The following is a 45,951-nucleotide window of genomic DNA, read 5'->3' on the forward strand; positions in this document are numbered from 1 at the left end:
GGGGCCGCGGTGGGCCAGCCGCCGGGACGGCGGCCGCTGCCCGCCGCCGTGGCGGTGGGCCAGGCGCCGGGCGCGGCCCCCGCGGGGGCACCGGCCGGGGCCGAGGGCTGCTCGGGGGCCGCCTGGACGGGCGCGGGCGCGCTCGGAGCCGGGGCGGTGAAGGACGCGGCGGGGGCGACGGGAACGGCGGACGGGGGCGCCACCGGGGCCACGCCCGGCACGGCGCCGGCGCTCTCGCCGGAACCCACAGGCCCGCTCTGCCCAGGGCCCTGTCCGAGTCCCTGTCCGGGCCCTTGTCCGGCTCCCCGGGCCGCCGCCCTGGCCGCCGCGAGACCGCCGCCGGGGGCGACCGGGGGAGCCGGAGGGGCCGCGGGGGCCGCCTGCGGGACCGGTGCCGGGCCGTGCGCCTCGGGTCCGGGAACGTAGCCCATGGCGGGAGCCGTTCCGCCGCCGGAGAAGTTCACCCCGCGCTCGATGCGGTCGAGGCGGGCCATGAGGGACCGCTCGTCCCCGTAGGCGGCGGGCAGCAGGACGCGGGCGCAGATCAGTTCGAGCTGGAGGCGGGGCGAGGTGGCCCCGCGCATCTCCGTGAGGCCCTCGTTGACGAGGTCGGCGGCACGGCTGAGCTCGGCGGCGCCGAAGACCCCCGCCTGCGCCTGCATCCGCTCCACCACGTCGACCGGGGCGTCGATGAGCCCCTTCTCCGCCGCGTCCGGGACCGCAGCCAGGATCACCAGGTCCCGCAGCCGCTCCAGCAGGTCGGCGACGAACCGCCGCGGGTCGTTGCCGCCCTCGATGACGGTGTCCACCACCTCGAAGGCGGCGGCGCCGTCCCCGGCCGCGAACGCCTCGACGACGGCGTCCAGCAGGGAGCCGTCCGTGTACCCGAGCAGCGAGGTCGCCATGGCGTACGTCACACCGTCGTCGGCGGCGCCCGCCAGCAGCTGGTCCATCACGGACATGGAGTCACGCACGGACCCCGCCCCCGCCCGTACGACGAGGGGCAGCACGCCCTCGGCGACCGGGATCCCCTCCTGGCCGCAGACCTCGCCCAGGTACTCGCGCAGGGTGCCGGGCGGCACCAGCCGGAAGGGGTAGTGGTGGGTCCGCGACCGGATCGTCCCGATGACCTTCTCGGGCTCGGTCGTGGCGAAGATGAACTTCAGATGCTCCGGGGGCTCCTCGACGACCTTGAGCAGCGCGTTGAAGCCGGCCGACGTGACCATGTGGGCCTCGTCGATGATGTAGATCTTGTAGCGGCTGCTCGCGGGGCCGAAGAACGCCTTTTCCCGCAGGTCACGGGCGTCGTCCACACCACCGTGCGAAGCGGCGTCGATCTCGATGACGTCGATGGAGCCCCGGCCGCCGCGGGACAGGTCCTGACAGGACTGGCACTGGCCGCACGGGGTCGGCGTGGGGCCTTGCTCGCAGTTCAGACAGCGGGCCAGGATGCGCGCGCTCGTCGTCTTGCCGCACCCGCGCGGACCGCTGAACAGGTACGCGTGATTGACCCGGTTGTTCCGCAGCGCCTGCGACAACGGGTCGGTGACATGCTCCTGCCCGATGACCTCGGCGAACGACTCCGGGCGATAGCGGCGGTACAGCGCGAGAGACGACACGTCTACGAGGTTATAGGCGCCCACTGACATCAAGGACCGCTCCGAGGGCATCCCCCTCGCGCATCCCGTGCCCCGCCCCGGCGGCCGTCCGGGCAGCCGCCCCGGAAACGCAAGCGCCCCCCACGCACCCGCCAGAGCCGACCTACCCTTGCTGCCTTCCGGCCCTGGGGGAGTTCAGTCAGATAGCGCCACGTGAGGGGCTCCGCAAAGAGTACAGGATCCCCGGGGTGCGGAACGAGTTCGCGAGCACTCCTCAACGTCTTGTATTGTTTGCCGCGGAGGATTCGCCTAGAGGCCTAGGGCGCACGCTTGGAAAGCGTGTTGGGGGCAACCCCTCACGAGTTCGAATCTCGTATCCTCCGCCAGTGCCTCACCGGGCACGATGTCGAAGGGCCCCGCTGCTTGCAGCGGGGCCCTTCGACGTTTCCCGTCCCGGTTTCCGTCCCGGTTTCCGTCCCGGTTTCCGTCCCGGTTTCCGTCCCGGTTTCCGTCCCGGCCGGATTTTCTTGGGCCCTGGGCAGCCCCCCCCACCCCCAGAGCGCCTTCAAGTCCCCTTCGGCGGTTGCCGATTCGGTGTCGGCTGATGCTTGACACCCGTCAGTGGCGTGCCGCCTACTCTCCATCCATGGGGGACCACCAGCCGAAGCGCGTGGATGCTCCGGACGACTCCGTCGTCCCGAAGCCCGCGTCGCTCAGGCGTGTCCGCTCGGTCACCGCCTGCATCGTGACGGGGCTGGCGGTGATCATGGTGGTCCCGGCACTGCTCGCAGCGCCGATGGCGGACCCCGCCCCCGTCTTCATGACGGCGGGTGTCGTCGCCGGGGCCGGCTGCTACGCCCTGCCCCACCTCTGCGTGGCACGGAAGCCCTGGTACAGGCACGGCCCCGCCTCCCGCTTCCTGACCGCGCGAACCTGGACCGGCCATCGCACGATCGACCTGCACGACCTGCGCAGCGTGCGGACCTGGAAAGAGGTCTACCGAGGAGGCGCCACCACGTACCTGGTCGTCACCGACTCCTCCGGCACCCGTTTGGGGTTCACCGGCCCCGAGGCGGATCGCCTCATACGCCGGTACGCCGTCGAGCGGCGGCGGGAAACACCCAGGAGCCACGTGACGCGGGTGAGCAGACTGGCGCGGGCCGACCTGGGCATCAAGCCACTCTCCCCCGGCCTCTCCGCCCTCCGGTCCCTGCTCTCCGTGGAGCGATCCGCCCTGCTCGTCATCGGCCCGATGATGATCTCGGCAGCCATCGCATCCCATTGAGCCGACTCGTGCGCCAACCCGCGCATCCGCGTCCCGGGTGGTCCCGCGTCATGGCCCGGGCCGCGGCGGGATCACCGGATCAGTCGATCTTGATCTTCTTCGAGACCGTGACCTCGTCGATGTCGCTGGTGCGGACCGTGACCTTCATCGTCCAGGTGCCGGGGAGGGGGAGGGTCAGGCCGTCGGAGGTCCAGTAGCCGCCCTTGTCGGTGATCTCCGCGTCGATCGGGCCGACCTTCTGCGCCTCCTGCGTGAAGGTGAGGCGCACCTCGGGGACCGTCGTGAGGCCGCCGTCGGGGCCGAGGATCACGACCTGCACGGAGTTCTCGCCCACCTGGCCGGGCGTCAGCTCGACCGACGCCTTGCCGTGTCCGCCCGTGGTGCCGACGTCGAAGGGGACCACGGTCGTCCTCGACGTCACCCGGCGCACGGCCGCGACCGCGTCGGCGCTCTCCGCCGCCGCACGGCCCGGCTGGCTGCCGGTCAGCATCGTCGTGATCACCAGCACCACCACACCGACGGTGACCTCGGCCAGCACCGAGCGGCGCAGGCCCTGGTGGTGTGCGGTGGTCGCCGCCGCCCCATCCCCGGGTCCGGCCGGGTCCGGGGTCTCCGGGCCGTCGTCCGTCGCTCCGGTTCCCGTCGGTGCCTCCGCCGGCACCGTGGCCGGGACGCGTTCGGCCGGGACCGTGGCGGGGGTCGGGGCCGCCGACGCCAGCCGGGCCGTCCAGCGGCGCGAGAACGCCGCTCCCGCCAGGAGCAGCGCCACCAGGACGACCTTCACGGTCAGGAGCCTGCCGTACTCCGTCGAGGTCAGGGCGCCCCAGGAGCCGAGGCCGCGCCAGGACTGGTAGACGCCCGTGACCGCGAGGACGGCGACCGAGGCGAGGGCGAGCCGGGAGAAGCGGGTGACGACGGACGTCGGGACGGGCTCGGCGGGGCGGTACAGGGCGGTGAGCAGGGCGGCCAGACCGCCGAGCCACACCGCCATGGCGAGCAGGTGCAGTACGGAGGAGACCATCGCCACGGGGACCTGGATCCCGGCGGAGGCGTGTTCGGAGGCGGCCCAGGTGACCGCCAGGGCCAGTGAGAACAGCGTGCCGAGCACCAGGACGCCCCGGCCCGCCCCCGGCTCCCGTACGGGCACCCGCGGGGGCACGAAGGCCACCATGGCGAGCAGCGCCAGCCGTGCCACCAGCACGATGCCCGGCCGGCCGGCCAGGGTGTCGCTGAGGGTGGCCGGGTCGAAGACCCCGGACACGCCGGTGCCGCGCTCGTAGGGGCCGCGCAGCAGGAGCAGCGCGAACGTGGAGCCGAGCAGGATCCACCAGCCGGTGACCAGGAGGCGCCGTACGGATCCCGGGAAGCCGCAGCCGGCCACGAACGTGACCGCGCCGATGAACAGGGCGAGTCCGCAGTAGGCGGTGTAGCGGGCGATGTCGTAGAGGGTGGAGGAGACGGGGTCACCGGCGGTGGGCGGCGGTGGCGCGGTGGTCGTGGAGGCCTTGCCGACGGAGAACGTGAAGGCGCCGGAGACGGGGTGGCTGTCCGCGGAGACGACCCGCCAGGCCACGGTGTACGTGCCCTGGGCGAGGCCGCGCGGCAGGGTGACCCCGGCGGTGTCGGAACGGCCGTCCGCGTGTTCCGCCTCGCCGGTGCGCACGCGCCGGTTCTCCGGGTCGAGCACGCGGAAGGAGTCGTCGAACAGGCCGACGGACTCGCTGAACGTCAGGGTCACCCGGCGGGGCGCCGACTTCAGCACGCTGCCTTCCTGCGGATCGGTGCCGGTCAGCGCGGCGTGGGCGGACGCGCCGCTCACGCCGCCGAAGAGCACCAGGACCAGGACACCGCCCAGCAGGGCCAGCACCCGGGCGCCGAACCGCCGTTCTCGCCGCCAGCTTCCGTTCACACGCCGTCTCCGTATCCGCATGTCCAGAGTCTCGGTCATGTACGGAAACGGGCCGCCCCCGGCTCACCTCCCGGCCGCCCGGCTCGCCTCACCTCCCGGCCGCCCGGCCCTTCTCGAAGGCCTCGCGGGTCAGGAAGGCGAGCCGGGCCCGCTTCTCGGGCAGCCGCACCTCGGGCAGGTCGACCTCGGGCAGCACGATGTCCCCGGCGACGACGAAGCCCTGCCGCGTCAGCCGCTCGACGGCCCTGTCGTTGCGGGCGTCGGGCTCGGCCACGGCCCGCTCGCGGCCGAGGCCGGTCAGCGCGTACGCCAGGAACGCCCCCAGCAGCGCGGAGGACCAGCCGGGCCGCCGGCCGGCACCGGGGGCCGGGGGGCCGATGAGCAGATGGACGCCGATGTCGCCGGGCCGGACCTCGTAGCACTCGGAGACCCGGTCGGCCCCGGGCTCGTAGGTCTGGAAGAGCGCGGCGGGGACGCCGTCCTTGACGGTCAGGAAGGCGTGATGGGTGTCGAGCGCGTCGAGGTGCAGATAGGTCTCCAGCACCTCCTGCCTGGTGAACCCGGTCATCCCCCAGTACGCGGCGCGCTCCTCGGTGACCCAGCGGTGCAGGACGTCGAGATCGGCGTGCGGGTCCAGGGGCAGTACGCGGACGGTGCCGAAGCCGTCGATCCGCTCCTCGTGGACGGCCTCACGGGCGTCGGCGTACGTCTCAGTCGTCATCGCTCTCCTTGGTCAGGGCGTTCCAGTCGGTGGTCACCGGGGCGAGATCTCCCCTGAGCCACAAGGGGAGTTGGTCGCGGTGGTGGGCTTCGCCCGGCACGCCGTCGGCCCCGAAGGGGACCACCCAGCGACTGTCGTCCCGGTCGGCGAGGTCCCAGACGTAGCGGGCCGCGGGTCCGCGGGCGCTCAGATCGGTCAGTCCGGGGAGCGACGAGGTGGACAGGACGCAGTCGTTGTCGCCGGACAGGGCCGGTTCGTCGTACGGGGCTCCGTCGAGCGCCCGCCAGGGGGCGAGCCGGTGGGTGTCGCCCCAGGTGCCGGGCACGGGCCCCGCGGCCGCTTCCTCGACGGCCTCGCGCAGCACGGCGTCACGGTCGATGCCGTACCGCTCCCCCGCCGTCAGCAGGTTCTCCAGGGCGAAGGCGACGCGCGGGGTGAGCGCCAGCCAGGGCAGGAAGACGGCCGGGAGGGCGGGCGGTTCGGCCAGGGCGGCGAGCGCCGGGTGCGCCGCCAGCCGTCGTACGGCCGCGTCGCGGACCCTCGCGTAGACCGCGGCCGTGCCGCTGTCCGCGTCCATGTGCCGGTCCCAGCCCAGGAGTTGGTCACGGAGGCGGGCCGCGGGGCCGGAGAGCTCCAGGGCGGCCAGCGGGTCCAGCAGGGCCGCCGCGGAGCCGAGGTACGTGTCCATGTGGATGGCCGGCATGTCCGATGCCGACAACGTCCGTCCGGTGTCGAGGAGTCGGCGGATGCGTTCGGCGCGGTGGGGCGGCGCGAACTCCACTCCGAGCGGGGCGGCGGGGCCGCGCTGGTTCGCCATCACGGCGAGGCCGTCCTCGACCGGGCCGTACGGCGTCTCGTGGCGGCCGGTCCACTCGTGGCCGGGCTCCCAGGCGGGGACCACCCGGACGCGGTTGGCCTCGGCGCGCACCGGGACCCGGCCGGCGACCCGGTGCAGCAGCCCGCCCTCGGTGTCGGCGGCCTGCACGACGTTCACCGGCTCCGCCCAGGCGTCGAAGGCCCGGTCCACGTCGGCGACGCGGCGGGCCCGCAGCAGCGGCAGGAGCGCGCCGAAGCCGAGGTCCCCGGTCACGCGGGGCGGGTAGCGCAGGCTGACGGACTCCTCGGCGCCGGCGCCCCCGATCACCACGGGCCCGCGTGCCGTCTCGGTCACCTCGACCTCGACGGGTTCGGCGCCGGCCACCTCGACCCGCTCCGTGTGCCGTGCCGCCGCCCGCCAGACCCCGTCGGGATCGAGCGCCTCGACGGTCCCGTCGTCGCGGTGCCGCAGCCGCTCCCGGTAGAGGTCCTGGTAGTCGGCCATCGCGTTGGTGATCGCCCAGGCGACGGTTCCGGTGTGGGCGAAGTGCGCGATTCCGGGGACACCGGGGACGGCGAGGCCGACGACGTCGAACTCCGGGCAGGAGAGCCGGATCTGCTGGTAGACGCCGGGTTCCTCGATGAAGCGGTGCGGGTCCCCGGCGATCAACGCCTTCCCGGTGGCGGTGCGTTCGCCGCTCACCAGCCATCCGTTGCTGCCCGCCGTGCCCGGTCCGTCCATGGCGAACAGGCCGACGGCGTCCGCGCCGAGGTGCCGTACGACCTCCTCGCGCCACAGCTTGGCGGGGAACCCGGCGAACAGGATGTGCGCGCCGAGCCAGACCCCCATCGGGCTCCAGGGCTCCCAGCGTCCCGGAGCGAGCCCGGTGCGCGCGAACTCGGGTGCCCGCGCGGCCCCTTCGGCGAGACCGGCGTTGACCCCGTCGACGTACGCCAGGACCCATGCGGCGGTCTCGGGGTCGTCCTTCTCCAGGGACGCGAAGCAGCGCCGCGCGGTGTCGTCGAGCCGGGCCCGCCGCGCGAACCGGTCCCAGTCGACGGACCCGGCGCCGAGGAACGCGGCCGAGGTGCCCCGGGAGCGGTGGCGTTCGACCTCCAGCTGCCAGGCGCGGTCCCGGGCGGTGACCCGGCCCTGGGCGTGGGCGAGTTCGAGGGCGTCGCCCGCGCGCAGATGCGGGATGCCCCAGGAGTCACGGTAGATCTCGGCGGTCACGGTCCATCCCCAGTCATGTCAGGTTAGGCTAACCTAATTAATGCCCGGCGATCGTACGTCGGAGGTGAGGACCCGGTGAAGCCGGGCGGCCACGACGACCGCGGCCGAGCGGCCCGCCGCCGCACGCGGGATCATCGGTCCATGGACGTCACGCTTCACCTAGCCCAGCAGCCCGAGGCCGACGAACTGCTCGGCCGCAGCCCGCTCGCCGCCCTGGTCGGCATGCTGCTGGACCAGCAGGTGCCGATGGAGTGGGCCTTCGCGGGGCCGTACACGATCGCCACGCGGATGGGGGCGGACGATCTCGACGCGCACGAGATCGCCGCGTACGACCCGGAGAAGTTCGCCGAGCTGCTCTCGGCCAAGCCCGCCGTGCACCGCTACCCCGGCTCGATGGGCAAGCGGATCCACCAGCTGTGCCAGTACCTCGTCGAGCACTACGACGGGGACGCCTCCGCCGTGTGGAAGGACGCCGGTACGGGTGCGGAGCTGCTGCGCCGCCTCAAGGAACTCCCCGGATTCGGTCCGCAGAAGGCCCAGATCTTCCTGGCCCTGCTCGGCAAGCAGCTCGGTGTCGCCCCCGAGGGCTGGCGCGAGGCGGCGGGCCCGTACGGCGAGGCCGGCTCCTTCCGGTCGGTCGCCGACATCACCGGCCCGGAGTCGCTGGTCAAGGTCCGCGCCCACAAGCAGGAGATGAAGGCGGCGGCCAAGGCCGCCCGCGGCTGACCGGAGCGGCACCGGTCCCCGAGGCCCGGCGCAGTTCCGGAGCCTCCCGGAACCCGGCCCGCCGCTCCGGCACCTCTCCGGGGCTCGTCCCGCGCGGCTCGGGCACCCCAAGGCCGGTCCCCGCGCCGCTCCAGACCCTCGGCCGGGCCTTCCCGCGCCCCGCGTGTGCCCGCGCCCCGGGTGTGCCTCAGGCCGCCCGGGGCCGGAAGCGGTGTCAGCGTCGCCTGCGGGCCGTTCCGAAGACCGAACGGGTGATCTCCCGGCCGATCTGCGTCCCCACCGAGCGCGCCAGGGACTTGAACAGCCCGCTACCGACGACCTGTTCGACCAGGGAGGTGTCCTCCGCCTCCTTCGCCTCCTTCGGCCGGCTCCGGCCGGAGCGCCCGGCCTCGGGCTCGGGGCCGCCCCGGGGCGGGGAGGGCGCGGGCGGCGCCTCGGGGGCCTGCGCCGCCGTCAGCTTCTCGTACGCCGATTCCCGGTCCACCGCCTGCGCGTACCGCCCGTACAGCGGCGACTCCCGCACCGCACGGTCGAGCGCGTCCCCCTCCACCGGCCCCATCAGCGACCGCGGCGCGCGCAGCCGGGTCACCGCGACCGGCGTCGGGGCGCCCCTCTCGCTCAGCACGGTGACCACGGCCTCGCCGGTGCCCAGGCCCGTCAGCACCTCTTCGAGGTCGTACGGGGAATCGGGGAACGTCTTCACGGTGGCCTTCAGCGCCTTCTGGTCGTCCGGGGTGAAGGCCCGCAGCGCGTGCTGGACGCGGTTGCCGAGCTGGGCGAGGACCTCCCCGGGAACGTCCTTCGGCGTCTGTGTCACGAAGAAGACGCCGACTCCTTTCGAGCGAATGAGCCGGACGGTCTGCGTGATCGACTCCAGGAACGCCTTCGACGCGTCGCTGAAGAGCAGATGGGCCTCGTCGAAGAAGAAGACGAGCTTCGGCCGGTCGGCGTCGCCGACCTCCGGGAGGTCGTGGAAGAGGTCGGCGAGCAGCCACATCAGGAACGTGGAGAAGAGCTGCGGCCGGTCCTGCACCGCGGGCAGTTCGAGGACCGAGACCACGCCCCTGCCGTCCGGCACCGTCCGCGTCAGCTCGGCCGTGTCGAACTCCGGCTCGCCGAAGAACGGGCTCATGCCCTGCGCCTCGAAGGCCGTGAGCGAGCGCAGGATGACGCCCGCCGTCGCGGTGGACAGCCCGCCGATCCCCTTCAGTTCCTGCTTGCCCTCGTCCGAGGTCAGGAAGGCGACGACCGCGCGCAGGTCCTTGAGGTCGACCAGCTCCAGGCCCTTCTGGTCGGCGTAGTGGAAGATCAGGCCGAGCGACTGCTCCTGGGTCCGGTTGAGCTGGAGCACCTTGGACAGCAGCACCGGACCGAAGCTGGTGACCGTGGCCCGTACGGGGATGCCGTGGCCGAGACCGCCGAGCGCGTAGAACTCCGCCGGGCAGCCGGCCGGTGTCCACTCCTGGCCGACCTCCCGGGCCCGATCCTGGGCCCTCGCCCCGGGCTCACCCGGTGCCGAGATCCCGGAGACGTCCCCCTTGACGTCGGCGAGGAAGACCGGGACGCCCTGGGCCGACAGCTGTTCGGCGATCAGCTGGAGCGTCTTGGTCTTCCCGGTGCCGGTGGCGCCCGCCACCAGGCCGTGCCGGTTGAGCATCGGCAGCGGCACCCGGATCTGCGCGTCGGGCAGACAGGTCCCGTCCCAGACCAGGGCGCCGAGGTCGAGGGCGGGGCCCGCGAAGGCGTATCCGGCGGCGATCTCCAGCGCCTCCCCGGGGAGCGCGGGGGCGCCGGGAGCCCGCTCGGGAGCGGGCGCGGCGGCAGCCGACCGCACGGTCTCGCCGTCACTCATATCAGACCCCTGTTCCCGATTTGCAAGGATTTACGACATCTTTTCCAGCGTCGCACTCCGCCGCCATGGCTGCGCCCGGAAGGTCTTGACCGGTAGGCTTTCCGTGTGATCTTCAAGCGCATCGGAAACGGCCGGCCGTACCCCGACCACGGCCGGGAAAGCACCCGCCAGTGGGCGGACGTGGCTCCGCGCCCGGTCCGCCTCGATCAGCTCGTGACGACCAAGGGCCAGCTGGACCTGGAGACCCTCCTCGCCGAGGACTCCACCTTCTACGGCGACCTGTTCGCGCACGTGGTCAAGTGGCAGGGCGATCTGTACCTGGAGGACGGCCTCCACCGCGCCGTCCGCGCCGCGCTGCAGCAGCGTCAGGTGCTGCACGCGCGCGTTCTTGAACTGGACTAATGGCCACGGCTTGACCCCAATGGGTTGAACTGAACGCCGGGCAATGATCATCTAGTAGGCATTGGCGCCCCGGCGCACTACGCTGCGCCCATGAGCATGCTTACTCCCCCTGGCATGGGTGGCCAGTATCGGATCACGGGGGACAAGTACCCGCGGATGCGCCGACGAAGCGGGCGTCGCAGGTTCGCGTTCGTGAGCGTCGCCTCCGTGACCGTTCTCGGGCTGATCGGGTGGGGGTCCCTCCAGCTCATCGACATCTACACGGGCGGCAGCAAGGCCACCGCGGCGGACACCAAGGCGGACTGCGCCTCGAAGGTCACGCCCGCGGCGCAGGCCTCGGCCGCGGCCGCCCTCGCGGCCGCGCTGCCGAAGCCCGGTCAGATCACCGTGAACGTCTTCAACGCGACGCCCCGCAGCGGGCTCGCCAAGCAGACGGCCGACGAGCTGAAGAAGCGCGGCTTCAAGATCGGTGACGTGGGCAACGCGACGGCCGCGTACGACAAGAAGGTCGCGGGCGCCGGGATACTGCTCGGTGCCAAGGGTGCCGAACAGGCCGCGCTGCCCGTCCTCAACACCCAGCTCTCCGGCGCCCAGCTGAAGACCGACGGCCGCGCCAAGCCCGCCACGGTCGACCTGATCATCGGCACGGCCTTCAAGGCACTGACGGACAAGGCGGACGCCGACAAGGCGCTGACCGTCCTGAGCCACCCCGAGCCGGCGCCCGCCTCGGCCAAGAAGCACTGCTAGGGGCGCTGCCAGGAGCACTGCTGACGCGCGGACGGGTCCCGCAGCCGGTGACGCCGGCTGCGGGACCCGTTCCGTGGTCGCGGTCGCTCTCGCGCGGAGTTACTCGGCGGCGCCGTACATGCGGTCACCCGCGTCGCCGAGGCCCGGCACGATGTAGCCGTGCTCGTTCAGGCGCTCGTCGACCGAGGCCGTGACCACGGTGACCGGGGTGCCCGCCAGCTCGCGCTCCATGATCTCGACGCCCTCGGGGGCGGCCAGGAGGACCACGGCGGTGACGTCGTCGGCGCCGCGCTTGATCAGCTCCCGGATCGCGGCGACGAGCGTGCCGCCGGTCGCCAGCATCGGGTCCAGGACGTACACCTGACGGCCGGACAGGTCGTCGGGCATCCGGGTGGCGTACGTGGAGGCCTCCAGCGTCTCCTCGTCGCGCACCATGCCCAGGAAGCCCACCTCGGCGGTCGGCAGCAGCCGGACCATGCCGTCGAGCATGCCGAGACCCGCGCGCAGGATCGGCACGACGAGCGGGCGCGGGTAGGAGAGCTTGACGCCCGTGGTCGGGGAGACCGGCGTCACGATGTCGACCTGCTCCGTGCGCACGTCGCGGGTGGCCTCGTAGGCGAGCAGGGTGACCAGCTCGTCGGCCAGCCGCCGGAAGGTCGCGGAGTCGGTGCGCTGGTCGCGCAGGGTGGTGAGCTTATGGGCGACCAGGGGGTGGTCGACGACGTGAAGACGCATGTCCACAACATTAGCGGGGCTCACCGCACCCGCCACTGACCCGCCGGTGACCTGCCGCTGCCCCGCCCGGCAAGGACCTCCGCCCCGCGTCACCCGTCCGCTGGCATCAAACCCCCCGTCGGAGGGAAGGTGGGAGGGACGGACCTGGGGTGGTGTGCCAATGCGGAACCCGCAAGAGGAGTCGTCCGAGCGGCTGGAGACCGACGCCGAGCGCAGGAGGCGGCGGGCCCAGTTCCTGCGCGACCTGGCCGAGGCGCGCGAGCTGCGCGACCGGGTCCAGCCCCGTCGCGCCAAGACCGCCCGCCTGCGCCACGCGATGCGCATGCGCACGTTCCGCTGGTGAGGGGCCTTCGCGCGGCGGCGGACCCGGCGATGAGAGACCTCGCACGGTGACGGACCCCAGCGGTGATGCCCTCCGTGGTGACGGACCCCGGCGGTGATGCCCCTGGTGGCGGCGGGCTTCCGGCGGTGACAGCCCTCCCGGCGTGACGGACCCCGGTGGTGACCTCCCGCGGTGGCGGGCTTCCCGCGGTGACAGCCCTCCCGGCGTGACGGCCTGGCGGTGACGACCTCCCGTCGCGAGCGACGTCCGGTGGTGGCGACCTCGCGCGGTGGCGGACCCTGGTGGTGATGGCCTCCCATAGTGGCGGGCTTTCGGTGGTGACAGCCCTCCCGGCGTGACGGCCTGGCGGGGACGACCTCGCGTCGCGAGATGCCTCCGGCGGTGACGACCTCCCGTCGCGACGGACCTCTGATGGCGACACACCTCCCGTCGGCGGACCTCTGGTGGCGTGACGTGCCTTCCGTCGTGACGGACCTCCGGCGGTGGCGACGTCGCGTCGCGAGAGACGTCCGGTGGTGGCGACCCCGCGCGGTGGCGGACCTGGTGGTGATGGCCCCCCGTCGTGGCGGGCCTCCGGCGGCGGGTGGGCCTCTCGTCGTGGCGGACGCCCTCGGTGGGCCGCGGGGCGCTCGCCGGCCCCTGTGGACGGCCTGCGGCCCGTCACGCGGCCGTCGCGTCCTGGGGACGGGCTCGGACTCGCCGTCGGTCCGTCGCTCCTCCCGGGACGGCCGCTCACGGCCTCAGGGCGGCTTCCGACGACCGCGTGCCCGTGTCACGCCCTCCGGACTGCCTCGGTCCCTCCGTACGCCCGTCAGGACCCCGTAGGGAGCGGCCCCGGCCCCGTTCGCCTTCGTCGGGCCGACACGCCCGCGAGGGGATTTCAGGGCGTGCCCTCGCGCGCCCCGCGCCCCCGGGCCGGGGAAGGACCGTCCGTGACGCCCGCGCCTGACCTGGCGGCGGACCCGCGTTGACAGGGGAACGCGCCCGCGCGGCGGGCGGGGGAGACCGTCCGCCCGGGCGCCGTGGAACGGGGGGCGCACGCGCGACACGAGGGGCCGTGTGGCGGACGTGTCGGGCGGGGAGGTGTCCACGGGGCGCGGACAGCCGCGTACGATCCGCTGTTAGCGATCAGACCGGGCGGACACAGCAGGCCGAAGACGTCCCCTGAACGCTGTCTTTCTGCCACGATTCCGAGTGGGCGGGGCTCGGAGCAGCAGCACTCCTCGCCCACAGCCTCCGCCGGGGGGAACCCCAACCGGCACACCTATGACCAGTGGGAGAGTCACGGTGTACTTCGCCGCACTGCTCGCGCGCACCGAAGACGGGTGGGAAGCGAGCGATACAGAGCTCGACGATGTGGAAACCCTGTCGGATCTGACCGATCTGGCCCGTGAAGTCTCGGACGAGGACACGGTGCTCGTGCTCATCGAGCAGGAGGACGCGTGGTTCGGCGTCGTCCGCGTGGACGGCGAGGAGGATCCCCGTATCTACGTGTCGGACGCCGCCGCGGCCGCCCGTAGCTCGTACGGCGAGATCCTGCTCACGGACGAACTACTAGGACGGGATCCGGGCGACGACGACGCCGACCTGGACTCCCTCGATCTGGACGGTACCGAGGACGGTGAACCAGGGGACTCCGAGGACGACGAGGAGGACCAGGGGAGCGTCTCGGGCGACGCCGTCTCGCACAGCCCCGTCGGGGACCGCTACATCCTCGCGGACCTCGGAGTGAGCGAGAAGGAACTGCTGGCCCTGGACGAAGGCGACGCGCTGAGCACGATCGCCGAGGCCCTGGGGGCGGCAGAGGTCCTGGAGACCGTCCGCTAGGGCCCGTCCGCCGGGACGGACCCCGGGCCTCCGGAAACGGCGGCCCGGCCGGTCCCCTCGGCCGCGCGCCTTCCCCGTACCGGCGAACCGGCCCGTCCAGCGGGCCGGATCCTCGCCCGCCACCGGCCACCCGCCCGCTCCGGGCCGGGCCGGGCCGGGCCGGTGAAAGGGCAGGACGGCGCCGGACACTCACCGGCAGGGGCCTCACCAGGCCCCCCGCACGGATGCCGCACGAGTACCCCAGGGGGCCTCACGCGCCGGTTCGCCGGGCGGCCCTCCCGCCGGACGCCGTGGGATTCGGCTAGGTTCCCCGGGTGAGCACCCCGCGTCAGGCAACCCCGCCGCCCGATCCCGTACGCGACCGGTGGCGGGACCCGATGCGGCTCGCGCTGGACGAGGCGCGGCTGGCGGTCCGGGGCGGTGACGTTCCCGTGGGCGCCGTGGTGCTGTCCGCGGACGGCAGGACCGTGCTGGCGGCCGGACACAACGAGCGCGAGGCCACCGGCGACCCGACGGCGCACGCCGAGGTCCTCGCGCTGCGCCGGGCCGCCGCCCGGCTCGGCGAGTGGCGGCTGTCCGGGTGCACCCTCGTCGTCACCCTGGAGCCCTGCACGATGTGCGCGGGCGCGCTCGTCCAGTCCCGGGTCGAACGGGTCGTGTACGGCGCCCGCGACGAGAAGGCGGGCGCCACCGGCTCCGTCTGGGACGTGGTCCGCGACCGCCGGCTCAACCACCGCCCCGAGGTGATCGAGGGCGTGCTCGCCGCCGAATGCGCCGGCCTGCTCACCGACTTCTTCCGCGACCGCTGACAGACCCGGACGGGCCCGCCCGGCCGTCCGCCCCGTCGTGCGCCCGTCGTCCGCCGAGGGGCCGCCCAACCGGTCCCCCGAAACGGATTTCAGACCACGGCCCACCTTGGGGTAGGGTCTCCCTCGGTAGCGTGTCCGAGCGGCCGAAGGAGCTCGCCTCGAAAGCGAGTGTGGCGCAAGTCACCGAGGGTTCAAATCCCTCCGCTACCGCGGTAGACGAAGGGCCCGATCCTCTGGATCGGGCCCTTCGCGCGTTCCCGGACCGGAAATCGGAACGCGGGAGCGGCCGTCCGATTGCCATACTGCCCCGATGATCACCGTGCCTCCCGCCGTACTGGATTCGTTGCAAGGGCTCGCCTTCGGAGACGCCTTCGGAGACCGCTGGTTCGGCATCCTGCGCCGGGACGGCGAGGCGGCCCTGGAGGCGCGGACGCTGCCCGCCGAGCGGCCGTGGCTGTGGAGCGACGACACCGCCCAGGCCATCGTCCTCGTCCGCGAACTCGCCGAGGGCGGCGGCACCGTCGACCAGGACCGTCTCGCCCTGCGGTTCGCGGCCGCGTACGCCGACGACACGCACCGCGGCTACGGGGCCTCGATGCACGACGTGCTCCGCCGGATCGGCGCGGGCGAGCCCTGGCGCGAGGTGGTCGGCGGACAGTTCGGCGGCCAGGGCTCCTGGGGCAACGGCGCGGCCATGCGCGCCGCCCCGCTCGGCGCCTGGCACGCCGGTGACCTCGACGCGGCCGCCGAGCAGGCCGCCCGTCAGAGCGAGGTCTCGCACCACCACCCGGAGGCCGTCGCCGGGGCCGTGGCGGTCGCCGTCGCGGCGGCGCTGGCCGCCCGCGGCCGGGGCGGGCCCGCTCCCGCCCGGGCGGACTTCCTGCGGGCCGTCGCCGAGCGGCTCCCCGACAGCGACGTCCGGTCGGGGGTGCGGATCGCGGCGCGGATGCCGGAGGGGACGTCGGTCCGGCACGCCGCCGAGGTCCTGGGCTCCGGCTACCGGATGTCGGGGCCCGACACCGTCCCGTACGCCCTGTGGTGCGCCGCGGGGCACCTGGACGACCTGGAGGAGGGCCTGTGGCTCACGGTCGCCGGGCGCGGCGACATCGACACCACCTGCGCCGTCGCGGGCGGGGTGATCGCCGCCCGGACCGGCGTCGCCGGACTTCCCGCGGCCTGGCACGCGGCCCGCGAGCCGCTGCCCCCGGTCGCGCCGTAGCCGCGGGGCGGCGAGGGGCCGACCGGGTGAGGGCGTGGGGGCCGGCGGAGTGACGGCTCGGTGCGCGTCCGGGTGAAGCCGTGGAGGCGGCTCAGCGCAGCCGGCGGGCGGACGGGTGGAGCGAAAGAGTGCGAGCGGGCGGGCGGGCGGATGGGTGGGCCGACTGAGCGACCGAGCGGCGCCTGGACGCGGGCGAGCCCCGGCGCCGCTCGGTCGCCGGGGCTTCTCCCGTACCCGGAAGGGTTCTCCGCTCCCACAGAGGAGGGGGAAGGAGCGATATCGGGGTCGCTCCTCCCCCCACGAAAGGACCCGCAAGTCCACGCCGCCGTCTCGGGGGAAGTCGGGCGGCGAGAACCCCGCAGTGGGGTCCCTCCGGGCCCCGTGGACTCCTGTCGGGTCCTGCCGGGGCTCCCTTCCATCCTGGACCGCGAGAGCGCCGGTCAGGCCCCGCAAAGGACCTCTACCAGCGGGCCGTTGGTCCTTAAAGCGAGCGTGAAGGTTACACTCACCGCCGGCAGCAGGGGGCCGACGGGCGCAGAAGTCACAGGGGAGGCCGCCATGGCGGTGAATTCGAAGAAGATCGCCATCTACGTGCTCGTGGTCTTCGTGCTCTACGTGATCATCACGGATCCGGCCAAGGCCGCCGACTACGTACAGATAGCGTTCGAGGGCATATCGAACGCCGCCGGGGCGATCGGCGACTTCATGACCTGGATCGCCGACGGAGCCAAGAACTGACGCCGGACACCGTCGCCGCCACTGTCACCGTCGCGGCGGGGATTCCGCGCGCCCGGCGCCGGACCGGCCCGCCGACGCGGCGGAGCACCGCCGGACGAAACCGTGAACAAGGCCGCGAACAAGACCGCGAGCACCGCCGCGGCCGCGCGAAGAACCACCTCACCCCCAGGGAGCACCCGTGATCCGCCACCTCGTCCTCTTCAAGCTCAACGAGGGCGTCCGCCGCGAGGACCCCCGTGTCGTCGAGGGCGTCGCCGCCTTCCGCGCGCTCGGCGGCCTGATCCCCGAACTGCGGTTCTGGGAGTGCGACTGGAACATCAGCGACCGGCCCATCGCGTACGACTTCGCGATCAACTCCGCCGTCGAGGACACCGACGCCCTCAAGGCCTACCTGGAGCACCCGGCGCACGTGGCCGGTGTCGCCCTCTGGCGGGAGTTCGCCACCTGGGTGATCGCCGACTACCCGTTCTGACCATTTTTGATCGCACACTCTTACCGAGCCCTTGACCGCAACCGGTCAGGGGTTTTCGACGTCCTGGACCCCGTCCACCTCCAACTCACCGCCAACTCAACCCCAACACGGCGTTATGCGGTGCTTGCACACAGTGCACATGTCTTGTGATGCTATGACCGCTTTTGAGGGATGAATTGACGGATATGTTGACGGTTCGTTGACGAACGAAGAGGTGGCGTTGACCGTGTCGGCCAGTACTGCGCCGCCCCAGGAGGAAGCCCCGGCCATCGCCAGGGCGACGGCCCTCCCGTCCGCCCCTGCGCCCTCCCCGGTCCGCCCCCTGACGCAGACTCCGGCACCGAACCCCGCATCCGGCCCCGGCACCGCCACCGGCCCCACGACGGGCCTCACCGCCGCCACCCCGGCCGCCGTCACAACGACCACCGCGACAGCCACGACCACCAGCGTCCCCGCCGCGCCCTCCGCCCCCGCCCAGGACCCCCCGGTCGACCCCGCGACCGAGCCCGCGACCGGCCCCGCGCCGGTGCAGGAGGTCGCTCCCGAGCGGCGCCGCGGTGCCGACACCCGCGCCCTCACCCAGGTGCTCTTCGGCGAACTCAAGGTGCTGGATCCGGGAACCCCCGAGCACAACCGGGTCCGCGGCGCCCTCATCGAGGCCAACCTGCCCCTCGTCCGGTACGCGGCGGCCCGCTTCCGCTCCCGCAACGAGCCGATGGAGGACGTGGTCCAGGTCGGCACCATCGGCCTGATCAACGCCATCGACCGCTTCGACCCGGACCGGGGCGTGCAGTTCCCGACCTTCGCGATGCCCACGGTCGTCGGCGAGATCAAGCGGTACTTCCGCGACAACGTCCGCACCGTCCACGTGCCCCGCCGGCTGCACGAGCTGTGGGTGCAGGTGAACAGCGCCACCGAGGACCTGACGACCGCGTTCGGGCGCTCGCCCACCACCGCGGAGATCGCCGAACGGCTGCGCATCACCGAGGAGGAGGTGCTCTCCTGCATCGAGGCCGGCCGCTCGTACCACGCGACCTCCCTCGAAGCGGCCCAGGAGGGCGACGGACTCCCGGGGCTCCTCGACCGGCTCGGCTACGAGGACCCCGCGCTCGACGGGGTCGAACACCGCGACCTCGTACGGCATCTGCTCGTACAGCTGCCCGAGCGCGAGCAGCGGATCCTGCTGCTCCGCTACTACAGCAACCTCACCCAGTCACAGATCAGCGCAGAACTGGGCGTTTCCCAGATGCACGTGTCAAGGCTCCTCGCCCGCAGCTTCGCGCGTCTCCGATCCGCAAACAGGATCGAGGCGTAACCGAAAAGAGCTAATCGCTCAAGGCCGATTTTTACGTCGGTTCAGCGCTGAAAATCCGTCAGACCCCCTTTTTCCAGGGCCGATCCACCCTCTACATGTCGACAAGTCTCTACAGCGTGTTGCCGACATGTGACATTCTTCCGGGAGCGCGTTTGCCGCGGCCTCGCCTCCGGTATTCAGGTGGAGGCTGCGTTCCTCCGACGGGAGCGACTGCCGCGACCGTCCGCGACCCAAAGGGGGTGGCATGTCCGCAGATCAGGGCAGCTCGAAGGTGCTCACGCTCACGAAGAGCGACGCAGTGCCCGAGGCGCACGCCGCGCTTCACGATGTCCCTGCCGCCGAGGCCCCGGAAGCCGTTCTGGTCCCCGAGTCCTCGGGCGCCATCGACACCCGGACCCTGTCCCGCTCCCTCTTCCTGCGGCTCGCCGCACTCACCGAGAACAGCCCGGAGCACGGCTACGTCCGGGACACCCTCATCGAGCTCAACCTCCCGCTCGTCCGGTACGCGGCGGCCCGCTTCCGCTCCCGCAACGAGCCGATGGAGGACATCGTCCAGGTCGGCACCATCGGCCTGATCAAGGCGATCGACCGCTTCGACTGCGAACGCGGGGTCGAGTTCCCGACCTTCGCGATGCCGACGGTCGTCGGTGAGATCAAGCGGTTCTTCCGCGACACGTCCTGGTCGGTCCGCGTCCCGCGCCGCCTCCAGGAGCTCCGTCTGGCCCTCACCAAGGCCAGCGACGAGCTGTCGCAGCGGCTGGACCGCTCGCCGACGGTGGCCGAACTCGCCACGGCGCTCGGGGTGTCCGAGGAGGACGTGGTCGACGGTCTCGCCGTCGGCAACGCGTACACGGCGTCGTCGCTCGACTCGCCCGCCCCCGAGGACGACGGCGGCGAGGGCTCCCTCGCGGACCGCCTCGGCTACGAGGACACCGCGCTGGAGGGCGTGGAGTACCGCGAGTCGCTCAAGCCCCTGCTCGCCAAGCTGCCGCCCCGCGAGCGCCGGATCATCATGCTCCGCTTCTTCGCGAACATGACCCAGTCCCAGATCGGCGAGGAGGTCGGCATCTCGCAGATGCACGTCTCGCGGCTCCTCACCCGCACGCTGGCGCAGCTGCGCGAGGGCCTCATCTCCGACTGATCCTCGCACGCAGGTTCATAATTGACGGGTCGTCAGCCACACTGGCGCGATGCGTCACGAGCCGATGCGTCATGATCCGACCGGCCGCCGCCGAGGTGCCCTGCTGGGCGCCTCGGCGGCCGTGCTGTGTCTGGGCGGGGTTCTGGCCGCGTGCGGAGGCGGCGGAAGCGACGGCTACACGGCCGTCGGTGCCGCGGACGGCTCCGCGCGATCGCCCGGGGCGGTGGCGCCCTCGGGCGATGTGTCCCTGGCCCCGTTGGACGGCGGGGCTCCGGGCGGATCCAACACCCCGGGAAACACGGCGGGTTCGGGGGGCGGGGCCCCGGTCGGCAGCTCGGGCGCTTCGTCGGCGGGCGGCACGAACGACACGGCCGGTTCAGCGGGTCCGGCCGCCGGTTCCGCCGGTACGGGAGGCCCGGCCACCGGCGACGGCGGCTCCGGGGCGGCCGGCGCGGGAAGCAAGGGGAGCGGCAGCGGGTCCTCTTCGCCCTCCGGCGGGAACGCCGGCGGCGGCTCCGGCCGTACGGGAGGGAGTTCGGGAGGAACCTCGGGAGGGAGTTCGGGCGGCTCCCCGGGGACGACCGCACCGACGCCGACGGCGAGCGCCGGTCCCGCGGTGCTCTCCGTGGAGGACACCTCGCGCGCGGTCACCGACCGGCGGTGGTGCGAGAAGGTGACCGTCTCGTTCGCCAACACCGGCGGTACGGCGGTGCGTTCGGGCACGGTGACGTTCGGGACCCATGTCATCGGGTCGCTCGGGATCGACTGGGCGACGATCCGCTCGGCCGAGGACCTCCCGGTGCCGATCGCCCCCGGCGCGACCAGGAGCCGGACCTGGACGGTGTGCGTCGACTCCTGGCGGGTGCCGCTGGGCATGCACGTCGAGACACGGGACGTGTCCGTCCGGTGGGAGTAGGGGCGCGGCCCCGCCGGGTCACGCCGTCCCGTCCCTCGCCCGGGTCACGCCGCCGTGCTCGTCACCGGTCCCGCCCGGCCGGGGATCCGGCCGTACGGGACCGTCCGGTCACATGAAGGCGAGATAGGCCACCGCGGCGACGACTGCGACGGCGAGGACGACGCCGACGATCAGGCCCACGCGCGGACCCGCGGGAGCGGCCGCCTGCTGCTGCCGGCCCTGGGGGGCCTCGTCGACGAACGCACGGAACATCTGAGTGCTGCCCGCGGGGTCGTAGTTGCCCTCGGGGCCCTGGGTGTTTGCCATAGGCCGGACCCTAGCGAATACGCGGGTGCCGCCCAAGTGCCGGGTTCCCCTTCACACCGGTTCTCACCACTCTCCCCATCCGTCACCCCCACCCGCACGTTCCCGTTCGCCAACACTTGCCTTTACCAACTTTTTATCCCTGAAGTCCCGAACTCGTTTGCCTGCGGCAACCAACTTCTTTATGGTTGCCCTAAGCAACGAATAAAGGGGGTGCGATGGCCGGGCAGGCGCAGTACGAGGAACTGGCCCGCCAGCTCAGCGCCATCGGTGCCGTGAAGCGGGACATGGGCCGGATCCTGCCGCCCGACTGCCCCGCGGGCTCCGCCGCCGTGCTCACCCTGCTCGGCCGGTACGGACCGATGCGGATGAGCAGGCTCGCGGAGCTGCTCTCCGTGGACATGTCGGTGACCAGCCGCCATGTGGCGCACGCCGCCGACCGGGGCTGGATCGAACGGTCCCCGGACCCGGCCGACAAGCGCTCGCGCATCCTGCGCCTCACCGGGGCCGGGCACGCACAGCTCCACGAGCTGTCCCTGCGCACGTCACGGCTGCTCTCCGACCGGCTGAGCCACTGGTCCGACGACGAGGTCGGGCAGCTCATCGAGCTGATGGGCCGGCTGCGCGAGAGCTTCGGCGACTGCCGTTCCCCGCACCGGGCTTCCGCGCCCCCTCCCCCGTACGCGACAGACGTATCAGAACCGACCACCCGTACACCCGCGTAGACAGAAGAAAAGGAACCCCATGGCAACGACCACACCAGCCGGTGTGCGGGGCTCTCACGCCAAGCACGGAGGCGCCGACGGCGCTCCGATGACGCACCGGCAGATCATGGAGGCGCTCTCCGGGCTGCTGCTCGGCATGTTCGTCGCGATCCTGTCGTCGACGATCGTCACCAACGCCCTCCCCCGCATCATCGGCGACCTGGGCGGCGGCCAGTCCGCCTACACCTGGGTCGTCACCGCCTCGCTGCTCGCCATGACGGCGACCACGCCCCTGTGGGGCAAGCTCTCCGACCTGTACAGCAAGAAGGCGCTCGTCCAGATAGCGCTGATCATCTACGTGCTGGGGTCGGCCGCCGCGGGTCTGTCCCAGAACCCCGGCATGCTCATCGCCTGCCGTGTCGTGCAGGGCGTCGGCGTCGGCGGCCTGTCCGCCCTCGCGCAGATCGTGATGGCCGCGATGATCTCCCCGCGCGAGCGCGGGCGCTACTCCGGCTACCTGGGCGCGACGTTCGCCGTCGCAACCGTCGGCGGCCCGCTGCTCGGCGGTGTCATCACCGACACCAGCTGGCTCGGCTGGCGCTGGTGCTTCTACGTCGGTGTGCCGTTCGCGGTCATCGCGCTGATCGTGCTCCAGAAGACCCTGCACCTGCCCGTCGTGAAGCGGGACGTGAAGGTCGACTGGGCCGGCGCGTTCTTCATCTCCGCCGCGGTCTCGCTGCTGCTGGTCTGGGTCACCTTCGCCGGTGACAAGTACGACTGGGTCTCCTGGCAGACGTACGCGATGGTCGGCGGCGCGATCGTCCTCGGCCTGCTGTTCGTACTGGTCGAGTCCCGGGCGAGCGAGCCGATCATCCCGCTGCGGCTGTTCCGCAACCGCACGATCACCCTCTCCTCCCTCGCCTCGCTCTTCGTGGGCGTCGCGATGTTCACCGGCACCGTCTTCTTCAGCCAGTTCTTCCAGCTCGCGCGGGACAAGTCCCCGACGATGTCGGGTGTCATGACGATCCCGATGATCGGCGGTCTGTTCATCTCGTCCACGGTCTCCGGCCAGGTCATCACCAGGACCGGCCGGTGGAAGTACTGGCTCGTCTCCGGCGGCTTCCTGGTCACCGCGGGTCTCGGCCTGCTGGGCACGATCCGCTACGACACGCCCTACTGGCACATCGCGATCTTCATGGCGCTGCTGGGCCTGGGCGTCGGCATGATGATGCAGAACCTGGTGCTGTCCACGCAGAACCAGGTGGCACCGGCCGACCTGGGCTCGGCCAGCTCCACGGTGACCTTCTTCCGCTCCCTCGGCGGCGCCGTCGGCGTCTCCGCGCTCGGCGCGGTCATGGCCACCCGTATCACCGACTACGCCAAGGACGGCCTGACCCACCTCGGTCCCAAGTACGCCGCCCTCGCAGCCGGTTCGGACTCCAGCTCCAGCATCCCGGACATGAACAAGCTGCCCGCGCCGCTGCGGAACGTGATGGAGAGCGCGTACGGGCACGGCATCGCGGACGTCTTCCTGATCGCCTCCGCCATGGCGCTGGTCGCCTTCCTGATCGTGCTGTTCATCAAGGAGGTCCCGCTGCGGACGTCCGGCGCGCTGGCCCAGGCAGCCGCGGAGAAGTCCGGCGAGCCGGTCGGCGAGGCGCCCGTCGCCGAGGCCGTCGAGGCCGCGGCCACCGCCGCCCTCGCCCCGGCCGTCGCCACCACCGAGGCCCTCTCCGAGGCGGTCCCCGAGGCCGCGGCCGAGGGCACGCAGCGGCTCGCCGCGGTCGCCACCGCGACCCGGGAGGACGACCCGCTGCCCGCCTCCGGCGGCATCGGCGTGCACGGCCAGGTCCGCGGCGCCGAGAGCGCGCCCGTCCCCCAGGCCGCGGTCACGCTGATCTCGCCCGAGGGACGCCAGCTCGGCCGCTCGGTCGCCCAGGCCGACGGCTCCTACGCGGTGGACGCGCCCGGCGTGGGCTCCTACGTCCTGATCGCCTCCGCCGACGGCTACCAGCCGCAGGCCTCGACGATCGTCGTCAACGGCGAACCGCTCGCGTACGACATCCTGCTGAGCGGCACCAGCGGGCTGAGCGGTGTCGTCCGGGCCGCCGAGGGCTCCTGCCCGGTCAAGGACGCGATGGTCGTCGTGACCGACGTCCGCGGGGACGTGCTGGCCACCGGAACCACCGGTGAGCAGGGCGAGTTCGCGTTCGCCGAGCTGGTGCCCGGCGTCGTGACGGTCGCGGTGAACGCCGCGGGCCACCGGCCGCGGGCGCTGCCCGTCGAGGTCGGCGGCACCGGGGTCACCCGGGTCGAGGTCGACCTGGAGGCCGGCGCCCTGGTCCAGGGTGTCGTACGGGCGCCGCACGGCCCGCTGGCCGACGCCCGCGTGACGCTGGTGGACGCGGCCGGGAACGTGGTCGGCACGGCCAGGACCGGCGGCGACGGGGCGTACGCCTTCACCGATCTGGACGGCGGCGAGTACACCGTCATCGCGGCGGGCTACCCGCCGGTGGCGACCGCGCTGACCGTCGGCCGTGGAACGGACGACCACGACATCGAACTCGCCCACCCCGGCGAGTAGTCCGAGCCCCGGCCCGTGGGGATGCGCGCACTCTGAGCGGAGGTGCGCCCCCCACGGGCCGGTTTTCATTGGTACACCGCAAGGAGTTACTGCCATGGGCTTGACCGCGAAGATCCGCACACGGGACGGATGGGCCGTGTCGCACGCGGTCGTCACGGTGACCGACTCGGCCGGGGCGCAGGTGCTGCGGGCCGAGGCGGACCCCGACGGGTCCGTGCACGACACCACGAGCCTGGCGCCGGGCGCCTACACGGTGATCGTGACCGCGCTCGGCTACGCGCCCGCCGCCTCCGGCGCCATCGTCACGGCGGCCGGCCGCGCCGAGGTCGGCCAGGTGACGCTGGCCCGCCGCGGCGGCACCGAGCTGCCCCCGCCGGGACCGTGGACCATCGACCCGGCGCACTCCTCCGTCGGCGCGGTCGCCCGGCACCTGGGGATCTCCAGCGTGCACGGCCGCTTCACGGAGTTCACCGGCCGCATTGAGATCGCCCCGGACCAGGTGACCGCCTCCCGCGTGGAGGCGACGATCACGGCCGCCTCCATCGACACCGGCAACGGCATGCGCGACGGCCATCTGAGGTCGCCGGACTTCCTGGACACCGAGAAGTACCCGCTGATCACCTACCGCTCGACGGGCCTGACCCCGGCCGGCCCCGACCGCTGGACCGTGCACGGCGAGCTCACCCTGCACGGTGTCGTACGGCCCGTCGACCTCGACCTCGCCTACCTCGGCACCGGCGCCGACCCCTGGGGCGGCACCCGCGCCGCGTTCCGGGCGAGCGCCGAACTGCACCGCGAGGACTTCGCCCTCCACTACAACCAGATCGTCCAGGCGGGCATCTCCGCCATCGGCACGACCCTGAGGGTGGAGCTGGACATCCAGGCGGTGCAGGGGGAGTCGCTGCCGGCCGTCTGAGCCCCGCTCACTCGCCCTCGCTGGCGTCGACGATCCGCCGGGCCAGGTCACGGAGCTTGACGTTCTCCCGCTGGGAGGTGCGCACGAGGCTGTCGAACGCCTCGGACGCGTCGATGTCGAGCCGCTCCATGAGGATGCCCGTGGCCTGGCCGATCAGATCGCGGGTGCGCATCGCCTCGGTGAGCTGCTCCCGCAGCGTCGCCGAGTCCAGCGCGATGCCCACGTGCGCGGTGAACAGCCGCCCTATCCGGGTGGCCGACTCGTCGAAGGCGCGGGGCGCCCGCGCGTACGCCGTCAGGACGGTCAGCCTGCGCCGGTCGGCCCGCAGCCGCAGCGACAGCACCGACCGCAGTCCGAGGCCCGACAGCGCGCGGTCCCCGTCGCCGTCCGCCGCGGCGCTGTCCTCGATCCGGGCCACCGGCGCCGTCCACAGCCGGTTCCAGTACGGGTGGTGCTCACGGCCCGCGTTCAGCGCGTCGGCGGAGCGGACGACCTCGTCCGTCCAGGCCAGTGTCCGCCGGTGGGCCTTCGGCTCGATGACGGAGATCCCGGCGTACTCGACGCCCGGGAGGATGCGCACCGCCAGCCGGACGGCCGTGTGCAGGGTGGCGTGCGGGCTCGATGTCTCGTGCAGCTGCTGGGCCGCGGCCGTGAGGCCCTCGGCCAGCTCGAAACCCGTATCAGGACAGGACAATTCGGAAAAATCAGACGCAGCCACCACGAACCTCTTCGGCATGCACGGCCACACGGCCATGCGCAGGAGAGCTCCGCAGCACATTCCCGACTGCGAGCACAGGACGAAGAGCACTTTAGCCGCTCCGATGAGCTGTGGCGCCGCCCGTCGGCGCAGCCCGCGGGCGACCGGCCCGCCCGAGGCCTACGCTGATCGCATGGCACCCCACATCGCGACGAACACCTCCGTCTCCCTGGACGAGTTGCTGGACTTCGTACGTCCCCGCCACCGGGCGATCCTGCTCACCCGCCGGGCCGACGGCGGCCCCCAGGGTTCCCCTCTGACCTGTGGTGTCGACGACGCGGGCCGGATCGTCGTCTCGACGTACCCCGAGCGCGCCAAGACCCGCAACGCCAAGCGGGACGAGCGGGTGAGCCTGGTCGTCCTGAGCGACGAGTGGAACGGGCCCTGGGTCCAGATCGACGGCACCGCCGAGGTCATCGACTCCCCGGACTCCGTCGAGCCGCTCGTCGAGTACTACCGGAACATCGCCGGCGAACATCCCGACTGGGACGAGTACCGCGAGGCCATGCGCAAGCAGGCCAAGTCGATCATCCGTGTCACCCCGACCCGCTGGGGCCCGGTGGCCACCGGCGGCTTCCCGGCCCACCTGGCCCCTTAGAGCGGGTCACCGGGCCCAGGGGCTCAGTCGCGGGGCACCTTGGCCTCGATCCCCGCGATCAACAGCTCCAGCCCGAAACCGAAGTCCCGCTCCCCGCTCTCGACCGTCCCCGCCCCGTACACGAACTGGAGCACGGCCGCCGTCGCCCCCGGCCGGCCGTCCGCCGGCATCCCGGCGTCCCGGACCACCTGCCCCACCCGCGAGGTGAACGCCGTGGAGCACGGCCCGATGTTCAGGAAGTCGCCGGTCAGCGTCGTGACCCAGGGGTGGCGCGCCAGCAGCCCCCGGTACCCGGCCGCCAGCGTCCGCAGCTGATCACGCCAGTCCTCCTTCGACTCGGCGTCCGGCAGGCCCAGTTCACCGAAAGCGGCGTCGAGCGCGAGCTCCAGCAGATCGTCCTTGGTGTCGACGTACCAGTACACGGACATCGCCGTGACGTTCAGTTCGGCCGCCAGCCGCCGCATGGAGAACCTGGCCAGCCCCTCCGCGTCCAGCAGCCGCACCGTGGCGGCGGTGATCCGTTCCCGGTCGAGCCCGGACGGCTGGCCGCCGTGACGGACACCCCTGCCCCGGGGCGCCCTTCCCTCCAGCCAGACACTCGTCCGCGCCGGCCGCTCCGCCCCGTCGGCTGCCCTCACCATGGCGCACCTTCCTAGGAACTCGAACCGCGTCGCGGGCCGGAACGTCCCGGACCACCCTCCTCGACGATGCTAAGCGGGCACTTCAGGGACATGACCCCCACTCCGTCCGAAATCCGGCCCTCGTACGAAAGAGCGGTGGCCCGGAGCGAGTTCGCTCCGGGCCACCGTCACCGTCCGCCCGCCGGGGCCGTGCCGCGGCTCCGGGTCAGTTGCCGCCGGTGGGCTGCGTCAGGTCGTAGAAGGTGGCCGAACCCACCGTCACCTTCTTGAAGTTGGCCGTGACCCACGAGCTGATCTGCGAGGAGGTGGAGGTGGTGCCGGAGGCCGCGCCGCCCGCGCCGCCCGCGCCGCCCTCCGTTCCGCCGCCCATTCCGCCCATGCCTCCGCCCATTCCGCCGCCCGAGATGAAGTAGTGGATCTTTCCGTCCGTCACGTACTTCTTGAACTGGGCCAAGGTCGGTGACGGGTCGGTGCCGTTGAAGCCGCCGATCGCCATCACCGGTTTGCCTGTGGCCAGTTGGTAGCTGGCGGAGTTCTGGGAACCGATCGCTGCGGCCGCCCAGGTGTAGTCCCCCGCGTTCTTCGACAGCAGCGCCTCGGCCGCCGAGCCGACGGAGGCGCCGTTCAGCAGTCCGCCCGCGCCACCGCCGCCGGGCATACCGCCCTCGCCCGTACCGCCGCCGGGCATGCCGCCCTGCCGGTTCCAGCCCTGGCCGTTGCCGTTGCCCTGCCGGCTCTGGCCGGGGAGGCCACCGGTGCCGCCCGTCGGAGGCTGGAAGTTGCCCCCGCCCTGCCCGGCGTTGGGCATTCCGCCGGTGCCGTTCCCGGGGTTCTGGCCGCCGCCGGGGAACCCGCCGCGCGTACCGCCACCGGGGAAGCCGCCCCGGCCGCCCATCATGCTCGCCCCGGCCGGACCGGCCGTCACGATGGAGCCGGTGTGCCCGGTGTCCACCGTGGAGAGCGAGTACGCCGTCGGGCCGGCGAGCGCCGCCACGAAGCCGAGGCCGGCCGCCGCGAGGGCGAGCCGCCTGCCCAGCCTGGCCGCGAAGACCAGACCGAGCGCGCCGATCAGACCGCCGACGAGGACCAGCCACTTGAGCCACGGCAGATAGTCGGGGGTGCGGTTGAGGAGCACATAGCCCCAGGCCGCGGTCGCGGTGACCGCGCCGGCGAGGGTGAGCGAGGCCCACAGCCTGCCCCGCTCCTCCCAGAGCACCGTCGCGCCCATGCCGACCAGGGCGGCGATGTAGGGGGCCAGGGCCACCGTGTAGTACTGGTGGAAGATCCCGGCCATGTAGCTGAAGACCAGCGCGGTCGTCAGCAGCGCGCCGCCCCAGGCGAGGAACGAGGAACGGACCAGGTCGGTCCGCTTCGCCCGGCGGGTCAGGACGAGGCCGCCCACCAGCAGGATCAGGGCCGCCGGGAGCAGCCAGGAGATCTGGCTGCCGATCTCGGAGTTGAACATCCGGTTCCAGCCGGTCTCGCCCCACATCCCGGTGCCGCCGCCCCCGCCCCCGCCCCCGACGCTGCCGGTCTCGTCGCCGTTGATGCGGCCCAGGCCGTTGTAGCCGAAGGTCAGCTCCAGGAAGGAGTTGTTCTGCGATCCGCCGATGTACGGGCGGGAGGACGCGGGCCACAGTTCGACGATCGCGACCCACCAGCCGCCGGCGACCACCATGGCGGCCGCCGAGAGGCCGAGCTGCGCGAACCGCTTGCGCACGGTCACCGGCGCGCAGACCGCGTACAGCACGGCCAGCGGCGGCAGGATCAGGAACGCCTGGAGCGTCTTGGTGAGGAAGGCGAGACCGACCGCGGCGCCCGCCCACAGGAGCCACTTGGTCCGGCCGTCCTCCAGGCCGCGGATCACGCAGTAGACCGTGACGGTCATGAGCAGCGCGAGCATCGCGTCCGGGTTGTTGAACCGGAACATCAGCGCGGCGACCGGGGTGAGCGCGAGCACGGCGCCGGCGATCAGACCCGCGGACGCGCTGAACCGGCGGCGTACGGCCGCGTACAGGACACCGACCGTGGCCACGCCCATCAGCACCTCGGGGACGAGGATCGCCCAGGAGGAGAGACCGAAGATCCGTACCGACAGGGCCATCGGCCACAGCGAGGCCGGGGGCTTGTCGACGGTGATGGCGTTGGCCGAGTCGAGCGAGCCGAAGAAGAACGCCTTCCAGCTCTGGCTTCCGGCCTGGACGGCCGCGGAGTAGAAGGAGTTGGCGTACCCGGAGGCGCTCAGGCCGTACAGGTACAGCACCGCGGTGGCGAGCAGCAGGCCGAGGAAGGCGGGGCGCGCCCAGCGCGGGTCCTCGGGCCGGCCGCTCCAGACCCGGCGCGGGAAGGGCAGGTCGGGCTCGCCGGGCCCTGGGGCCACCGGCGGCGTGTGCTCCGGGGGAGGCGTGGACGCGGCCGGCCCCCAGGCTGGTGCGGAGCCGGGGCTGGTGCTCTTACGGGCGGGGGCGCCTGTCCCGGTGCTCGTACCGACGGGGAGGCCGGTCCCCGCGCTCGTACCCGCGGGGAGGCCGGTCCCCGCGCTCGTACCGGCGGGGAGGCCGGTCCCGGGGCTCGTGTCGGGCTGTGTCGTCATCGCGCGTTCCTCGGATCGTGGTCGTGCGGGCGCACCGCCTGCAACTGCATGGTCGAATCCCGCCGGGCCCGTTCCACGGCGTCGTCGGCGCGGAGGGGGGCCGTGTCGTACGGGGAGGGGGAAGGGGCCGCGGCCGGGCGCTGCGGCAGCGGCGGATGGGCGTCAGCGCCCTGCCGTACCGCCGCCGGGTGGAACCGCGTGTCCGGCCGGTGCGGGGCCGGCTCGCGGGACGGCGGCTGCCCCGCGTCCCGCCGGTCGGGGAAGACCCAGGCACGGAACAGCAGGAAGCGCAGCACGGTCGCCGCGAGGTTGGCGGCGATGAGCACCGCCAGCTCGGTGGAGTGCGACGGATCGTCCGTCGCCGCGTTGAGGGCGGCGAGGGAGCCGCTGGTCAGGGCGAGGCCGATGCCGAAGACGACCAGGCCCTGCGCCTGGTGCCGGACGGCACCGCCCGGGCCGCGTACGCCGAAGGTGAGCCTGCGGTTGGCCGCCGTGTTGGCGACGGCCGACACGAGCAGCGCGAGCGCGTTGGCCGCCTGCGCCCCGGAGAAGGAGCGGAAGCCGCTGTAGAGCAGCAGGTAGAAGAGGGTCGACAGGCCGCCGACGACGCAGAATCCGACGAGCTGGCGGGCCAGGCCCTTGGGTACGTCGGTCAGTTCGCGGTCGCGCGGGTCGTCCCCGAAGGGCCGGGTGAGCCGGTCGAGCGACAGGGAGCCGGTGGCGAGGGCGCGTCCCACCCGCCACACGCCCTTGAGGTCGTCCGTCGCGGTCTTCACGATGTGGACGGTCGAGTCGGGGTCGTCGACCCAGTCGACGGGCACCTCGTGGATGCGCAGCCCGGCCCGCTCCGCCAGCACCAGCATCTCGGTGTCGAAGAACCAGCCGGTGTCCTCGACCAGGGGCAGCAGCTCCTGGGCCACGTCACGGCGGATCGCCTTGAAGCCGCACTGGGCGTCGGAGAAGCGGGCCTGGAGCGAACCGCGCAGGATCAGGTTGTACGTACGGCTGATGAACTCCCGTTTGGCGCCCCGCACCACCCGTGAGGAGCGGGACAGCCGCGAACCGATCGCGAGGTCCGAGTGACCGGAGATCAGCGGGGCCACCAGCGGAAGCAGCGCGTTCAGGTCGGTGGACAGGTCCACGTCCATGTACGCGAGGACCGGGGCGTCGGACGCCGACCACACGGTCCGCAGCGCCCGGCCGCGGCCCTTCTGCTCCAGCCGGAAGGACCTGACCTCCGGGATCCGCTCCGCCAGCCGCGCGGCCACCTGGGGCGTGGTGTCCGTGGACGCGTTGTCCGCCACCGTGATGCGGAACGCGTACGGGAACGTGCGCTTGAGGTGCTCGTGCAGTCTGAGCACACATGGCTGGAGGTCCTTCTCCTCGTTGTAGACGGGGATCACTACGTCCAGGACAGCCGTTCCGGCGTCTGTGGCCGGGAGGTGCTCCCGCGCCGGCAGGTTGCCGGGAGAAGAGTCGGTTCGCATGGGAACGACTCTCGTCAAGTGCCCTGTCGCACCCATGTGGTGGTGCTGTGCTGTGCCTGTGAGTGCGATTGCCACGATGTTTCGGGGTGGATCGCGGGCAGATGCAGCGTGAACACGGTCCTGCCGGGGACGCTGTCGACGGTCACGGCGCCCTGGTGCGCGGCCGCGACGGCCTGCACGATGGCGAGCCCGAGACCGGTCGAGCCGGAGGCGCGCGAGCGGGAGGAGTCGCCGCGCGCGAACCGTTCGAAGACGCGGGGAAGCAGGTCGGGCGGGATGCCCGGGCCGTCGTCCTGGACGTCCACGCACAGCCACGGCCCGTGCCGGTGCACCCGTGCGGTGACGGTGGTCCCCGGCGGGGTGTGGGTGCGGGCGTTGGCGAAGAGGTTGACCATGACCTGCTGGAGGCGGGCGGCGTCCGCCGACACCAGGGCGGGCTCCTCGGGCAGTTCGAGCCGCCAGTTGTGGCCGCGCCCGGCGGCCCGGGCGTCGCTGACCGCGTCGATCACCAGGGGAACGAGATCGGTCTGCTCGTGCTGGAGCGGCCGGCCTGCGTCGAGCCGGGCGAGCAGCAGCAGGTCCTCCACGAGCAGGGTCATCCGGCCGGCCTCGGACTCGATCCGCCCGAGCGCGTGCCGGGTGTCGGGTCCGGTCTCCTCACGGCCGCGTCTGGTCAGTTCGGCGTACCCGCGGATGGAGGCCAGCGGGGTGCGCAGCTCATGGCTGGCGTCGGCGACGAACTGCCGTACGCGCATCTCGCTCTGCTGGCGTGCGTGCAGCGCTCCGTGGATGTGGTCGAGCATGCGGTTGAGTGCCGCCCCGACCTGCCCGACCTCGGTGTGCGGGTCGGACTCGGACTCGGGGACCCGCTCGTAGAGGGTGACCTCGCCGGTGTGCAGGGGGAGTTCGGAGACGCGGGTGGCGGTCGCGGCGACCCTGCGCAGGGGGCGCAGGGCGAGACCGACGATGACGGTGCCCGCGATCCCGGCGGCGACGAGTCCGGCGCCGGTGATGCTGGCCTCGACGAGGATGAGGGTGTCGACGGTGTTGTTCACGGCTGCCGTGGGCAGGGCGACGTAGTAGCTGCCATGAGCACCGGTCACGTACATGACGTAGTACTCGCCCAGGCTCGGAATGTCCGTGGTGTGCGGGTCGCCGTCCTTGGCGACGGCGGCGAGCGCGGCCTTCTGGGCGTTGTCGAGCGCGACGGCCTTCATCCGCTGGAAGCCGACGCTGCTGCTGGACTGCTCCGCGGCGACGACCGCCTCGCCGACCGCACCGTCCGTGCCGACCTGGGCCGCTATGGTCTTCGTCTGCGTCCCGCCCATGGTGACGAAGACATCGAGCCTGTTCTCGTCGGAAGAGCCGGGGAGGGAAGCCGGCGCCCCGTCACCGTTCGGCTTGCCGGGATCCTGGCTCGTGCCGCCCGGGTTCGCGCCCCGCAGGTTTCCGGGAGGACCCGTGAGCCGTCGGCCCGCGTCGGTGACCTGCGACTCCAACTGCTTGTACAGGTGCCGGTCCAGCGCGATGGTCGTGACCGTGCCGATCATGGCGCAGACCACGGCGATGAGTGCCACCGCCGAGACGACGAGCCGCGACCGCAGGGTCCGTGGCTGTCGTGCTCGCCTTCTCTGCGTTCGCGGCCGTCGTCGTCCGCTCATGACGTGGCGGGCTTGATCAGGTATCCGGCCCCACGCCGGGTGTGGATCATCGGCTCGCGCCCCGCGTCGATCTTGCGGCGCAGATACGAGATGTAGAGCTCGACCACATTGGCCTGGCCGCCGAAGTCGTACGACCACACACGGTCGAGTATCTGCGCCTTGCTCAGCACCCGGCGCGGATTGCGCATCAGGAAGCGCAGCAGCTCGAACTCGGTGGCGGTGAGGTGGATGTTGGCCCCGCCGCGCGACACCTCGTGGCTGTCCTCGTCCAGGGTGAGGTCCCCGACGACGAGCACGGAGTCGGACCGCCGGTCGGCGGCGCCCGAGCGCCGGATCAGACCGCGCAGCCGGGCCACGACCTCCTCCAGGCTGAACGGCTTGGTGACGTAGTCGTCGCCGCCCGCGGTGAGGCCCGCGATCCGGTCCTCGACCGCGTCCTTCGCCGTCAGGAACAGGACCGGGACGTCGGGCTGCTCACGGCGGAGCCGGCCGAGCACCGTCAGGCCGTCCATGTCGGGCAGCATCATGTCGAGCACGACGGCGTCGGGCCGGAACTCGCGCGCGGTCTGCACCGCGCCCGTCCCGTCACCCGCGCTGCGGATCTGCCAGCCCTCGTAGCGAAGGGCCATGGACAGCAGCTCGGTGATCGACTGCTCGTCGTCCACCACCAGCACGCGGACGGGGCTCCCGTCCGGCCTCAGCAGTTCGGTGCGCCCCTGGGGCGAGGTCGTGGTCATAGCGGACACCTTGGTGCGCGCCGCTGAGAGCATCCTTTCGCCAACCTGTGATTTCCCTGAGAAACGCACAGGTGCCACTCAGGGAACTCCTGGGTGCGGCCTCCTGGTGCGGCCTCCGCCCGGATGGGGCGGAGGCCGAAGGAGGAGCGCCGCAGGTGTCGGCCGGGCCCCGGGGGGAAGCGCTCCGGAGTCAGCCAAGGCCGAAGAGACGGGCGCCGTTCCCGAAGCAGACCGCGCGCAGCCAGTCGTCGCCCAGTCCGAGCCGTTCCAGCGCGCGCAGTTGGTGGACGTACGGGTACGGGATGTTCGGGAAGTCCGAGCCGAGGAGCACCCGGTCCCCGAGGTCCGCGAGGCGCGGCAGCAGTCCCGGCGGGAACGGCGCGAGCCGCTCGCTGAAGTCGGTGAACGCCATGGTCGTGTCGAGGCGCACCTCCTCGTACCGCTCGGCGAGGCCGAGGAAGTCCTCGTACTCGGGCATCCCCATGTGGGCGAAGACGAACCGCAGCCGGGGATGGCGGCGCAGGACGGCCTCGGCCGGCCCCGGGCCCGTGTACTTGCCCGGCGAGGGGCCCGAACCGCAGTGGATCACCACGGGGATTCCCGCCTCGGCGATCAACCCCCAGGCGGGGTCGAGGAGTTCGTCCGCCGGGTCGTACGCACCCACCTGTACGTGCGCCTTGAAGACCCGCGTGCCCGCCTCCACCGCCTCGCGCACATAGCCCTCGACCCCCTTCTCGGGGAACAGGGTCGAGGTGTGCAGGCAGTCCGGGGTGCGGCGGGCGAAGTCCACGGCCCAGGAGTTGAGCCACTCGGCCATGCCGGCCTTGTGGGGGTAGAGCATCGCCGTGAAGGCGCGGACCCCGAACTCCCGGATCAGCGCGAGCCGTTCGTCCTCGTCCGCGCGGTAGGCGATGGGCCACTCGATGCCTCCGGTGAGTTCACCGAGTCCGTCGAAGTAGTCCCACACCTTGCGCAGCACCCGTTCGGGCATGAAGTGCGTGTGGACGTCGACGAGTCCGGGCAGTCCGAGCCCTTCCCAGAAGTCCCGTACCTCGCGGGCCTCGCCCCGGTCGTCCCGGCCCTCCGGGGCCTCAGCCGTCGGCACGTTCGAACCCGTGGCTCCGCTCGACCTTGGCGATGTGCAGGGTGTAGCGCTCGTACCACTCGTCCCGGCCGCGCCGCTGTGCCGACCGGTGCTCGGCGTGCGCTCCCCACTCCTTGAGGGCGTCCTCGTCCCGGAAGTAGCCGACGGTGATGGCCAGTCCGCCCGGTGTCTGCGCGTGGTCCATCCCGAGGTAGCCGGGGATGTCCTTGACCAGTTCCTCCATACGGTCGGCGGTCTCCCCGTACCCGGCGTCGGTGTCCTGGCGTACGGAGGTGAACACGGCGGCGTAGTAGGGGGGCTCATGGGCCGCGACAGGGATGTGGGAGTGATCGCTCATGTCCGTCACTCTCCTTGCGGGCGTCCCCCGTCGTCCAGCACCTTTCCGAACGGGATCCGAAAGGGATCGAAGTCTTGACCATCGGTGGCCGGCACCCGGTCCTTCCCGGTTCCGCCGTCAGAAGAGACCGTCCTGCACAGCCGCGTCCGGCGCGGGCTGCTCCTTCACGGGAAAGGTGATTCCGGAGCCCCCGGCCGTGTCCGCGTCCCCGGTCAGGTCCCACCCCGTCATCAGCCGGGTGTCGAGGACGACGACTCCCCGTCCGGTGCGGAGATGGAGGTCGGGACCCGCGGCGGCGCACAGCTCACCGGCGACCGCCCCTCCGGGTGCCAGCTCGCGCACGACGCCCCGGGCGGCGGGAAGCCCGGCGAGCCCGAACACGTCCGTGTGATCGACGGGCGCGAAGGGCTCGCGCCGGAGCGAGTCCGGCCAGCCGTCGAGTTCCCCGGCCCGCGCGTGCAGCTCACGGATCTCGGCGACGCGCTCCCCGGCCCCGGGCAGCACCGCCCGCACCGCCCGCTTGTCGGCGTACGGGATCCGGTCCGGCACCCCGAGCGCGGCCCGCAACAGCTCCTCGGTCCGGCGCGCGGCCATCAGCGGCCCCTGCCCCAGCCAGGTGAACGTGACGGCGCCCTGTTCCAGCAGACGCGTGGATCCCCGCTCGGCCCGCGTGATCCCGACCTTGACCAGGCCGGGCCCGAACCACGCCAGATAGACGCGGTAGGGACGGGGATCGTCGGCCAGCGTGTCGGCGGCCACGGAGTGCGCGCGGTCCAGGCGGGCGCACTCCTCGCACCGGGCGCCCGTGCCGCGCGGTGACACGGCGGCCCGCAGGGGACACGCGTTCCCCCGCGCGCCCACGCAGGTCCGCACGGCCCCGTCCACGACGCCGAACGCGACCCGCCGCCCCGGAGCCAGCGGGCTCGTCCGCCCCCCGCCCCACACCAGCACGGGCCCGTCCCCCGACCACCGCAACCCCGAACATGTCCACACCCGCCGCACACGACGACAGTAGAGGACCCCACCGACAGGCACTCCGGCCGAACGAAACGGCAAAGGCCCCGGATCTCTCCGGGGCCTTCGGTCTCACGCGAGGGTGATCAGCGGATCTCGTGGATCAGCGGACGTCGACGTAGTCGTAGGCGTCGGCGACGGACGAGGCGCTGTTGCCCGCGTAGTGGAAGCGCCAGGTGCCGTCCACGGAGGCGGTCACCGTGGTCTTCGCGTAACCGCTGGAGGAGGTGGTCACGGTCTTGACGGTGCTGTAGGTGCTGGCGCCCGCCTTCTTGAACTGCAGCTGGACCGGCTGGCTGCCGTAGCCGTAGTACTTCATGTAGCTCCAGCTGGCGCGGTTCAGCGTGCCGGAGACCGTGATGGTCTTGCCCTTGGAGACGGGCTCCGGGCTGGCGTTGAAGCCGCTGAAGCTGCTGGCGCGCTTGATCCAGTGGTTCTTGTAGAGGTCGTTCTCGTACGAGTCCCCGTCGTTGGCGGACGCGAAGACGGTCACGTTCCACTTGCCGTTCAACGAGCTGTCCCACAGCCCGTCGACCGCGCCCGGGTTGGCCGCGATGGTGAACTTGCAGGTGGCGGAGGTGGCGCTCCAGTAGTCGCAGCTCTCGGCGCCGTTCTCGTTCCAGAGGAAGCCGTCGAAGTCACCGCTCTCCAGGTCGCTGCCGTGCCAGAGGGCGACGTCCACGCCGTTCTGCTCCTGGTTGATGCCCGACGGGTCGGTCACCGTCACGTAGACGTTGAACGACTTCGGCGACAGGCCGACGACGACGTCACTGTTGGCGTTGACGGTGACCTTGGTCACCTGAATGTCGCCGTCCACCGTGGCGGTGAAGGGCCGCTGCTTGCTCTGCGCCTTGTGGGCGCTCTTGAACTGCTCGGCCTTGGCCGCAGCCGGGTTGTCCACGGCGTGTGCGGCCGGGACGGACAGGGCGGCCAGGGCCGCGGCGCCGGAGAAGGCCGCGGCGGCCAGGCTGGTACGCATGCGCATGTGTGGTCCCCCATTGAGGAATGGGGCCTCGGTGAGGTGGGGGACTCACGGGCCCGACGGGTCTGGGGAGTCCGGACGACTCCATGCCAAGACCCACCAGCACCAAGAAGAGTTGTACGGAAGATGGAAATTTTCTGAACCGGGTTCACCCGCCGGGTGGCCTGCGCCCTTCGCGCCGGGTCACGGGTCTCCCCCTTCGCTGCTGTACGCCCGCATAACGCAAGAGGCCCCGGATCTCTCCGGGGCCTCTTACCTGTGTGCACTCGGCAGGATTCGAACCTGCAACCTTCTGATCCGTAGTCAGATGCTCTATCCGTTAAGCTACGAGTGCTTGTTCTGTTTTTGTTCTTGTCTTCGCTTCCCGGGCTTTTCCCCCGCTCGCGGCGACAGGAAGAACATTACATGACTGCCGCCGCCATGTGAAATCCATTCCCCCCACCCCTTGTGACCTGCGAAAACGTGCTTCAGGGCGCTCGCGGGGAGGGTGGAGGGGCCGATGGAGGGCGATGCGGTCGCGCTGTCGGCGCCGGGGCTCGTGGGGCCCCGGGAACCCCCGGGAACGCCGAAACCCCGGTCCAGTGGACCGGGGTTTCGGATCTTCGTGCGGAGGCGGAGGGATTTGAACCCTCGATGGGATTTGCGTCCCAAACCGCATTAGCAGTGCGGCGCCATAGACCGGACTAGGCGACGCCTCCCGCACAACCCCTCACGCGAGCGCGAGTGGTGCGTGCAGATGATGACACAGTCGAGCGCCGTGTCACCAATCGCCCCCCACGGTACTAGGCGGATACGCCGCACTGCAAAGCCCCGACCGGCGCGCAACCGGGAAGTCCGCCCCGCGTTAGGCAGGTCATGCTGCGCCGACTGCTCCTCACCGCCGCCGTGTCCGCCACCGCCGCGCTCTCCTGGGCGCCCGGCGCCACCGCCGCCACCACGGCCACCCCGGCCACCAACGGCGACACTCCCGGCGTGGCCGCCGTACCTCTGGCGTCCCCCTCCGGACTCTCCGGGCCCTCCGCCTCCCGGGCCGCGCTCGCCGGGCTCACCGCGTTCACCGGCGGGCCGTCCTCCCTGTTCTCCGCCCTGCCCGCGCTCATGCCCCCGCCGGCCCGTCCGGAGGACTCCTCCGACCGGCTGACCGTGACCGTCGCCGGCGCGGGCGGCGGCGCGGACGGGACGTTCGAGCTGGACTGCCACCCCGCGGGCGGCACCCACCCGCACGCGGCGGAGGCCTGCGACCGGCTGGACCGGATGACCACCTGGGGCAAGGACACCTTCGCCCCGGTGCCGCCGGACGCCCTGTGCACGATGGAGTACGGGGGTCCGGCCACCGCGCACATCACCGGAACCTGGGCGGGCCGCCCCGTGGACGCCCGCTACGACCGCTCGAACGGGTGCGAGATCTCGCGCTGGAACGCGCTGATGCCCGTTCTGCCCGGCACCCGCCCATAGCGCAATACGTCGCAGGACACGGCGAAGTCACGGTGATCTCACGGTGCTCTCACGGTTCCGTACGGTGAAGTGCGTGGTCACGGGTTCTCCGCCGGTTCTGCCTCTCATATGTGTGCGACCTCCCTCTCATCCGGCATCGCGAGCGCAACCTCTGCCCGTAGACTCCCTCGCGTGACACGCCGCGGACCGGTTGGCAAGATGGCCTCCGCGGTCGGCAAGGTGCGGTAACAGGGAGGAAGCGTCTCGTGAGCAGCAGGCCATCCCGAGGCGCTGCTCGCCTCGCAGCCATACTGGACGCGCTGCCCGATGCGCTGGTCCTGGTCAACGCCAACGGGACCGTCGTCAACGCCAACACGATCGCCCTTGAGGCCTTCGAGACCCCGGGCACGGCCCTGGTGGGCCGCGGGCTGCTCGACCTCCTCCCCGAGTTCGACTCCAAGCTGATCCCCGGCTCCATGCGGCGCCCCGACAGCACCGACGAGCGCGGACGGACCAAGCCGACCCGGATGACCGCGCGGCGGACCGACGGCTCGGAGTTCCCGGTCGAGGTCACCAGCGCGAACCTGGAGAGCGGCCAGCAGGCCTACGACAACTACGGTCCCCTCCCCGACGAGCTGCTCATGCTCGTCGTACGCGACCTCTCGGGCACCGTCGACACCGAGGCCGAGCTCGCGCGTTCGCAGCGCCAGACCGAGATGATCCTGCGCGCGGCGGCCGAGGGTGTCGTCGGGACGGACACCGACGGGCGCGTCGTCCTCGTCAACCCCGCCGCCGCCCAGATCCTCGGCTACCGGGCCAGTGATCTCGGCGGCCGGGAACTGCACACCCTGGTCCTGCACTCGCGGGCGGACGGCGAGCCGTTCCCGTACTCGGAGTCGCCGCTGGCCGACACCCTGCGCTCCGGACGCAAGCACCGGGTGCGCGGGCAGGTGCTGTGGTCGAAGTCCGGGGACAAGGTGCCCGTCGACCTGACGACCTCTCCGGTGCGCGACGGGGACCAGCTCGTCGGCGCCGTCATGACCTTCACCGACCGGCGGCCCTACGACACCCTGGTCGACGAGAAGGAGGCCGCCGCCACCCGGCACGCCGAGGAGCTGGAGCGGCTCGGCGAGGAGCACACCGCCGAGCTGGAGAAGCTGCGCGAGGACCACACCGCCGAGCTGACCGGGCTGACCGAGGCGCACGAGGAGGAGCTCGCCGCGGGCGAGGAGCGGTACGCGGCGCTCGGCGAGCGCGAGAAGGACCGCTACGAGGCGCTGGCCGCCCGGCACGATCAGCTGCTCGCCGTCCTCGGCCACTCCCTGCGCGGCCCCCTCGACCAGCTGCGCGGTGAACTCGCCAAGCTCGCCGCCGACGACGCGGGCCAGCTGTGGCCGGAGGCCAACCAGGTCCTGCACCACCTCGCGGCCGGCTACTCGCGCATCACGACGCTCGTCGACAACGTCCTCGGCTACCAGCGGCTGGACGCGGGCATCGACACGATCTTCCGTACGAACGTGATGCTCGACGCCGTGGTCGCGGCCGGCGTCGAGGGGGCCATCGACCTGATCGGGCCCGGCCGCGTGCAGTTCGCCGTGCACGCGCCGCCCATCGAGGCCGAGGTCGACCCGCAGCGTCTCGCGCGCGCCCTCGCCCACCTCGTCGCCGACGTCGCGGGAGTCGACGCGACCGGCAACGCGCCGGTGTCGGCGGGCGGTTACATGGACAACACCGTCGTCGTGGCGGCGGCGCAGCGCGGCGAGGTCGTCCGCATCGAGGTGCGCGGGCCGTACGCCGGGGGAGACCCGGTGCACGAGCCGATCGTGCGCGGGATCGTGCGCGCGCACGGCGGTGTGCTCCAGACGCACGAGGTGCCGGGGATGAGCGGCAGCGCCTACGTCCTGGAGGTGCCCATCGGCGGCGGGGCGGGGGCGGTTCCGCCCGGCTCCGTGACGCCCGTGGGCACCGAGATCGAACTGGCCGAGCAGGACCCGCGGCAGGCCCTCCAGCAGGCCCCGCAGCAGAGCGGTGGCAGGCGCCGGGCCCGGCGCGCCTCCACGGACGCCTTCCTGGAGGGCGAGGAGCCGGCGGAGTCCGGTCCGCAGGCCCTGGAGGCGGCGGGCGCGACCGTTCCCACGGGGCGCCGTCGCCGGCGTGCCGTGGAGGAGCAGGCGGCGCTGGAGCCGGCCGTCGCCGCGCAGGAACAGCAGGGCGAGGCCGCCGAGGACGGCTCGGGCGGCACCGGACGGCGCCGCGGCAGGCCCAGCCCCGCCGAGGGCACGGGCGAGGCACAGGGCGCTTCCGACGCGGTCGCCGAGGGCGCCGTCGTGATGGCGGGCGAGCACGGAGCGGGAACCGCGGCCGTGGGCTCGGGACTGGGCGGGACCGTGCCTCCGGGCGGAACGGTGCCTCCCCAGGGGGTTCCGGTGCCGGTTCCCTCCGGACGCCGGGCGCGCCGCGACGGTGAGCAGAACGCGCTGCCCGCGGCCCCGACGGCCCCGGCTCCGGACCAGGGCGGCGACGAGGACGACGACACCGACGAGGCGGGCCGGCCGACCGGGCGGCGCCGCAGAGCGCTCGCCGCGGCGGCCGAGCGGGCCGCCGAGCAGGAGACGGGCGCCCGTACGGTGTTCGCGCTGCCCCCGGCCGAGGCCGACCGCTCACCCGAGTACGTCCAGGCCGCGGCGCAGGCCCAGGCCGCCCAGGCCCAGGCGGCGCAGGCACAGGCCGCCCAGGTCCAGGCCGCCCAGGCCCAGGTGGCCCAGGCGGCGCAGGCCCAGGTCCAGGCGCAGGTCGCGCTGGCCCAGCAGGCCGACGGCCGGCACGACGCGATGCGGCACGACCCCGAGGACGATCACACCCCGCCGCAGCCGCACCCCGTCTCCGCCCCGACCGGCCGCCGTCGCGCCCGTCAGCTCGCGGAGCCGGCTCCCGCGGCGCCCGGGACCCCCGGGCAGGCACTGCCCGCCCAGGCCGTCCCGGCACAGCCGATGCCCGGACAGCCGGTGGCCGCACAGCCCGCGCCCGCTCAGCCGGTGCCGGCGCTCGGGCAGACGGTTCCGGCGCAGGGGCTTCCGCAGAACCCTCCGCAGACGCCCGCCCAGGGACTCCCGCAGGGACTTCCCGCGCAGGCCGTCCCCGCCGCTGCCGCCGGTCAGCCGGTTCCCACCGGCCTGCCCGCGGCGGCCCAGCCCGGTGCCGCCCCGGCCGCCCCGTCCTGGCCCGACGCGAACACGGCCACCGGTGCCGGCGCCCCGGCGCCGTCCGCCGCCGCCCAGCCCGCGCTCCCCGCCGCACAGCCGGCCCCCGCCCCGCTCCCGCCGGAGCGTCCGGCCGCGCGGGTCGCCCAGCCGCTGCCCGCCGAGGCGACGCCCGCGTCCGCGTCGGCCGACCCCAACTCGACGCAGGGCCGTGCCATAAGCGTGCGCACGCTCGGCCAGGGCGTTCCCTTCGCCCGTCAGGCCGCGGCGGCCCACCCGGGCGCCGGCGCACAGGCCCCGACGCCTCCCCCGCACGGGACGAACGGCGGCGGACGCCGCCGCAAGCTCGGCACCCCGCCCGAGCCCGCCGCCGAGCGTCCGGAGACGGCCGCGCGCGCCCTTCCCGGGGGTGCCCAGCCGGGTGCCGGACCCCGGCGGCCCGGTACCACCGAGGGCGCCGGACGGTCGTACGCCATAGGAGCACCCGACGAGAACGCCGCCGAGGGCCCCGAGCCGCTCGACGGTCCCGGCGGGGCCGTCGAGGTCGCCGACGCGCCGCAGCCGCGGCCCGTGGACGACGAACTGCCCCCGGAGCCCCTGGACAACCCGCGGCGGCTGCTCGTGTGGCCGGCGCCCGACGCCGGCACCCAGCAGGCGCTGAGCGACCGCGGCTACCGGCCGGTCATCGTGAACTCGCGCGAAGAGGTGGACGCGCAGATCGCCGCGTTCCCGGCCGCGCTGTTCGTCGACCCGCTGACCGGTCCGATCACCCGCACGGCACTCCAGTCGCTGCGCCAGGCGGCCGTCGCGGCCGAGGTTCCCGTCCTGGTGACGGCCGGACTCGGACAGGCGACGCGCGAGGAGGCGTACGGCGCCGATCCCGCCGTCCTGCTGAAGGCGCTCGCGCCGCGCGACTCCGAGCAGCACCCGCCGCGCGTGCTGCTCATCGAGGAGCACGCGGAGATCGCGCTCGCGCTGACGGCGACCCTGGAGCGGCGCGGGATGCAGGTCGCGCGCGCCTCCACGGACGAGGACGCCGTCACGCTGGCCTCGCAGATGCGGCCGAACCTCGTGGTGATGGACCTGTTGCAGGTGCGGCGCCGACGGGCCGGGATCGTCGACTGGCTGCGGGCCAACGGGCAGTTGAACCGCACGCCGCTGGTCGTCTACACCGCCGCCGTCGACGCGGCCGAGCTGCCGCGGCTGGCCGCGGGGGAGTCGGTCCTGTTCCTCGCCGAACGCTCGACGGCCGACGAGGTCCAGGAACGGATCGTCGACCTGCTGGCCCGCATCGGCACCAACTAGCGCCGCCTGTCGCGGCACTGGCGCTGTCCGTCACGGCACTGGCGGCGCCCGTCGCGGCTGGCGCCGTCCGTCGCGGCACTGGCGCCGTCCGTCCGTCCGCACGGCCGTGAGCAGCACGTGAGCCGGGCGGGGCGCCCTCGGGTGCCCCGCCCGGCTCGTGTTCGCCGTGTGCTCGTCAGAGCTTGGTGACGTCCAGGCCGCCCTCCGCGTACCGCTTGCGGATGACCTTCTTGTCGAACTTGCCGACGCTCGTCTTCGGGACGGCCTCGACGATCGACCAGCGCTCGGGAAGCTGCCACTTGGCGATCTTGCCCTCGTCGGCGAGGAAGGCGCGCAGCGAGGCGAAGTCGGCGGTGGAGCCCTCCCGCAGCACGACGGTGGCCAGCGGGCGCTCGCCCCACTTCTCGTCGGGGACGGCCACGACGGCGGCCTCGGTCACGTCGGGGTGGGACATGAGGGCGTTCTCCAGGTCGACCGAGGAGATCCACTCGCCGCCCGACTTGATGACGTCCTTGGCGCGGTCGGTGAGGGTCAGGAAGCCGTCGGCGCTGATGGTGCCGACGTCACCGGTCTTGAGCCAGCCGTCCTCGCTGAACTTGTCGGCGGGCCGCAGCGGCTCGCCGTCGTTGCCGCCGTAGTAGGCACCGGCGATCCACGGGCCGCGCACCTCCAGCTCGCCGGCCGACTCGCCGTCCCACGGGAGGCGCTCGCCGCCGGGTCCGGTGAGCCGGGCCTCGACGCCCGCGGGGAAGCGGCCCTGGGTGAGGCGGTAGGCGAACTCCTCGTCCGTGCCGACCGCGTGGGCCGGCGGGCGGGCGACGGTGCCCAGCGGGGAGGTCTCGGTCATGCCCCAGGCGTGACTGACGCGCATGCCCAGGGCGTCGAAGGCGGCCATGAGCGAGGGCGGGCAGGCCGAGCCGCCGATGGTCACCTGGGTGAGGCAGGAGACGTCACGGGGCTTGGCGGTCAGCTCGGCGAGCAGTCCCTGCCAGATGGTCGGGACGGCGGCGGCGTGCGTGGGCCGCTCGCTCTCGATCATCTCGGCGAGCGGCGCGGGCTGGAGGAAGCGGTCCGGCATCAGCATGTTGACGCCGGACATGAACGTCGCGTGCGGCAGGCCCCAGGCGTTGACGTGGAACTGCGGGACCACCACGAGGGTGGTGTCGAGGTCGGTGAGCCCCATCGACTGGGCCATGTTCACCTGCATCGAGTGCAGGTAGATCGAACGGTGGGAGTAGACGACGCCCTTGGGGTCCCCGGTGGTTCCGGAGGTGTAGCACATGGCGGCGGCCTGGCGTTCGTCGATCTCCGGCCAGTCGTAGACGCCCGGCTTGCCGGCGATGAGCTCCTCGTAGTCGTGCACCCGTACGCCCGTCCCGTCGAGCGGCGACCGGTCGCCGGGGCCCGAGACCACGACGTGCTCCACGGTCGGCAGCTGGGGGAGGAGCGGTGCGAGCAGCGGGAGCAGCGAGCCGTTGGCGATGATCACCCGGTCGGCCGCGTGGTTGACGATGAAGACGAGCTGCTCGGCCGGGAGGCGCAGGTTCAGGGTGTGCAGCACGGCGCCCATGGAGGGGATCGCGTAGTACGCCTCGACGTGCTCGGCGTTGTTCCACATCAGGGTCGCGACCCGCTCGTCGCCCGTCACCCCGAGGTCGTCGCGCAGGGCGTGGGCCAGCTGGTTCGCGCGCAGGCCGGCCTCGCGGAAGCTGCGGCGGTGCGGTTCGCCCTCGCCGGTCCAGGTCGTGATCTGCGACTGTCCGTGCACCAGCGCCCCGTGCTCCAGAATGCGGGTCACAGTCAGCGGTACGTCCTGCATCGTGCTCAGCACGGCGTCCTCCCGGGGGCGACATTGCCTACGCGGTAGTAATGGGTTGCGCTGATTCTGCGCACATACCGCGTGGTATGTCACTAGGCCCCGGAATGATCGATCACCGCAGGACGCGCTCGGACGCGGGCCGGGGGCCCTCCCGGCGCACGGGTATGAGCTCGGGGTCCTCGCGCAGTTTGCCCAGCGCCCGGGAGACGGCGGACTTGACCGTGCCCACGGAGACCCCGAGGATCTCGGCCGTCTGGGCCTCGCTCAGGTCCTCGTAGTAGCGCAGCACCACCATCGCGCGCTGCCGCGCCGGCAGCTTCGTGATCGCCCGCCACATCGCGTCGTGCAGCGCCTGCTGCTCGGCGGGGTCGCCGGCGGGCAGCCCCTCGGGCTCCGGCAGTTCCTCGCAGACGAACTCGTCGACCTTGCGCTTGCGCCACTGCGAGGTCCGGGTGTTCAGCAGGGCGCGTCGCACGTAGCCGTCCAGCGCCCGGTGGTCCTCGATCCGGTCCCAGGCGACGTACGTCTTCGTCAGCGCCGTCTGCAGCAGGTCCTCGGCGTCGCTCGGGTTCGCGGTGAGCGAGCGGGCGGTCCGCAGGAGCACCGGCTGGCGCGCCTTCACGTACGACGAGAAGGACGGGTACGACGGGGTCCGTGCCGCCCCGGTGGCGGCGTCCGAGGCGCTCGTGCAGACGAGTGTGGTCATGGCTCCACGCTAGGTTCGCCCCCTCGCCCGGCGGATCGGCCGCAGGTCCCGAAGCGGTGTCCGCCTCAGGTTGTAGAACCGGGGTCGCCCTCACCTCCTGAAGGTGGACACGCGAGTCGTCGCGTCTGAGGGTTCAGCCCTGAGAGATGGCCGGCGGTCGCGGGTCCGGCCGGTGGGTGGGTCGGGGCCGTGCCGGTGCATCAGGCCGTCGCCGTTGGATGAGGCGTGACCGTCGGTGGCGACGGCCATCGATGTACCGGCAC

The 45,951-nt window shown here is 72.7% G+C and carries 38 protein-coding genes, 4 tRNA genes and 1 other RNA gene; 21 read left to right on the forward strand and 22 right to left on the reverse strand.

Translation table 11 applies throughout. The annotated features are described in order from the left end of the window. Together ACFWI4_RS35130 and ffs are read right to left on the reverse strand one after the other, a co-directional pair. The coding region (locus tag ACFWI4_RS35130) for a DNA polymerase III subunit gamma and tau (RefSeq protein ID WP_387204845.1) at positions 1–1,619 on the reverse strand (1,619 nt) is incomplete at its 3' end. 106 nt (positions 1,620–1,725) lie between these two features. Beyond that, positions 1,726–1,824, reverse strand: an RNA gene (gene ffs / locus ACFWI4_RS35135) — signal recognition particle sRNA small type. 72 nt (positions 1,825–1,896) lie between these two features. On the opposite strand from ffs, the gene ACFWI4_RS35140 reads away from it, so the two are divergent. Further along, positions 1,897–1,984, forward strand: a tRNA-Ser gene (locus ACFWI4_RS35140). A gap of 260 nt (positions 1,985–2,244) precedes the next feature. Then, positions 2,245–2,883: a hypothetical protein gene (locus ACFWI4_RS35145; RefSeq protein WP_387204848.1), complete on the forward strand. Its 639-nt coding sequence runs from the start codon at positions 2,245–2,247 to the stop codon at positions 2,881–2,883. 79 nt (positions 2,884–2,962) lie between these two features. Here ACFWI4_RS35145 and ACFWI4_RS35150 read toward each other — a convergent pair whose 3' ends face one another. From ACFWI4_RS35150 to ACFWI4_RS35160, 3 genes are all read right to left on the reverse strand, one after another. Further along, a complete protein-coding gene (locus tag ACFWI4_RS35150) occupies positions 2,963–4,813 on the reverse strand; it encodes a copper resistance CopC/CopD family protein (RefSeq protein WP_387204924.1) in 1,851 nt (616 codons plus the stop codon). A 67-nt stretch (positions 4,814–4,880) separates the two neighbouring features. Further along, complete coding sequence (locus ACFWI4_RS35155) at positions 4,881–5,513, reverse strand: GNAT family N-acetyltransferase (protein ID WP_387204851.1); 633 nt, start codon at positions 5,511–5,513, stop codon at positions 4,881–4,883. Continuing rightward, a complete protein-coding gene (locus ACFWI4_RS35160; protein ID WP_387204854.1) occupies positions 5,503–7,563 on the reverse strand; it encodes a penicillin acylase family protein in 2,061 nt (686 codons plus the stop codon). Before ACFWI4_RS35160 ends, ACFWI4_RS35155 begins: the two co-directional genes overlap by 11 nt. Before the next feature lie 141 nt (positions 7,564–7,704). Between ACFWI4_RS35160 and ACFWI4_RS35165 the strand changes: the two genes are divergently transcribed. Then, entirely contained in the window at positions 7,705–8,289 is a 585-nt protein-coding gene (locus ACFWI4_RS35165; RefSeq protein ID WP_387204857.1) for an HhH-GPD-type base excision DNA repair protein, read from the forward strand. 214 nt (positions 8,290–8,503) lie between these two features. Here the strand turns inward: ACFWI4_RS35165 and ACFWI4_RS35170 are convergent, their stop codons facing one another. After that, the gene (locus ACFWI4_RS35170; protein ID WP_387204860.1) at positions 8,504–10,141 is read right to left on the reverse strand and encodes a helicase HerA-like domain-containing protein; all 1,638 of its coding nucleotides are present in this window, start codon (positions 10,139–10,141) and stop codon (positions 8,504–8,506) included. Positions 10,142–10,246: 105 nt separating this feature from the next. Here ACFWI4_RS35170 and ACFWI4_RS35175 point away from each other — a divergent pair, with 105 nt between their 5' ends. Together ACFWI4_RS35175 and ACFWI4_RS35180 are read left to right on the forward strand one after the other, a co-directional pair. Beyond that, complete coding sequence (locus tag ACFWI4_RS35175; RefSeq protein ID WP_003999914.1) at positions 10,247–10,543, forward strand: type II toxin-antitoxin system VapB family antitoxin; 297 nt, start codon at positions 10,247–10,249, stop codon at positions 10,541–10,543. Positions 10,544–10,633: 90 nt separating this feature from the next. Further along, a complete protein-coding gene (locus ACFWI4_RS35180; protein ID WP_387204863.1) occupies positions 10,634–11,290 on the forward strand; it encodes a LytR C-terminal domain-containing protein in 657 nt (218 codons plus the stop codon). A gap of 99 nt (positions 11,291–11,389) precedes the next feature. Here the strand turns inward: ACFWI4_RS35180 and upp are convergent, their stop codons facing one another. Beyond that, a complete protein-coding gene (gene upp, locus ACFWI4_RS35185; protein WP_339130329.1) occupies positions 11,390–12,025 on the reverse strand; it encodes a uracil phosphoribosyltransferase in 636 nt (211 codons plus the stop codon). A 160-nt stretch (positions 12,026–12,185) separates the two neighbouring features. On the opposite strand from upp, the gene ACFWI4_RS35190 reads away from it, so the two are divergent. The 10 genes from ACFWI4_RS35190 to ACFWI4_RS35235 all read left to right on the forward strand — a co-directional run bounded on the left by ACFWI4_RS35190 (position 12,186) and on the right by ACFWI4_RS35235 (position 20,805). Next, on the forward strand, positions 12,186–12,368 hold the full coding sequence (locus ACFWI4_RS35190; RefSeq protein ID WP_209441133.1) for a hypothetical protein: 183 nt from the start codon (positions 12,186–12,188) through the stop codon (positions 12,366–12,368). 1,287 nt (positions 12,369–13,655) lie between these two features. After that, positions 13,656–14,195 (forward strand): hypothetical protein, encoded by a 540-nt coding sequence (locus ACFWI4_RS35195; protein WP_387204927.1) that lies wholly within the window; start codon positions 13,656–13,658, stop codon positions 14,193–14,195. Between the two features lie 377 nt (positions 14,196–14,572). Beyond that, positions 14,573–15,004 (forward strand): tRNA adenosine(34) deaminase TadA, encoded by a 432-nt coding sequence (gene tadA, locus ACFWI4_RS35200; protein ID WP_387204930.1) that lies wholly within the window; start codon positions 14,573–14,575, stop codon positions 15,002–15,004. A 125-nt stretch (positions 15,005–15,129) separates the two neighbouring features. Next, positions 15,130–15,214 (forward strand) — tRNA-Ser (locus ACFWI4_RS35205). A 100-nt stretch (positions 15,215–15,314) separates the two neighbouring features. Next, positions 15,315–16,223 carry an ADP-ribosylglycohydrolase family protein gene (locus ACFWI4_RS35210; protein ID WP_387204867.1) on the forward strand — a complete coding sequence of 303 codons (909 nt, stop codon included), beginning with the start codon at positions 15,315–15,317 and terminating at the stop codon, positions 16,221–16,223. Between the two features lie 558 nt (positions 16,224–16,781). Next, positions 16,782–16,961: a hypothetical protein gene (locus ACFWI4_RS35215; RefSeq protein ID WP_103554760.1), complete on the forward strand. Its 180-nt coding sequence runs from the start codon at positions 16,782–16,784 to the stop codon at positions 16,959–16,961. A gap of 178 nt (positions 16,962–17,139) precedes the next feature. Further along, on the forward strand, positions 17,140–17,433 hold the full coding sequence (locus ACFWI4_RS35220; protein WP_387204870.1) for a Dabb family protein: 294 nt from the start codon (positions 17,140–17,142) through the stop codon (positions 17,431–17,433). Between the two features lie 226 nt (positions 17,434–17,659). Beyond that, positions 17,660–18,748 carry a SigB/SigF/SigG family RNA polymerase sigma factor gene (locus tag ACFWI4_RS35225; protein ID WP_387204873.1) on the forward strand — a complete coding sequence of 363 codons (1,089 nt, stop codon included), beginning with the start codon at positions 17,660–17,662 and terminating at the stop codon, positions 18,746–18,748. A gap of 244 nt (positions 18,749–18,992) precedes the next feature. Continuing rightward, the gene (locus ACFWI4_RS35230) at positions 18,993–19,889 is read left to right on the forward strand and encodes an RNA polymerase sigma factor SigF (RefSeq protein WP_385402640.1); all 897 of its coding nucleotides are present in this window, start codon (positions 18,993–18,995) and stop codon (positions 19,887–19,889) included. Between the two features lie 49 nt (positions 19,890–19,938). Then, positions 19,939–20,805 (forward strand): hypothetical protein, encoded by an 867-nt coding sequence (locus tag ACFWI4_RS35235; protein ID WP_387204876.1) that lies wholly within the window; start codon positions 19,939–19,941, stop codon positions 20,803–20,805. Positions 20,806–20,913: 108 nt separating this feature from the next. On the opposite strand, the gene ACFWI4_RS35240 is transcribed toward ACFWI4_RS35235, so the two are convergent. Then, positions 20,914–21,111 (reverse strand): hypothetical protein, encoded by a 198-nt coding sequence (locus ACFWI4_RS35240; RefSeq protein WP_339130334.1) that lies wholly within the window; start codon positions 21,109–21,111, stop codon positions 20,914–20,916. 215 nt (positions 21,112–21,326) lie between these two features. Here ACFWI4_RS35240 and ACFWI4_RS35245 point away from each other — a divergent pair, with 215 nt between their 5' ends. The 3 genes from ACFWI4_RS35245 to ACFWI4_RS35255 all read left to right on the forward strand — a co-directional run bounded on the left by ACFWI4_RS35245 (position 21,327) and on the right by ACFWI4_RS35255 (position 25,312). Next, the gene (locus tag ACFWI4_RS35245; RefSeq protein ID WP_387204879.1) at positions 21,327–21,833 is read left to right on the forward strand and encodes a MarR family winged helix-turn-helix transcriptional regulator; all 507 of its coding nucleotides are present in this window, start codon (positions 21,327–21,329) and stop codon (positions 21,831–21,833) included. A gap of 19 nt (positions 21,834–21,852) precedes the next feature. Then, positions 21,853–24,396: an MFS transporter gene (locus ACFWI4_RS35250; RefSeq protein WP_387204882.1), complete on the forward strand. Its 2,544-nt coding sequence runs from the start codon at positions 21,853–21,855 to the stop codon at positions 24,394–24,396. Between the two features lie 94 nt (positions 24,397–24,490). Next, positions 24,491–25,312 carry a YceI family protein gene (locus tag ACFWI4_RS35255; RefSeq protein WP_387204885.1) on the forward strand — a complete coding sequence of 274 codons (822 nt, stop codon included), beginning with the start codon at positions 24,491–24,493 and terminating at the stop codon, positions 25,310–25,312. 7 nt (positions 25,313–25,319) lie between these two features. Here ACFWI4_RS35255 and ACFWI4_RS35260 read toward each other — a convergent pair whose 3' ends face one another. Beyond that, entirely contained in the window at positions 25,320–26,048 is a 729-nt protein-coding gene (locus tag ACFWI4_RS35260) for an ANTAR domain-containing protein (RefSeq protein WP_387204933.1), read from the reverse strand. Positions 26,049–26,202: 154 nt separating this feature from the next. On the opposite strand from ACFWI4_RS35260, the gene ACFWI4_RS35265 reads away from it, so the two are divergent. Continuing rightward, the gene (locus ACFWI4_RS35265; protein ID WP_387204888.1) at positions 26,203–26,667 is read left to right on the forward strand and encodes a PPOX class F420-dependent oxidoreductase; all 465 of its coding nucleotides are present in this window, start codon (positions 26,203–26,205) and stop codon (positions 26,665–26,667) included. Between the two features lie 23 nt (positions 26,668–26,690). On the opposite strand, the gene ACFWI4_RS35270 is transcribed toward ACFWI4_RS35265, so the two are convergent. From ACFWI4_RS35270 to ACFWI4_RS35320, 11 genes are all read right to left on the reverse strand, one after another. After that, positions 26,691–27,308 carry a TetR/AcrR family transcriptional regulator gene (locus ACFWI4_RS35270; RefSeq protein ID WP_387204891.1) on the reverse strand — a complete coding sequence of 206 codons (618 nt, stop codon included), beginning with the start codon at positions 27,306–27,308 and terminating at the stop codon, positions 26,691–26,693. A 205-nt stretch (positions 27,309–27,513) separates the two neighbouring features. Beyond that, positions 27,514–29,901, reverse strand: coding sequence for a glycosyltransferase family 39 protein (locus ACFWI4_RS35275; RefSeq protein WP_387204894.1), 2,388 nt, complete (start codon positions 29,899–29,901; stop codon positions 27,514–27,516). Beyond that, positions 29,898–31,388 carry a glycosyltransferase gene (locus ACFWI4_RS35280; protein ID WP_387204897.1) on the reverse strand — a complete coding sequence of 497 codons (1,491 nt, stop codon included), beginning with the start codon at positions 31,386–31,388 and terminating at the stop codon, positions 29,898–29,900. Before ACFWI4_RS35280 ends, ACFWI4_RS35275 begins: the two co-directional genes overlap by 4 nt. 14 nt (positions 31,389–31,402) lie before the next feature. Continuing rightward, positions 31,403–33,049 carry a sensor histidine kinase gene (locus ACFWI4_RS35285; protein ID WP_387204900.1) on the reverse strand — a complete coding sequence of 549 codons (1,647 nt, stop codon included), beginning with the start codon at positions 33,047–33,049 and terminating at the stop codon, positions 31,403–31,405. Next, positions 33,046–33,786 carry a response regulator transcription factor gene (locus ACFWI4_RS35290; protein WP_385402667.1) on the reverse strand — a complete coding sequence of 247 codons (741 nt, stop codon included), beginning with the start codon at positions 33,784–33,786 and terminating at the stop codon, positions 33,046–33,048. Before ACFWI4_RS35290 ends, ACFWI4_RS35285 begins: the two co-directional genes overlap by 4 nt. Before the next feature lie 190 nt (positions 33,787–33,976). Beyond that, positions 33,977–34,891 (reverse strand): amidohydrolase family protein, encoded by a 915-nt coding sequence (locus ACFWI4_RS35295; RefSeq protein WP_387204903.1) that lies wholly within the window; start codon positions 34,889–34,891, stop codon positions 33,977–33,979. After that, positions 34,878–35,228, reverse strand: coding sequence for an antibiotic biosynthesis monooxygenase family protein (locus tag ACFWI4_RS35300; protein ID WP_387204906.1), 351 nt, complete (start codon positions 35,226–35,228; stop codon positions 34,878–34,880). Before ACFWI4_RS35300 ends, ACFWI4_RS35295 begins: the two co-directional genes overlap by 14 nt. A 117-nt stretch (positions 35,229–35,345) precedes the next feature. Beyond that, positions 35,346–36,230 carry a DUF2797 domain-containing protein gene (locus ACFWI4_RS35305; RefSeq protein WP_387204909.1) on the reverse strand — a complete coding sequence of 295 codons (885 nt, stop codon included), beginning with the start codon at positions 36,228–36,230 and terminating at the stop codon, positions 35,346–35,348. 115 nt (positions 36,231–36,345) lie between these two features. Continuing rightward, the gene (locus tag ACFWI4_RS35310) at positions 36,346–37,227 is read right to left on the reverse strand and encodes a calcium-binding protein (protein WP_387204912.1); all 882 of its coding nucleotides are present in this window, start codon (positions 37,225–37,227) and stop codon (positions 36,346–36,348) included. A gap of 258 nt (positions 37,228–37,485) precedes the next feature. Beyond that, a tRNA-Arg gene (locus tag ACFWI4_RS35315) sits at positions 37,486–37,558 on the reverse strand. Between the two features lie 273 nt (positions 37,559–37,831). Continuing rightward, positions 37,832–37,922: transfer RNA gene (locus tag ACFWI4_RS35320), tRNA-Ser, on the reverse strand. 157 nt (positions 37,923–38,079) lie between these two features. On the opposite strand from ACFWI4_RS35320, the gene ACFWI4_RS35325 reads away from it, so the two are divergent. Both ACFWI4_RS35325 and ACFWI4_RS35330 read left to right on the forward strand, forming a co-directional pair. Next, entirely contained in the window at positions 38,080–38,679 is a 600-nt protein-coding gene (locus ACFWI4_RS35325) for an SSI family serine proteinase inhibitor (RefSeq protein WP_387204915.1), read from the forward strand. Positions 38,680–38,924: 245 nt separating this feature from the next. Then, the gene (locus ACFWI4_RS35330) at positions 38,925–43,163 is read left to right on the forward strand and encodes a PAS domain-containing protein (RefSeq protein WP_387204918.1); all 4,239 of its coding nucleotides are present in this window, start codon (positions 38,925–38,927) and stop codon (positions 43,161–43,163) included. Positions 43,164–43,338: 175 nt separating this feature from the next. Here ACFWI4_RS35330 and ACFWI4_RS35335 read toward each other — a convergent pair whose 3' ends face one another. Together ACFWI4_RS35335 and ACFWI4_RS35340 are read right to left on the reverse strand one after the other, a co-directional pair. Then, the gene (locus tag ACFWI4_RS35335) at positions 43,339–44,982 is read right to left on the reverse strand and encodes a long-chain fatty acid--CoA ligase (RefSeq protein WP_385402704.1); all 1,644 of its coding nucleotides are present in this window, start codon (positions 44,980–44,982) and stop codon (positions 43,339–43,341) included. A 112-nt stretch (positions 44,983–45,094) separates the two neighbouring features. Beyond that, positions 45,095–45,688: a SigE family RNA polymerase sigma factor gene (locus ACFWI4_RS35340; RefSeq protein WP_387204921.1), complete on the reverse strand. Its 594-nt coding sequence runs from the start codon at positions 45,686–45,688 to the stop codon at positions 45,095–45,097. Positions 45,689–45,951: the final 263 nt, after the last annotated feature.

Origin of the sequence: Streptomyces sp. NPDC127038 (assembly GCF_042725875.1) — a bacterium.
GTDB lineage: Bacteria > Actinomycetota > Actinomycetes > Streptomycetales > Streptomycetaceae > Streptomyces.

What these genes read in the sequence shown, in the direction of transcription:
- ACFWI4_RS35335 (WP_385402704.1), bottom strand. Translation starts at nt 44,982, where the DNA reads ATGCAGGACGTACCGCTGACTGTGACCCGCATTCTGGAGCACGGGGCG.
- ACFWI4_RS35230 (WP_385402640.1), top strand. Translation starts at nt 18,993, where the DNA reads ATGTCCGCAGATCAGGGCAGCTCGAAGGTGCTCACGCTCACGAAGAGC.
- ACFWI4_RS35255 (WP_387204885.1), top strand. Translation starts at nt 24,491, where the DNA reads ATGGGCTTGACCGCGAAGATCCGCACACGGGACGGATGGGCCGTGTCG.
- ACFWI4_RS35145 (WP_387204848.1), top strand. Translation starts at nt 2,245, where the DNA reads ATGGGGGACCACCAGCCGAAGCGCGTGGATGCTCCGGACGACTCCGTC.
- tadA (WP_387204930.1), top strand. Translation starts at nt 14,573, where the DNA reads ATGCGGCTCGCGCTGGACGAGGCGCGGCTGGCGGTCCGGGGCGGTGAC.
- ACFWI4_RS35250 (WP_387204882.1), top strand. Translation starts at nt 21,853, where the DNA reads ATGGCAACGACCACACCAGCCGGTGTGCGGGGCTCTCACGCCAAGCAC.
- ACFWI4_RS35210 (WP_387204867.1), top strand. Translation starts at nt 15,315, where the DNA reads ATGATCACCGTGCCTCCCGCCGTACTGGATTCGTTGCAAGGGCTCGCC.
- ACFWI4_RS35265 (WP_387204888.1), top strand. Translation starts at nt 26,203, where the DNA reads ATGGCACCCCACATCGCGACGAACACCTCCGTCTCCCTGGACGAGTTG.
- ACFWI4_RS35155 (WP_387204851.1), bottom strand. Translation starts at nt 5,513, where the DNA reads ATGACGACTGAGACGTACGCCGACGCCCGTGAGGCCGTCCACGAGGAG.
- ACFWI4_RS35300 (WP_387204906.1), bottom strand. Translation starts at nt 35,228, where the DNA reads ATGAGCGATCACTCCCACATCCCTGTCGCGGCCCATGAGCCCCCCTAC.
- ACFWI4_RS35260 (WP_387204933.1), bottom strand. Translation starts at nt 26,048, where the DNA reads ATGCCGAAGAGGTTCGTGGTGGCTGCGTCTGATTTTTCCGAATTGTCC.
- ACFWI4_RS35280 (WP_387204897.1), bottom strand. Translation starts at nt 31,388, where the DNA reads ATGCGAACCGACTCTTCTCCCGGCAACCTGCCGGCGCGGGAGCACCTC.
- ACFWI4_RS35235 (WP_387204876.1), top strand. Translation starts at nt 19,939, where the DNA reads ATGCGTCACGAGCCGATGCGTCATGATCCGACCGGCCGCCGCCGAGGT.
- ACFWI4_RS35170 (WP_387204860.1), bottom strand. Translation starts at nt 10,141, where the DNA reads ATGAGTGACGGCGAGACCGTGCGGTCGGCTGCCGCCGCGCCCGCTCCC.
- ACFWI4_RS35270 (WP_387204891.1), bottom strand. Translation starts at nt 27,308, where the DNA reads ATGGTGAGGGCAGCCGACGGGGCGGAGCGGCCGGCGCGGACGAGTGTC.
- ACFWI4_RS35285 (WP_387204900.1), bottom strand. Translation starts at nt 33,049, where the DNA reads ATGAGCGGACGACGACGGCCGCGAACGCAGAGAAGGCGAGCACGACAG.
- ACFWI4_RS35150 (WP_387204924.1), bottom strand. Translation starts at nt 4,813, where the DNA reads ATGCGGATACGGAGACGGCGTGTGAACGGAAGCTGGCGGCGAGAACGG.
- ACFWI4_RS35310 (WP_387204912.1), bottom strand. Translation starts at nt 37,227, where the DNA reads ATGCGCATGCGTACCAGCCTGGCCGCCGCGGCCTTCTCCGGCGCCGCG.
- ACFWI4_RS35215 (WP_103554760.1), top strand. Translation starts at nt 16,782, where the DNA reads ATGGCGGTGAATTCGAAGAAGATCGCCATCTACGTGCTCGTGGTCTTC.
- upp (WP_339130329.1), bottom strand. Translation starts at nt 12,025, where the DNA reads ATGCGTCTTCACGTCGTCGACCACCCCCTGGTCGCCCATAAGCTCACC.
- ACFWI4_RS35275 (WP_387204894.1), bottom strand. Translation starts at nt 29,901, where the DNA reads ATGACGACACAGCCCGACACGAGCCCCGGGACCGGCCTCCCCGCCGGT.
- ACFWI4_RS35245 (WP_387204879.1), top strand. Translation starts at nt 21,327, where the DNA reads ATGGCCGGGCAGGCGCAGTACGAGGAACTGGCCCGCCAGCTCAGCGCC.
- ACFWI4_RS35240 (WP_339130334.1), bottom strand. Translation starts at nt 21,111, where the DNA reads ATGGCAAACACCCAGGGCCCCGAGGGCAACTACGACCCCGCGGGCAGC.
- ACFWI4_RS35290 (WP_385402667.1), bottom strand. Translation starts at nt 33,786, where the DNA reads ATGACCACGACCTCGCCCCAGGGGCGCACCGAACTGCTGAGGCCGGAC.
- ACFWI4_RS35190 (WP_209441133.1), top strand. Translation starts at nt 12,186, where the DNA reads ATGCGGAACCCGCAAGAGGAGTCGTCCGAGCGGCTGGAGACCGACGCC.
- ACFWI4_RS35180 (WP_387204863.1), top strand. Translation starts at nt 10,634, where the DNA reads ATGAGCATGCTTACTCCCCCTGGCATGGGTGGCCAGTATCGGATCACG.
- ACFWI4_RS35165 (WP_387204857.1), top strand. Translation starts at nt 7,705, where the DNA reads ATGGACGTCACGCTTCACCTAGCCCAGCAGCCCGAGGCCGACGAACTG.
- ACFWI4_RS35325 (WP_387204915.1), top strand. Translation starts at nt 38,080, where the DNA reads ATGCTGCGCCGACTGCTCCTCACCGCCGCCGTGTCCGCCACCGCCGCG.
- ACFWI4_RS35340 (WP_387204921.1), bottom strand. Translation starts at nt 45,688, where the DNA reads ATGACCACACTCGTCTGCACGAGCGCCTCGGACGCCGCCACCGGGGCG.